The following is a 57,671-nucleotide window of genomic DNA, read 5'->3' as shown; positions in this document are numbered from 1 at the left end:
TTGGGCGAACATGCACCCATTATCAGCGCCGTTAAAACAAATATAAACCACTTATTCCCACTCAATTGTAGCCGGTGGTTTCGAACTGATGTCATATACTACCCGGTTAATTCCTTTTACGTTGTTGATGATCTCGTTTGAGATCTTTGCAAGCAGGTCATAAGGCAGGTGGCACCAATCTGCCGTCATCCCGTCTAATGATTCTACCGCACGCAGGCAAATCACGTTCTCGTAAGTGCGCTCATCGCCCATAACACCTACCGATTGTACCGGTAAGTAAATAGCGCCTGCCTGCCAAACTTTATCATAAACACCTGCCGAGCGCAAATTGTTGATATAAATCGCATCAGCCTGTTGTAATATGTCAACTTTTTCAGGCGTAATGTCGCCTAATATCCTGATAGCCAGGCCCGGGCCGGGGAAAGGGTGGCGGCCTAAAATATTAGGATCGATGCCCAGGGCCTTACCTACACGGCGTACTTCATCTTTAAATAAAGTGTTAAGCGGTTCAACAACCTTCAGCTTCATAAAATCGGGCAAACCGCCAACGTTATGGTGAGATTTGATGGTAGCCGAAGGACCCTTTACCGAAACCGATTCGATAACGTCGGGATAAATAGTGCCCTGGCCAAGCCAGCTTACACCTTGTACCTCGTGCGCGGCATCGTCAAACACTTCAATGAAAACCCGGCCAATGGCCTTGCGTTTCTTTTCCGGGTCGCTTACGCCTGCTAATGCATCATAAAAACGCTGTTTGGCGTCTATCCCCTTTATATTCAAGCCCATGTGCTGGTACGAATCAAGTACTGACTGGTACTCGTCCTTACGCAGCAGGCCATTGTCAACAAATATACAATGCAGGTTAGCGCCAATTGCCTGATGCAGTAATACCGCCGCTACAGAGGAATCTACACCGCCCGATAAACCTAATACCACCTTATCATCGCCCAGTTTAGCCTTCAGTTCGGCAATGGTAGTTTCAATGAAAGAATCGGGTGTCCAGTCCTGGCTGCAATGGCAAATATCAACTAAAAAGTTTTGCAGCAATTGCTTGCCATCTATGCTATGCGTAACCTCGGGGTGGAACTGTATGCCGTAGGTTTGTGTGCCGGTTATTTGGTAGGCGGCTACTTTTACGCTATCGGTACTTGCAATGATCTCGAAATCGCCGGCTATCCGGGCGATGGTATCTGCATGCGACATCCAGACCTGCGAACCTGTCGGAACATCTTTAAACAAAGGGTTATCCTGCTTTACAAAATCCAGGTTCGCGCGGCCATACTCGCGTGTACTTGATGCCAGCACCTCGCCGCCATGGAAATGCGCTATATACTGCGCCCCGTAGCAAACCCCCAAAATAGGGAGCGTTTTGTGGTGCCTGATAAACTCAAAATGCGGTGCATCTTCCTGGCGTACCGAATACGGACTACCCGAAAGGATAATACCTTTTACGCTTTGGTCAACTTCAGGAACTTTGTTAAAGGGATGGATCTCACAGTAGATATTGAGCTCCCTGACACGGCGCGCGATAAGCTGGGTAAATTGCGAACCAAAGTCAAGAATGAGGATTTTTTCTTGCATGGGCAAAGATAGGATTTTGAGCGGAAAAGTGAGGAAGGAAATTCAGTTTTGAAATTAATACTTGTCCTAAAAAATTATATTCGCTTGTAAATCTTCCGTTATGATAACGATACGCTTAGCTACATTTGATGATGTAGAAGAATTGCAGCAATTAATTAGCCTTTCGGTAAGGGGCTTAAGTGCACGTTATTATTCACAACCGCAAATAGACAGCGCTATCAAATATGTTTTTGGTATTGACAGCCAATTGATAACGGATGGTACATACTACGTGGCTGAAAAGGGCAATACAAAAGTAGGTTGCGGCGGCTGGAGCAAACGCAACACGTTATATGGCGGCGATCAACATAAAGATTTAGAAGATCCGCTGCTGGACCCTTCACAAGATGCGGCCAGGATAAGGGCATTTTTTGTACACCCAGATTATGCGCGCCAGGGTATAGGCCGTAAAATTATTAATGTGTGCGAGGATGCGGCTAAAGCTTACGGGTTTAAAAGTTTTGAACTTGGCGCTACATTGCCCGGAGTGCCTCTTTATGAAGCTATGGGATACACGGCGATTGAACGAATTGACGTTATCCTGCCCGATAAAGAATTATTAGGCGTCGTGAAGATGAAGAAAACTTAATTCAGCATGATCCTAAAAACTCGCCCCAATCCTTATAGCCTGGTTAGCACCGCCGGGGTTATTAAACGATGTGCCATACATCACCCTTAAACCTATATTGGTTTGAAAGCCTATGCCCAGTTCGGTGTAGTTTTTTAGCGTAGGGGTAGACAGGTAATTTATATTGATGATCTCCTGCAGTTTTAGCTTACGGATAAGCGGGATCTGATTGGTGATCAATCCACTGAAGTTATGCTCTAAATGCCCTTCCAGGTACTTATCCCCGGTGCTAAACCGGTAATAATCTAACAGCAGGAAACTGCTGATGCCGCCCTGGTAAAACAATACCTGGTTGCCGCTGAAATGCTTGTAATCGGTATAATAAATGTTTTTGGCATTAAAAAATTTACCCGCACCTACATAGAACGATGTTTTGCCATAAAAGCCCATCGGGATATCTGTTTTAGAAATATCGGCCGATAGCAGGTTGTAATCAGCATCAGAACCAAATACGTTTTTAACTGCTTTGGTAAAGCTTAGGCCAACAGTTGGATATTTTGATGGCAGATAGCGTTTGCCGGTGGGGTAGGTTTCGTACCGGTTGCTAAAATCGTAAGTGGTACGTACGCTAAATTTAAAAGACTGGTTCTCCGGGAACAGCGGCACATCTGCACCCGGACTAAGCGGGTTGTTGGATGTAAATTCGTGCCCTTTTGGATGGAAGAAACTATAATCGGTAGTATTTGACAAATACCTGCGGTTTGCCCATTCTGCACCGGCTGTTGCCTGCCAACCGCCGTAAATACGTTTAGACAAGGTTGCCGCTGCATATTGCTTTTGGTACAGCTTTTCAAAATTCTGCCGGTTCAGCAACGTATAAGCGGTATTCATTAACTGCGTAATAGGCTCATGGTTGTTCATGTCTATCACATCGCTTCCGCCGGCCAGGTTGAGCCTGAAAGAGCCGACAGGCATGGTTATACCACCGCTGGCATTAAACAGTTTGTTAGAGAAATCGTAACGCACTTTACCGTAAATACGAAGGTAACGGTTGTTTACGCTATCTATCTGTTTAGTGAACGAGCCGCCATACCCAAGCGCCAGCCCTTCAACAGTATTGTAGGATACCGAACTTAACAGGGAATTCAGGTTGTAGGTTTCATGCTGGTACCTGTTACGGTGGCGGTAGCCGCCCAGCAGCAATTTGCCTATGCTAACCTTGTTGTTCTCCTTATCAAGCGAGTCCAGGTAGGGTTTCGATTCGCGTTTGGCGGCCAGTACGGCTTTCTTTTGATAATCTGTTTTCTCTTCGCCGGTAAGTGGGATAGGCCTTTGCTGCTCCCAATAAACCGAATCTTTTTTGTTTACACCTTTTGTGATCCGTAATGTTTCGGTAAATTGTGTTTTGTCAAGCTTCGGGTTGATATTATAATCTTTATAAACCGAAATAAAATATCCGCCAAGTTTAAATCCGAACAGGCCGCCGGTAAATTCAAACTTCAGCGAGGCGGGCATCCAGGCGCTTCTGCTCACCGGGAAAAATTGTTCGCTAACTTTAAGCGTATCCACAAAATTGATGTTGGCTTTTTTCGTGATGAACAGGTCCAGACCCTGTATACGCCAACTATCTTCTAAAATATAAATATACCCGCTAAAGCAGGGGGCATAATCGTTACGCGGTATAACCCGTATCTTATTAATGGTTTCGCCGTTCTCTATGGCGGTGCCCGCATATTGATAGCGATAATATGATAACGCGTTATCCGCTATAGGCGATATTAGCGGGCGGTTGCTAAGCCCTTCCCAGTTTTGCAGGTTTTCGTAAAAGTTTACCTGCATATCTGATGCGCGGTTGAAAGTGAACGCCCGGTTACTGCCCGAGAATTTGGAGGATATGATCTCTTCGTGCACCTTGTCGGGACGCATAAAACTATATTTTGATTGCGATTCGGACAAGTAAACTATACCTGTGCGGTTAGAATCGAGGCCGTTTTCGCGGGCCATTTTCTGAACATCAAACCCCAGGAATTTTTTTGGTGCGGCCAGCAGCTTTTGCATTCCTTTTATATAAACCTCGGTGGTATAAGCCTGTACCTCATTCAAATAGGTTTTCCGTTTTTTTATCGCCTTGCGGATAATGGCGTATGCGGGGTCCTCGGCACCGGCGCGGATGGTTACCTCCTTTATCTGGTAATCTTCGGCCTTTAAAGTAATGTTGAGGGTTTGGGTCGTTTTCAGATCCAACAGCCGGCTCTCTTGCCGGTAGCCCATCGCACGGTATTGCACATCGTAACGGCCTGGTGTTAAACTTAATGTGTAGCTGCCATCGCTATTAGCCGATGTGCCTTTGGTGGTATTGCGCACATAGACGGTGGCAAAAGGGATGGCATTGCCGGCCTCGTCGGTTATTTTGCCCCGGATGGTAATATCCTGGGCGAAAATGGCAGATGTTAAAAATAGAAATATGATGAGCAGAAGGGGTGATCTCATAGAGGTGAATAAGCTTACGCTAAGTTGTGTAAATAGTTTAGATGTGCGTTGTTAAATTTTGTTAAACAAAAAGGCGTATTTATTTCTAAACACGCCTTTTTATGTCATGTACCTAACGGCACATCTTTTAGCTTATTTCAATATCTGCTCTATCTTTTCCAGTTCCTCCGATGAAAAATCAACGTTATCTAATGCTTTTAAAGAATCGGCCAATTGCGCCGGTTTGCTGGCGCCTATCAATACAGAAGTTACCCTGTCGTCTTTCAGCAGCCAGGCTAATGCCATTTGCGCAAGCGTTTGGCCGCGTTGTTCGGCTAAGGTATTCAGTTGCTTTATTTTTGCTATCACTTCGTCGGTAACCTGGCTTTCCTGCAAAAAGCCGGTTGATTTTGCCGCGCGAGAATCCTCAGGGATGCCATGCAGGTATTTATTGGTTAATAAACCCTGTGCCAGAGGCGAGAACGGGATACAGCCTACGCCGTCCTTTTCCAATACATCCAGCAGCCCTGCTTCGGGGTCGCGCACGAACATGGAATATTTGGGCTGATGAATTAAGCAAGGTGTACCCAAACGCTTTAATATGGTTATTGCAGCATCAGCTTCTTCGGCGTTGTAATTGGATATACCGGCGTATAATGCCTTACCCTGGCGAACGATCAGGTCAAGCGCGGCCATAGTTTCTTCCAGCGGTGTTTCGGGATCCGGGCGGTGGTGGTAAAATATATCCACGTAATCCAATCCCATGCGTTTAAGGCTTTGGTCAAGGCTTGATACGAGGTATTTTTTTGAGCCCCAGTCGCCGTAAGGGCCGTCCCACATGGTATAGCCGGCCTTGGTTGATATGATCATCTCATCGCGATACCCGCTAAAATCTTCCTTTAATATCTTCCCAAAATTGGTTTCGGCGCTGCCCGGTGGCGGGCCGTAGTTGTTGGCGAGGTCAAAGTGGGTGATGCCGCTATCAAAAGCCAGGTGCAGTATGCTACGGAAGTTTTCCATCACATCCACATGGCCGAAATTATGCCACAGGCCTAATGAAACGGCTGGCAGCTTTATGCCGCTTTTACCGCAACGGCGGTATTGCATTTTGTTATATCGTTCTTTGGAGGGTAGGTAGGTCATAATGGTTTTGTTTGAGGCTAAAATAGGGTTTCTGAACCGGGATTAAACTGATTTTTACGATTTACCAAAAAAATAATACCTCATCGCTACGTTTCCAGCAGTGACATATCATAATATCAAACTACCTCTGCCACTACAAACGTACTGCCTCCTACAAATACAAGGTCTTTATCGGTAGCATTTGCTTGTGCGGCTTGCAGGGCGGTTTTTACAGAGGGGTAAGTATTGCCATGCAAGTTAAAGCTCTCTGCTTTAAGCTTCAGGCTTTCCGCTTCCAGTCCGCGTGGTATATCCGGGCGGCAAAAATAATAGGTAGCGTCGGTTGGCATCATAGCTAACACTTTGCTGCTGTCTTTATCGTTTACCATGCCCATAACAAAATGCAGGTGTTCGTAATTAACAGCGGCGATATTTTTTAACACTTCAGTTATACCTTCGGGGTTATGGCCGGTATCGCAAATAGTAAGCGGGCTGCGCGATAAAACCTCCCAGCGGCCATGCAGGCCTGTTAATGTTTTTACTTGTTTTAATGCGGTGACGATATGTTCATCAGTAATAGTAAAGCCGTGTTTGCGCAGTTCATCCACAGCGGTTAAAACCGTGCGTACATTTTTTAACTGATAGCTGCCGGGCAGGTCGAGCTGGATGTGAAAGGGTGCATCGATCTCCATGTAATCCAAACTTTGGACTTCGGACTCACGGCTTCCGACTGCCTCTTTTACATTTGATGCAAATACCAGTTCCGCGTTTACTTCTTTTGCTTTATTGATGAATACTTCGGCCACTTCGGGCTGGTATTCCCCAATTATTACCGGGGTAGAGGGCTTGATGATACCCGCCTTTTCGGCGGCTATTTTTGGCAATGTATCGCCCAATAGATTCATGTGGTCCCAGCCGATATTCGTGATAACGGACAACAGCGGATTGATGACATTGGTAGAATCCAGCCGCCCCCCCAAACCAACCTCTACAATGGCGATATCTACCTGCTCCTTCGCGAAAAAGTCAAATGCCAGGGCAACGGTCATTTCAAAAAACGAGGGCTGTATCTGCTCAAAATCATGTTTATGCAACGCCACGAAATCAATAACGGCTTGCTCACTGATCATCGCGCCATTTATCCGGATGCGTTCGCGGAAATCTTTAAGATGCGGCGAAGTATATAACCCTGTTTTATAACCGGCGACGTGTAATATAGCCGCCAGCATATGCGACGTTGACCCTTTGCCATTGGTACCCCCCACATGTACGCTTTTAAACTTATGCTGCGGGTTATTTACAAAATTCAATAAAGCAATGGTGTTGGTCAGGTCGGCCTTATATGCGGATGCCCCTACGCGTGTAAATAAGGGTAATTGCGTGTAAAGATAATTGATGGTGGCTTTGTAGTCCATGGTCCATAGTCCATAGTCAATGGCTATGGCTGGTAATGCAAACTTAAAACAATTTTACTATGGTCTATCGTCCATTATCTATGGACTTGATTTTAATGTCGCTTAAACACAAAAGTTTGTGTGTAGGTTTGTACGTCGCTCGCGTTGGCCGAGGCGCTCACCTTCGCACTCAGAACGGCTTGTATACACTTATTTACCACGTCGCCATCAAGCAGCGTAGAGCCGCGGCCTACATTGGCATAAATAACATTGCCACTTTTATCTATTCTAAACTCAATTACTACTTTACCTTCAGCATTGCCGATATCAGGTTTGGCGGGAGGTCGCGAAAAGTTACGCGCGGTTAATGAATTACCGCCATTTCCGGATCCTGTTCCGTTATAATTATCGGTTAGGGTAGTTCCAGTTGTTTTGCCCTGGTTGCCCGGTGTGCTGCCGGTACCGTCACCTTCGCCGGTACCATTATTGGTCTTGCCTTTATAAAGGGCGTTTTGGTTCACAGTTGGCTTAGCCTCGGTTTTGGTGGTTGGCTGTGTGGCAACATTTGTACTTGGCTTTTTACTGTTTGCTGTTACTTCGGGTGCGTCTTCGTTGTCTTGAGTAACTACGTTTTTATCGCTGTTATCTACCTGTGGTTTTTCTTCGGTAGGCGGGGCAGGGGTTACCTTATCGGGTTTGGTGTTGTTGGCCTTTTCCGCTGCTGAGGGTTCTTCAACACTCATGTAATCACTGCCTGATCCTTCGTCAACCGTGCCATAATTAACCAGGATACCGCCTGTACCGTCCTCCTGTTTTACCGGCATCTGGAAAACGATAAAATAGCACAGGGCTATTACCACGCCAAGTATAATGCCTGTGGCGGCAAATGCTTTTGGATAATTATTTTCTTCCCTGTAGTCCATTTTTATTCAGTTTGCAGTTGGCGGTTGGCAATTGGCAGTTCGGTAATTTTAGTAAGCTGCAAACGCATAACTGCCAACTTCCTATCTATGGTTTAGGTTCTGTTGCCAGTACCAGTTTTATATTCAGTTTTTGTGCTATATCCATTACCTGTACCACATCCTGTATGGCAACGGTACGGTCTACATAAAGTACAATGGTCAACTCGGTTGCCAGCGATTTATAGCTTTGCAATGTGGGCTGCAACTGGTCTACCGGTACCTGCTTTTTATCAATGGTATAATTCAGATCCTTATCAATAGATACATTGATGGTTTTTTTTGATACGGATTGCCCGCTTGATGATTTAGGCAGCATCAGCTTTATTACGTTGGGGTTGGTTACCGTTGACGCGATCAGGAAAAACAAAAGCAGGAAGAACATGATATCGTTCATGGCCGAAGTATGCACTTCTGCTGATGCGCCTTTATGTCTTTTTCTTAAGTTCATTTGCTTGGTTCTTCTAACAGGTCTATAAATTCAATAGCGTCGGTTTCAAGTTTCAGTATCACCTTGTCAACCATCATATTTAAAATATGGTAGCATACATAAGCAAGCAGACCTACGAATAAACCCGCCGCCGATGTTACCATTTTTACATATAAACCACCTGATATAACACCCATACTGATGTTATCGGTTTTGGATATATCATAAAATATCTTGATAACCCCTGCAATGGTACCCAGGAAACCAAACATGGGGGCTATACCGGCAACTATACCGATGATACCTATGTTTTTTTCCAATTTCGATACTTCCAGTTTACCTACGTTCTCGATAGCGCCCTCAATATCTTTTATAGGGCGGCCAATACGCAATAAGCCTTTCTGCAACATACGGCCCAGAGGCGAGTTGCTGTTACGGCAAATGGCTATCGCCGATTGCAGATCGCCCGAATGGATGCTGGAGCGCACCTGGGTCATTAAATGCGATTCATCCTTTGATGCCTTGCGGATGGTAAAATAGCGTTCAAAAAATATAACGAGTGCAAGTATAAGTAACAGGCCGATGGGTAACATAATCCAGCCACCTTTTATCAGCAAATCGCCAAAGCGCAGTTCTTCATCGGGTATTGCGGCCAGCTGTTGTGTGGCCTGGTGCGCGGTATCAATTAGTTTTTGGGTGGTATCTGCGGCAACCTGCAATAATAGCATCATAGTTTTTGTTTAATTCGTTAGTGTAACAATGTATCCTGGTAGGAATATTCTTTATTTTTTTATTCGTGTAATGTAGATCTGGTCTTGTGTGAACTTACCCGTGTTGAGTATCTTGTCATAAGCACTGGTAGCATCAGCTTTAAGTTTAAATGTGCCCAGCGAAATGTTATACTTTTTGCCGGGAACGCCATTCGCAATATGCGCCTGAAATCCTTTTGCTTCAATTTTATTTATTTCCTCGTTTGCTTTTGCCAGCGTTTTAAACGCGCCCGCTAATATTTCATAACGCGGACCGGTGATAACATTGTTTACCGCGGTGTCCGTTTTTGCTAAGGTATCTTTTACCGTGGCTGTTTTCGCCGCAGCGGTGGTATCTGTTATTGGCGCTGTTTTGCCGGTATCCTTAGCGGTCGTATCGTCAACAGGCTCAATCTTCGCATTTACAACGGTTTCTTTTTTTACCGGGGTTTGTGATTTAAACTCACCCTGATCAAATATTGATACACCACCATACCTGTTTACCAGGAACACAACCAGCGCGGCAAACAACAGCGCCAGTATCACAAAAGTTATTCTCGACCTTTTGCGCTTTTTGCCGGATAACGCTACCAGGTAAGCTTCGTGTTCCTCATCGGTTTCAAATGTCAGCTCACTCTGTTGCTGCTGCGGCGCTACCGAAGCAGTGTATTCTTCTTCCACCGGTGTATCGGCGGCATATGGTTCGGGTGTACCCCGTTCTGCACGGTCGCTTCCTAATTTATGAATGGTTACCGGCTGATACGCAAAAAAATCAGGATCGGTGCTCATATCAGTGTTCGGCCTGAATAGCAACCTGGAGTCGCCGGTGTAAAACCAGCCCAGGTCTGCCAGCGGCGCTTCACCCATCTGTGCCTGCAGCTTTACGCTATTAACAAATTTTTCGGTGAAATATTTTGATGATGCCAGCGAAATGTTCTTTTTATCTGCAATATATTGAGGCAATGTATCATCGTCTATCGATTGCGGATCAAATTGTACGTTGTGGGCGGGCGGATAAAACTTGCCCTCGTCGTCGTTATAATAACCGTTTATGCGTGTATGCGCAAAATAACCTAACCCTGGTACACTTACGTCGCCATGTTGCGCCAGCAGTTCGCTTATAAAATAGCCTACATCCATTCGCTAAAAGTACGGATAATTATAAAACATCAAAAAGCTTAAAACGCGTAGCCTACGCCGCCAAATATATTAAACCCGTAATTTGGGTAATAGAGCCATGTTTTGCTACTGGCGTTAAGGATATTGTTTGCCTGTATAAATACCGAAAGCTGTTTATTAACCTTATAGGTTGCACCGCCGCTCAGGTCGGCAAATGATGCAACCTGGGTGTAAACAGGGGCCGAAGGCGTACTGCCGGCTACCAACAGCGGGTCCTGCGTGCTGCCGCGGAACAATAATGACCCGTTAATATCAACCTTATCGTTTATGTGGATGCTTGTACCGGCCGTAAGTATAAATTTAGGCAGGTTCCAGGGCTGCGCTTCGGTAGCCATTTTGTAATCTTTGATCTCAACACGGCCGTATATATTTACGTCTTCGGTGGCTTTAAAATCAAGCTCGCCATTAAAGCCGCTCACACGGGCATCACCATTATCATATATTACCTGGTATTTGTTAAAGGTAGCCGCAAAGTTGTTTACAAAAAGCGGCAGATTTTTTATGCTGTTGCGATATATAGCCGCTTTAAAGCCAAGGCCGGGCGCCAATGTGCCTTTTAAGCCAACGGTAACATCAAGCTTATCTACAGAATTTATCAGGGCGATGTTTTCGCCTAGGAAAGGGTTTATATCGGTAAATTCTTTGAGCGACGCACGGTTAATATCCCCTTTGGCTTCGGCAAAAAGGCGAACATATTTCGGCACCACCTGAAACTCAAGCTTCGCCGCCGGGAATATGTAAAAGCGCGATGACACACCAAACTCCTTGGCTATATTTACACCCGCGTCAATTTTATAGTTTTCGCCCTGGAATTTTATATAGGGGTTAGCCCTTATAATGCTGTTGTTGTTTGAGTAAGCCACATCCTTTTGTGTAGCCAGATCTAAAGAGGCACTTAAACCGGCATAAAACTGCTTAACCGTTTTGTTTAAAAAACCACTCACTACAACGCTGTTTTCTTTAGCGCTAAAGGCATTGCTGAATATATACCCCTTAAACTTTGCCGCATAGGTAAAGGCGTTTTCTTCGTCCGTAAAGTTCTTTGCTATCTCGCCCTCGGCACCTATGGTGTTAAAGGTTTGTTTTGCGGGGTCGAAGTTAACCGGCGGGTTATCCTGATCTATCCCGTAAAAGTAGGTTTGATGGCGGTTATAGGTTAAACGGCCGGTAAGCGTGTTTTCTGCGTTTATACTTTTACCAAATACGCCAACTTCCTGCCTGCTATCGTTCTGCTTGCTTATAGCGCTGCCGCCTTGTGCAAAGTGTTTAAAAAATCCGCCAACCTGAAGGGCCTGGTCTCTGCCATTGCCGAAGTACCCTTCTGCAAAAGTGGTTTTCATGCTGCCGAAACCGATCTTTGCAAAGTTATTCAGCAAAGCCGAATCCTGCTCGGCCGGGCGTTTCATCGCGTCAAGTTGGCGTATATTATTATCCTGTGAAAGCTTTTTGTCGATAGGAGAATAGCTTAACGGCGCTTTGTACGGCGATTTATCCTCCAGATCGGGGTTGCGCCGAATTTTTACCGCTTCGGCCAAAACCGGTTTGTACGATGTAGTCACTACAATTTCTTGGGCCAGGCTGCTGCCACTAGTAGGTGTGTTGCCATTTTTAGTGGTATCGGCAGCGGGCACTTTTGCCGCTGCATCACCTAAAGTTTTGGCGTTCGCTTTTTTGGCAGACGAACTTTTCGCCGTTTGTTTTTTTGTTGTGGGTTTCTTTGTTTGTGCGCCGGCAGGAACAAAGTATAATACCATTAATAAGGTAAGCAGTGTTACGGTGTATCTCTTGGTCATTGCTTGTCTTTTTCTATTGTTCTTTGTTTTCCTGTTTGGTTTGTTCGGTTGCAGCTGGTTCGGCAGCCGCAGGTTTCTCGTTAGCAGGGTTAGCCTGTTCAGCCTTCTGCGGCTCCAGCACATTCATTTTCTGCCGGGCTGTATTCAAAATATCATCATCGCCTTTGTAGTTATCAATAATACTTTGTAAGGTTGCCTTAGCCTGGAAGATATCTTTCAGCCCCACATAATTATCAGCCAGTAAAATATAGGCTTTAGCTACCCAGTAATCATAATTAGGCAAGTCCTTAACCAGATCAAAACAGGTTTTTTGCGATGCCTTGTATTTGCCCTGCAGGTATTCAATGTTTGCAATATTGTATTTGGCTTCGGCTGCGGCCACGGTTTTGGTATTGCTAACGGTGTAGTTCAACTCTTTTACAGCAGCAGTGGTATCGCCCCTTTGAAGGTAAGCTTTACCGGCGTATAGCCCGGTTTTGAATTTTTCTTCCTGCGATGATTTCTCATTATCACGTATCAGCTTTACGTATTTCAAAACATCGTCGGGCATGTTTATCTGCGAGTAGCATATCAGCAGGTTGTTAACCGCGAAGGTGTAATCTGCCTGGTACTCAGAGTTTGTTTCCAGCCTTTTCAAAAATACAATTGCATCGTTATACTTCTTCTGGTTCATGTACAACTTGGCCATGCTGATAAGCGATTTTTCGCTGTATGCGCTTGTCCAGTCGTTAAGTATAACGTTATAATCAACCACAGCCTCGTCGGTTTTACCCAGGCTGGCCAGGCTTTGCGCACGAATAAACCGCGATTGTTTTTCATAGATCTGTTTGGTCGGGAATTTATCAAAATAAGCGTTAACCGCATTTACAGTACCCTGCCAATCGCCTTTTAAATAAAGGTTGTTGGCGGCAGTGTATAAAATGCTTTCCTGTTCGGCGGTGGTGTAATTGCCTATTGCAGTTGAGTTGGCATAGTTTAAGAACGACGAGGCATCACCTTTATCAGTATATATCTTTTCAACCTGTTTTAATGCCTGTTTAGCTTCGTCAGAAGACGAGTAATCCGATACGACCTTTTTAAACGATTCGGTAGCGGCATCGTCGTTGCCTGCGTTATAGTCTATTAAGCCGATGGTGGTATAAGCGCGTGGTATATAGCTGCTGCGCGGATACTTTTGTATCATAGCGTTCAGGTCGGCCCTGGCGCGCTCGCCGTCGTTTTTCAGAAAGTAAGCATAGGCTATCTCAAAGGCAGCGTCATCAGCATAATCCGAATTCGGGAACTGGCTCAACAGGTTGTTCAGCGTGCTGATCTTAGCATCCGGGTTACCCTGCAATCCTTGTATTATACCGCGCTGAAATAAGGCGTATTGCTGCCCCTGGCTATGGCGGGCAATAATGCGGTCGTAGTTTTCTAAGGCGTTGCCATAACTCTTTAATGCAAAGTAGCTATCACCCAAACGGCTTATAGCATCGTTCTCGGTGCTTTGGTCTTTTACATCGCCCCGCAAAAATTTCTCAAAGTAATTGGCGGCCTTGCGGTATTGCTCATCGTAAAAAGCGGCGTAAGCAAGGGCATAATTGGCAAAATTGGCTACATCGGTCTCTTTGGACTCCGGCATTCTCAAAAACTCTTCAAAGTTTTCTACCGACTCGGTGTATTTGCGTACCTCATACATCGATTCGGCCATCCAGTAAAGGGTTAAAGCCTTTATTTTTGTATCAACCGGGTTTTGTAACGACCGTAGGAAAATGCCGATGGCGTTTTCGAAGGCGCGCTCGTTGTAAAACTCCAGTCCGCGGAAATAAGTCACTTTTTGGTAAGCTATCTGCGCGCTTTCAGATTTGTTGGGGATGGGCTCTAATATTTCTACAGCCTCTTTGTAATTCTTAGAGTTTAACAAAGCTTCGCCCAATAATATTTTAACGTCTCCCGTACGGGCTGACCGGGGGTAATTTTTCAAATACTGGCGGGTAGCTATCAGTGCCTCGTTATTAAAATCAAGTTCGTATGATAGTTTGGCATATTCATACAAGGCATCCTCTTGCAATTGGGCATCGTAATTTAATTTTGACGCGGTACGGAAAGCGTTGCGTGCGCTTTGCTTATTGTTCATTTTCAGGAACACGTCGCCTAAAGTATAGCTGCCGCTTTGGCTGTAATTATCATTTTGCGCCACCAGTTTTTCTAAAACAGCAGCGGCCTTACCATAGTTGCCCACTTTATAATATGCATAACCTATCTGGTAGCTATCCTGGGTGTTTTGGGTACGGCCATTATCGGCGTTTTCAAAGCGGCTGTAGTACTCAACGGCTTTATCATAGTTAGCCTTTGCAAAATACGATGCCGCAATAATACGCAGCATTTCGGTCTCGTTTTGTTGCTTTGTGCTATTGATGATGGGTATAGCGTAGTTAAGTACATCATCGTACCGCTTATCTAAAAAATAAACGGCGGTAATGTAATAAGGATAACTGCTTTCGTATTTTTTCGAATTTTTTAACCTTTCGAAATTAACCAGCGCCAAATGGTAGTCTTTATTTAAGTAGGCTATATAGGCAAAGTAATAAACGGCATCGTCAGTAAACGGCGATCGCTTGTTTTTTACCTCACCAAATAAAAGTTGCGCGTTCTTGTAGTCGTTTGTGATGAAGTAGGCATAACCTTTTCTGAACTTATACTCGGTATTTTGTGCGCCGTTCAGGTCAACCGCGTCAACTTTATTAAACCAAACCAGCGCCTCGGTATACTTTCCCTGCTTAAAATACGATTTGCCCACCTGAAAGTATGCCTGTTTGGCAAGCGGGTTTTCGGGGTGCTCTTTTATGAAGCGGGTTAACATACTTTCGGCATCGTCGTTGCCAAGCTCTAAGGCGCAAAGGGCTTCGTAGTATTGCGCGTTTTCCTTAAGTAAGGAAAGCTCTGATTCAAATTTTGATTGCTGACCGGTTTTTAATTTTATTTGCTCAACCAGGCGAAACTGCTCGGCAGCGGCAGCATACTTACCCATGGCCATCAGGTTATTCGCATTTTGGTAAGTGCGGTTGGTGTGGAAGGATGGGTTTTGCTGCGCCAGCGCAGGCAAGGCTAAAAATACCGGTGCAATAAAGGTGATGTATCTAAGTTTGATCATAAAGGCAATAATGATGATGCTAAAATAGCTAATCGCAAAAATGCAATCCACATTAGTAATTAACAAGTGTGGATAAGCACTTTTTTTAAACGATGTTACTTATTGCAATGGTATGCTTGTGGAAAACTTTATATAACAATGTAATAGCCCGGTAATAATTATATAACCCGTTACGCGGTTAAAAATAATTGCATCGCTTAAAGCGTTTTGCAAGAGTATGTTAAGGAAAATTCGTGTTTTTTTATGGTTGCCTTTGTTAATAACGGGGCTGTTAGCATTTAAGGCGGCCCCGCCGCCAATCACTTATATTACCCTGCAAAATCCGGCACTTAAATTAACCCCAACTGAATTTTATATTGGCGATGTTATTGACGAACGCAAGGAAATTAATACCATCGGCAGTTTGCAACCGGTAGTAAATAATATTGGCGGCAATGTTGTTCGGCCTTATAGTATAGATATAAAAGGTGGTTTTACAGCTTTAAAAAGCTTTATAAGTAATGCGCTGCCTGCTAATAAGCATTATCGCCCGGTAATTGCCAGGCTAAAAACACTGAAGGTTGCCGAAGCGCCGGTAAATGGAGGAATGGTGAAAGGGGATATTAAACTTTCAATTGCTTTTTACCTGGAAAAAGCTGACGATCCGGTTTTTCTTGTTGATTATAATACAACAACCAACTACCAGCGCAAGCCCGGTCCTGCACAACAAATAGAGCCCCTGATAAACAGCGCGCTTGGCAATAGCCTTGTATACTTAAATGATTGGGTCAACACAGAGGCTGCCGGGAACATTAAATTGGCTAAAGGAGTGAAGGTGAGTTTTACAGAATATACCGAACCTGTAGAGGGGGACACGATTTATTATCATGTTGACCGCCCCTTACGATGGATTGATTTTAAGGGGAGAAAGCGAATAGGCAGCAAAAACGCCGCCGAGATTTTTGCAGGCCTTGGTTACGATCAGGATGCAAAACTGGTTAACGGTGTAGTAAATGTTACTTTGGCAATGAAGGTATACGCACCTAAAAGCGCCTGCGGGGTAAATACGGATGCTTTAAATGACTATAACTTAACCCACGAACAGCACCATTTTGACATAGCCAGGCTGGTTGCCGAACATTTTAAACAAAAAATCAAGGGTTCGGGTATGACACCGGATAACTATGAGGCCACTATAAATATGGCCTATATTGATGCCTTAAGAGAGATGGGAGATTTGCAAAAGCAATACGATACGGAAACCGCGCATAGCGCAAATGCTTATCAGCAACAGTTATGGAATAAACGTATTGATAAAGAGTTGGCTGGCCTTGGAATAAAACCAGGATTGCTTTAAGCTGCTGCCGTAGTAGTTAGATGCCTTTTTATAGAATTAAGCAATACGTTGATATCGAAGGGCTTTTCTATAAAATCGTTGGGGCCGTTTTCCTGGTTTAAGCTGCTGCCCACATTGTGGCTTGCCGAAATCATTATAACAGGTATATTGTGTGTACCGGCTTCTTTTTTTAGCGCCTGGCAAAGCTCGCGGCCGTCTAAATTGCCAAGCATAATATCAAGCAAGATAAGATCGGGATGCTTATTGTGTATTGTTTCCATCAATAACCGGCCATCTGTTAATGTGTCTACTTTATAACCCGAATCTTCGAGTATAAATTGTAAGACCTCTAATATATCTTTATCATCATCCACCGCTAAAATCCGTCTCATTGTGTTTTATTTAAAGTAAGTATCTGTATAATATCGAATTACAGGAGCAAAACTTATACCAAACAAGCCGTTCTTGCGCAATTAATGTGGCTTCTTCAAAATGTACCTTGATTTTTTACAGTTGGCGCAGAAATATCGCTTAAGAGGTAAAAAGAAAAATAAATTTTTGACGAACCAATTTCTGTGAAGCTGGTGATGAAATAAATTGCCGCATTTAGGGCAGGGGGTGCTGGGCATTTTGGCTGAATGATTCAAGTTGTTACTGCTGCTATAGGGATATAGTAGATACGTTAAAAATAATCGTATGGTTTGCTGTTAAAAATAGTGGGGGAGTACAAATATGCAATTAAATATCGAAAAACAGCCGAACCGGCATATAAAAAGTTGCAGTAGGTGGGATATTCAACAACATTGCCAACGGCCCGTAGCGCTGCGCTGAAAAGTTAAATTGTTGTAAACCAAATGTTAATGCAGTGATTTTCTCTTGAAAATTCCTTAATTTTTTTGAAAAAATTAAAGTAATTTCCATAAAAAAAGGTCCTGTTAAAGCAGGACCTTTTTTTATTTTGATGAGGATAATTAACTCCAAAGATTGGTTGGGTATGTACCGTTTTGTACCAATTCTGATATTGATTTTTGAACGATGGGCTTATCTTCCTTATAAGTAACCCCAAACCATTTGGTGGCCGTTGGTATAACTTTAAAAGATGCGGTTCCGCTTTTGATCAGCTCGTCGGCAACCAAAGGGATAAAAAATTCTGCCTTCGGGTTCGTTTTATTTGCCTCAACAAATTTTTTGAAAAGCTCCATGCTCTGGCCAAAAACAGCCGGCGTAAATCCCCAAAAATTCATAGATACGCGGGTATCATTGGCAAGGGCATGTTCGCCGGTTGCATCTTTATAAGCTACAGTACCGTCTTCTTTGAAATACACTTCCGTACGTTCGGTTACTTCGGTCATGTTACCGTTCTCGTCAACGGCGCATACGCCGCGCGATACCGTGCCATGTTCTGACAGGGTTTTATCTATCTGGTAGCCAATAATCGCGTACTTATCATCCGCTACTTCGGTAGTTAAAAACTTAGCCATTTTGTCGAAGGCATCAAAACCGTAATAATCGTCAGCATTAATAACGCAGAAAGGCTCGTTTACCTGGTTGCGTGCGGCCAATACCGCATGCGCGGTGCCCCAGGGTTTTGCCCGCTCTATGTTTTCCGGTATGCCGAATGGCTCCAGGTCGTAATTCTGAAAAACATAATCCGTTTCGATACGGCCCTTTAATTTTGGCTCAAATATGGCTTTAAAGTTTTCGGCAAATTCCTCGCGGATGATAAAGCTTACCTTACCGAAGCCCGCTTTTATAGCATCGTAAATAGAATAATCGATAATAGTTTCGCCGTTAGGGCCAAAGCCGTCAACTTGTTTCATGCTGCCGTAGCGGCTGGCCATTCCTGCGGCCAAAATTAATAGTGTAGGTTTCATGCTTAAAGTAGGGTATAGATGTTTGTGTAATACACAAGGTTAAATGTGTATAAATGTTTCAAAATTATTTAATGTACCTAAAGTCCTGCCCGTTTTGAATGTTCAGCAACGATTCGTATATCAAACGGATCACGTTGTCTACATCGTCCTTATGGATCATTTCAACGGTGGTATGCATATAGCGCAGCGGTAACGATATCAGCGCTGATGGAACGCCATCGTTTGAGTATGCAAAAGCATCAGTATCGGTACCGGTTGACCTGCTCGAGGCCTGACGCTGAAACGGTATACCCGCCTTCTGTGCCGATTCTATCAGCAGTTTGTTCAAATTATTCTGTACTGCTGGGGCGTATGATATAACCGGGCCCTTGCCGCAAGCCAGGTCGCCCTGAGTTATCTTGTTGATCATCGGGGTGCCGGTATCGTGGGTAACATCAGTAACAATGGCCACATTGGGTTTTATACGGTGCGCTATCATCTCGGCGCCGCGCAAACCAATTTCTTCCTGTACGGCGTTTACTATATAAAGGCCAAACGGCAGTTTTACATTGTTCTCTTTTAACAAACGGGCAACCTCGGCTATCATAAAACCACCCGCGCGGTTATCTAAAGCACGGCCAACGTAGTAACGGTTGTTCAGTACCATAAACTCGTCTTCATAAGTTATTACGCAGCCAACATGTATGCCCATTGCTTCAACTTCTTCTTTACTGGTGCAACCGCAATCTAAAAAGATGTTTTTTAGCGATGGCGCCTCTTCCTTTTCGCCGCCCAAACGGGTGTGTATGGCCGGCCAGCCAAAAACAGCTTTAACTATGCCATTGTCGGTGTGTATGTCTACCCGTTTTGATGGCGCTATCTGGTGGTCGCTGCCCCCGTTGCGGATAACATATATCAAACCATCATTGGTGATATAGTTTACAAACCACGATATTTCATCGGCGTGCGCCTCAATAACCACTTTATATTCGGCCGTTGGGTTTATCACGCCCACAGCAGTGCCGTAATTATCTACAAAATGATCGTCAATATAAGGTTTCAAATAATCGAGCCAAAGCTGCTGGCCTTTCCATTCAAACCCGGTTGGTGACGGGTTATTGATGTATTTTTCAAAAAACGCTAATGATGTTTCGTTTACTACAGCCGTTTTCTGTTCGGCCTCAGTTTTCTTTTTTGCCATGTGTTGTATCTGATATTGCCACCCGGGGAGGATAACAGTTTCGCAAATATAATAAAGCAATTGATAATGAAGAAATGTCTATTAAACAGTTATAAGTATTATTCGTTACCTCGGCTACGGTTTGCGGCGCAGCATGCCTTCATAAAGTAGCTATATGCGGCTGAACGCTTGCTTATGTTTTATGTTCTGATTTATTATTGCCAATTTGCCACACCCAAATCAAATAGAATACATGAGATCTGCCTACTTTAAAGTTTATAAAGCCCCCGGTAATAAAAGAATAAATGATAAGATGGCTGGGAAAAAAACAGTGGGTTTTGCTGCCGGCATAGCGCTAATATTGCTGCTTTGCTCTTTTGGTGTTGCCATGGCTACCGGTAAAAAGCCGGGTACACCTCGCCCTAAAATTGTAAACATTGTAAATTTTATTCGCCTGCTGGAGCCGAGGGATGCCGCAATAACCGAAGATGTTTTATACCAAACAGTGGTAAAGCAGGTAGCCATCATGAAAAAATATAACCTGCCCGGCACTTTTCTTTTACAATACGATGCTTTGATGGATGCCCGGTATCAAAAATTGCTGGCAGGTCTCCCTAAAGATTCATTTGAAATTGGGGGGTGGTGGGAAATACCCCAGCCGCTGGTTGAAAAGGCAGGGCTTAAATGGCGAGGCCGCTACCCGTGGGACTGGCGGGCAAACATTGGTTTTTCAACAGGGTACACACCCGCCGAAAGGGAAAAATTGATAGATGTTTACATGGCCGATTTTAAAAAGGTGTTTGGGTATTATCCACAGTCGGTTGCATCGTGGTTTATAGATGCGCATAGCTTAAACTATATGTACCAAAAATACCACATCGTAGCCTCGGCAAACTGCAAGGACCAGTATGGTACAGATGGGTATACCCTGTGGGGCGGCTATTGGAACCAGGCATATTATCCAAGCAAAATAAACTCGTACATGCCGGCGCAGCACGCGCAAAACCAAATCCCGGTGCCGATTTTCAGGATGCTGGGCAGCGACCCCATCAGGCAATATGATACAGGCATAAGCAGCGACAGGCAGGGCGTTATAACGCTGGAGCCTGTTTACCCGAAGGCGGGCGGCAGCCAGGAATGGGTAGATTGGTTTTTCAGATCTTTTACCGGCGACGAGCCTTTAGGGTTTAACTACACCCAGGCCGGGCAGGAAAATTCTTTTACGTGGGATGCCATGGCTAAGGGTTTTGAGATACAGATGCCGCTGATTGCCAAATTAAGGGCCGAGGGTAAACTAAGGGTAGAAACCTTGGGGCAATCCGGCTTATGGTTTAAAAAGAACTATAAGGTTACACCGGCCACTACCTTTGCAGTTACAAAAGATATGGCAGGCAGCGACTTGAAAACCATTTGGTTTAACAGCCGCTTTTACCGCATAAATATGCTTTGGGAGGGTGGTGCCCTGCGCATCCGCGATATCCATTTGTTTGATGAGAATAAGCCGGATAAGTACACCAAACAGGTGGCAGCATCAAACGAATGTGATTTTTTTACCCTGCCGGTAGTGGATGGCTACATCTGGAGCAAGCCCGGCCAATTTGCAGGCATGCGTGTTAAGGCTTTGATTGACGGGCAAGAGATTTTATTAAAAGGCGGCAACCCCCAATTTACCAACGTTGGCACAACGGGTGTGCACATTTCCTGGCCGCTAACCACCATAAACGGATACTTGCAAATGGACCTGAACGAGCGGACGATAAATATCAAATTGGTGAGTAACAAACCCTGCAACTGGTATCTCGACCTTGACACCGCCCCCGGCACTAAACTGCCGTTCAATAAGGTCAACTTAAAAAACGTTAATTGCAGTTTTGATGGCATTGATTATAAGCTAAATGCCGCTAAAGGCACTTTTTCTGAACCTGCCAACGGCGCAGTTTTACGGTTAAAGCCGCAAACGAATATAATTTCACTAAACCTGGGCGATACAAAAGCCTTATAATTTATACTCTTTTTTACCGAAATGATAAGACTGCTGAAAATTGAAATAGTTACCTTGTTATTGCTGTTAAACGTACTAACCGCTGCAAGCGTTTACGCCCAGGTTGGTGCTGTATCTCTTAAATGCGAACACATGTCTTCGCCCATTGGTGTTGATGCCGTGCAGCCGCGTTTGTCATGGCAAATAAACGATACCAGGCAGGGCGCCAGGCAATCGGCCTACCAGGTTTTGATCGCTAAAGATTCGGTAGGCTTATCCTTCAAGAAAGGATATGCCTGGGATTCAGGAAAGCTCAGTTCACCGGCGAGCAGTATTACCTATAATGGCACTAAACTGGAACCTTTTACCCGGTATTACTGGAAGGTACGTACCTGGGATAAAGACGGTAAACTTATGCCTGATAGCCGCATCACCTTTTTTGAAACAGGCATGATGGGTATGGCCAACTGGCGCGGTAACTGGATAAGTGATGAACGCGGTATCAATACCCTGCCTGCGCCATATTTCCGTAAAACATTTGTCGCCGCAAAAAAGATAAAGTCGGCCAGGGCGTACATCGCGGTTGGCGGCTTGTACGAACTTTATATAAATGGCAGCAAAGTTGGCAACCACCGGTTAGACCCTATGTACACCCGGTTCGACAGGCGCAACCTGTATGTAAGCTATGATGTTACCGCCCAATTGCAGAGCGGTAAAAATGCGATTGGCGTAATATTGGGCAACGGCTGGTATAACCATCAATCGCTGGCGGTTTGGAACTTTGACCGCGCACCATGGCGGCAGCGCCCAACGTTTTGCCTGGACCTGCGCGTAACCTACGAGGATGGTACCACCAGCACTATTTATACCGATGATAGCTGGAAAACACATCTTAGTCCGATAGTATTCAACAGCATTTACACCGGCGAACATTACGACAGCAGGCTGGAAATACCGGGATGGAACACTCCTGATTTTGACGATACAAAATGGCAGGAAACAATGCTGCGCGCCGCGCCTTCAAAAAACATTGTGAGCCAACTGATGGTGCCGATACGGAATGTGGAAGAGATCCCCGCAAAATCTATAGTGAAGTTTACCGACCAGGATTATGTGATTGATCTTGGCCGCAATATAGCAGGGGTAACCAGGGTGAAATTAAAAGGCGACAGCGGCACGGTAGTGAAGATAGTGCATGGCGAAAGGCTATACCACGTAACGGGCACAAAGCCCGGCGATAAGGCCGTAAAGGGGCATGTAGACTTGTCGAACATCGATGTTTATTATCGCCCTAAAGACGATACCGACCCTTACCAAACCGATATTGTGATACTGAACGGCAAAGGCGAGGTGGATTTTATGCCGAAGTTTAACTACAAGGGCTTCCAATATGTAGAAGTACTGAGCAGCAAGCCCATACAGTTACAAAAGGAAGATGTAACCGGGTATTTTATGCACAGCGATGTAGAGGCCGTGGGTAACATCAGCTCGTCAAACCCGCTGATAGATAAGTTGTGGCGCGCCACCAATAACTCGTACCTCTCTAATCTATTTGGGTACCCTACAGACTGTCCGCAACGCGAAAAGAATGGGTGGACAGGCGACGGACATTTCGCGGTGGAAACCGGCTTGTATAATTTTGACGGGATAACCGTTTACGAAAAATGGATGGCCGACCACCGCGACGAGCAGCAGCCCAATGGCGTATTGCCCGATATCATCCCTACCGGCGGCTGGGGCTATGGTACAGCTAACGGTACCGACTGGACAAGCACCATCGCCATAATTCCATGGAACCTGTATTTATTTTATGGCGATAGCAAGCCGCTGGCTGATAATTATAATAACATTAAGGCATATGTAAATTACGTGACCGGAATAAGCCCCAACGGATTAACAACATTTGGCCGCGGCGACTGGGTGCCGGTGAAATCATCGTCGTCGTTAGAGTACACGTCGTCGGTATATTATTATGTAGATGCTATTATATTGGCTAAGGCAGCTAAATTGCTGGGTAACCAGGCCGATTTTACCCGTTACAGCGCGCTGGCCGCGAAGATCAGAAAAGCGATAAACGATAAATACTTTAACCCGGCCACCTGCATTTATGGTTCGGGCGTACAAACCGAGCTGAGCATGGCCCTGCAATGGAAGGTAGTGCCTGAGCAATACAGACTTAAGGTTGCCCAAAACCTTGCCAATCGCGTAGCGAAGGATGGTATGCACCTGGATGTTGGTGTGCTCGGCGCTAAAGCCATTTTGAACGCTTTAAGTGATAACGGGCAGGCAGAAACCGCCTATAAACTGGCCGCACAGGATACCTACCCATCATGGGGCTGGTGGATTGTTAACGGGGCCACAACCCTGTACGAGAACTGGGATATAAACGCGGCGCGCGATATATCATTAAATCACATGATGTTTGGCGAAATTGGGGGCTGGTTTTTTAAAGGTTTAGGCGGCATCAAACCCGATGAAGCACATCCCGGTTTTAAAAATGTACTGCTGCAGCCAAACTTTGTATCGGGCCTGAACTTTTTTAACGCCAGTCACGAAGGGCCGTTCGGCCTGATAAGATCATCATGGGTACGCGAAGGAAATAAAGTTGTTTACAATGTAGTGGTTCCGGCTAATTCATCAGCCACGATAAAGTTCCCGGGCGGTAAATCAAAGGTGTTTTTGAATGGTAAGCAGATCAATAACACACAAAGCTATCATGTAGTGGCGGGCGCTTACAGATTCGAGATCAGGTAGAGGCAGGTTTAGGTTAAAGCTACTCTTGGCACGGGCACGTATCTTGTAAAATACTCGTGCTTGGATGTTTTGCTTGGTGCTATCTTACCCCTGAACGGCAGGTAGGTAAGTAGCGAAGTAACTACCCGGTTAATATCGGTAAATATTGCTTCGGTAGATTGAGGTGCCTTTAACGCGCTTCCAATAAATTCTATCTCAAGTTGCTGTAAACGGTTGCCGCTGGCATCCATACAATCGTCGATGCTGAGCAGGTAGGCAAAACCATCGCTCAGTTGGAAGGGGATCTTGACCTGCGATTTTTCAAACGAATTGAGCAACTGCCACTGATGATTTTCCAGTATAGCTTGCAGCGTTCCTGTCGCGCCGTTTCTGTCCGTTGTGCGCGATGCCTGCGTATTGCGTACCAATACCTGGCCGGTTAAATACGCGTTGTTTTTTATTTTGGGCGAATACTTTTGCGCGGCGGTTTCTACAAGCGTGCAGCTTATTGCAGCGTGCTTTGGGTCGCGGCAAATATGGTAACGCCGCATCCTGACCACCTTAGCGGGCGAAGGCAGTAAAAATACAGCAGGCAATTCAGCCTTTAGCCATAGCATCAAGTCGTCGGCAGTAACAGCAGCGTTGGCTGCTATATCAAACTTAGCTTCTATCTCAGGGAAGGCTTTGCTGGTTTCCTGCGGGATGGTGACGGCCAATTTGTGCTGTAATAGTAATTCAAGCGAGCGGTAGTTCATTTCTTTCATCAATCCGTCGCGGTTTATCAAGGCAAGCACCAGCTCAACCGCCGCGTTGGTGGGCGATTTAATTTCCAACCGCGGCCCCATTTCTCCCAAAAAAAGTAGTTCCCTATCCGGGTTAACAACATACAGATAGCGTTCAAAGTCAAGGGTGATCCTGTTCAACTCGCGGTCCTCGCAGCTGCCGATGGGTTCGATAGACCAATGATCTCGCCGGGATATTCGGAAGGATTCGAGCACCAGGATTTCGCCGTCGATAATGATCTGATAGAGGGCGGGGTTTACCTTTTCACCAGGGCAGGCAGGGATAGTAATATCGCCTAATTCGGTTTTTTCGCCGTGGTTTTTTTTGCATTGTATTTTGCCGGTTAAGGCTTGATTTAAAAAGTGCAAAACCGCGACGGGAGCCATGCACTCAAGCGTTGCGTACGCGCGTACCCTGAGCGTATAATGCGTGTAATCGTCAGCCTCGGGCTTTTTATAGAACAGGGTAACAGTATGGCTGAACGGACGTACGATAGGCTGAAAGTTTTGAAGCCTGCCCATAACAACGGGCAAATCGGCCTTAAAAAAGTCTCCTTTCCATTCAATCCTATCATTTATCGTTCTGTTGATCAGATCCATCGGTATTGGTATAAAAAATATCCTTTCGCCTGAATCCCCTTGCCGGGGATAATAGATAATTTAACATGGTTTAGTGTGCGGTTACACACATCCAGCCCAAAATTCCCTAATAATCCGCTGATGTTTCGCTGGCTTTTAGGCCAGGTATCGGCATGCAAGCGGTACTCGGTTATACCGGGCCAGCTTAAAAAGCCGGCTTTCTTTTCGGGTGTACACAGACCATCCCTTACCAATTGCTGCATCAAATTCTGCCATTGCGGGCCGTTGGCGGGAGGGGTATGAATATAACACTCAAAGCCAACACGCGGACCAACGGCTTGGCCCATCAGATCGATACAAAGCACAAAATGATCGACACAAGACGAGTAGCGATTCAGGAAAAATTCCAATTCGTCCGTAGGCTCATTCCAACCTATGGCAGCCAGATAATCCTGTACCTTATCAAAGCCTATTCCGCCAATATTTAGCCTAATGCCCCTGCTTTTACGTGATAGCATAGCACCGATATGAGAAACAACGCCCCCTTGCGGCAGCGCGTTTACGCATTTGCGGATATTATCTTTCAGATCAGGCTGATCTGTATCGAACAACAGCCCGAGCGCGTTAAACAATACCGGGCATGGTTCGGCCGCAGTAGGGTTGATGGCCATAAATATCCCCGGCGCGGGTAGTTCGTCAAAAGCCGAAACCACATCTATTTCAAGCCCCAGTTCGTTTATATTCTTGCCAAAGCCTGTTTTGTCGTTCAACCACGAGCGGTAAATGTTTTGCAGCAAAAGCCAATTGGCCTGAGGGAAGAATTCCGCCGGAATACTCCCCTCAAACCTTGAAATGTTGGCAAAATAATCAACCTGGCCATCTTCGGCATCCAGCCTGCATTCAAATCCGGCAAATGGCAGAAAAGGTAATTGTTCTACCAGCGCATAAATTTTATCCAATGCCATAGCGGGCACCAGCGATTGAGGCAGGTACGGGGCAACGGTTTTTACGCCGTTTACCGCGTCAGATTCCCCGGTTGGGGTTACAGTGTGCAAAGGCATCTTTGGGTGCTGGCTCCGCAATCTAATGTGTAGGATGGGTTAGGCAAAGTTGAAGAGCTGCCGCAACCTGCTTTTACGCTCATAGCCGCTGCCGACATGTCGGAACCCGAAGCTGCATCGCCGCCTTTTAGTTTTGCCATTTCTGAATTGACATCATCGGCAGTGAAAGAATGGCCGTGTTTTGCGCCAAGCGCCGCTATGTTTTCAGCGAAATCGCCGTTTGCTGCCGCGGCTAAGGCCTCTTGCTGCAGGTTGGTGTCGGTTAGTAATTGTTGTCTGAAGTTTTCGATTTTTGACATGATTTTATTGTTTTAGGTTAATATTAAAAATTAAGACTCCCATAATAATACCGATGGGACATTCGATGCATACAAGCGCAGTAATTGATACCCGATACCCGCCATCCCAAGGAACAGCCCCGGTTTAAACGCGGTACTCGGAGTATTGCAAAACAACTGATAGTTGCCTTCTTCGGCGGCCTGTTTGAGTATCCGGGCGGTTATCACCTCCGCTTGGTCACGGAGCTGTGGCCTGTTCAATTTGCGGGAGGCTTCCAGCAAAAAATCCATTCGGCCGAAATTTCCGCAGCATAAATAATCGGGGTGGTCTGTGCCAAATTCAAGGGTGCAGTCTATTGCGGCATTAATGTGTTGTTGTGTAACAGGTGAGGGATTAATGTCCAAAGTAGCAAGCCTTGCCAGGCCAATGCCCGGCGCGCCATGGCACCAGGTGGTGGTAAACCCATACGTGCCTTCTTTGAAAGAAAACGACCGCAGATCGGGCCAGTTTTTGTGTGCTGCCGAGTACATGGCATCCTCAAATGCTATTCCCTTATTAGCCGTTTCTAAAAAGAGGGTATCGTCGGTAACCGCATAAAGCCGAAGTAACGCGTAAGCAATACCCGCTGCCCCGTGCGCGAAACCGCAAAGCGGGGTATCCTCAAAGGTTAGCCAGGCCTGGTGCCCGTCATAGGCAGAGATTTGCGATGCCAAGTGTTGGCCGCACCAAATGGCGCGTTGTAAAACATCTTGGTTTTTAGTGCCCTTATATAATGCCAACAAGCCCAAAATTGCGCCCGAGCTTCCGCTTATGATATCCAGATGCCGGTCTTCACTGATGACTTTTTTGGTGAGGAAGGTTGACGCTTTATAAGCATCGGTTAGTAATTCAGACTCATTTAACAGATCTGCTATACGAGTGAGCGCATATATAAACGAGCCTATGCCCGATGCCGCACCAATTTTCAAAAGCCGTGCAACTTCTTCCCGCTCGGCCTCGTCGGCCACTTGCAGGTTGGCGCGCAGTGCAGATATGGAATTGAGGGCTAAAGTTTTATATTTTTCAACGCCACTAACTTGATATAAAGTGGCTAAAAACAATGCTATACCGCATCGCCCGCTGTACAAGCTATCGTCAAGCGGCTGTAGCTGATAGCGGTCGGCCTCGGGGAAGTGAGCAAGGCCTATCCAGTTTAAGCTATCCGCGGCTGCAATCGCCGTGTTTTCTATCGCATTCCCAATTCTAACGGCCTCAGCGAGTAATTCATCGGGATTAAGTTTTGACGGGATATCATTAGATAAGGGCTTTCTTTCTTTTAAAGCTTCCAACCGCTCGTAGTTTTGCGAAAAACGCGCGTGAAACGCCCCGCGGATAATACTGACCTGCTGCGCGAGTTTTGCAGGCGACATACACGCTATCCGCCCAACAAGGTCATTAAAACTTGCCGACCTGAAAAAATTTGGGATAACCGTGCCCGATCTAAGCGTTAGCGCGGTACTGCCGGTTGAACACGAAAAATAGGGGATATCCAGGTTAAGCAGGTCGGTGCGTTCTTCTTCAAATATGGGCCAGCTTATGGGCAGTTGTTTTTCTGAGATATAGGCTGCTGCGAGCACGTCGACCTCTATGCTAAAATCTATGCCGGTTTGCAGTGCTTCGGGCTGCATGGCATTGCGTAATATGGTTGTATAGATATTGGTAGACCGGTATACGTAGCGGATCTTTTGGTTCTTAAAAAAGTCAGAGACGATTTTTTTTTCAAGCGGCGATAGGCTGTAAATAAATTGGTAAAATCTTTCGAAGCCGGCTATAATATTGTCTGTATAAGGCTGAAACGAAACTGCTTGGCCATTTAACAAGGGCATATTTTGTTTCTGCGGCCGCTCATATTCTTTATACTTCCGCGACATGGAATCGGTATTGATGCCGAGCCATTCCAGGCGTTTGATGCGTTCCTGGCCCTGGTCTTCACTGCCGAACCCGCTAACATCAACCGACATTTTTGGGTCTTTACCAAATTCCCAGCGGGGTAGCATCCCGGTACGCAATACCGAATCCCAAAAAAGCTCTTCCATATCGTTGGATGCCTTTGTTTCGTGCTGGCCAAAAACAGCTTTATTTACATAAGGGTGCAGTAAGGTTTCGGTATCAACCAAAACAGGATATTCGCCCATCGCAATAAGATTCTCGTAATGGCAATCAACCCCGCCCAAAAGGTATATCGCTGCCAGCAACATGCCCGAGCGTTCATAAAAGCGCGCGATCTGGGTGGGCTCGGTACATGAGTTGAAATCGATGTATTGCACCCAGCAGTGCGTATCGAGATCGAGTATGGCAGATACATGAAAGGCGCAGTTGTTATCCTGCATGTTGTAATTGCACCACGTTAAAAAACTATAATAAGCTGCTTCAACCCCGCCATTTTTTGGCTTATAAACCAATTTATCACCCGATGCAAAGTGTACGGCTATTACCGTCCTGCCGCCGTTATGATAGTCTGATAAACCGGGCTCGACTTTTAATGCCTTATTAAAGCCCGGCCCAAACTTTATTTGGATAGCTTGTAAATCCTGCTGTAAGCGAATAAGGAACTCGGCGGTTGTTTCCAGCCAGCCGGCGATACGGCAGGTAACTACCCTCCCCAGGGCTGCATATTTAGTGAAAAAGTCCGAAAGCCCGTTTGCTTTTTCGCGGGTTACAAATGCCTGATAGTGCCTGTCTTTTTCAGTAGTAAATACCGGTTCCTGCAATAATATGTTCAGTTGATTGATGGCTTTCGGTCGATACTCTTTAAATTCGTTATACAGGCACGAACCCATATCATCTGCCAATTGGTTAAGCAGCGCGGCCTGAAATTGATCTAAAACATCGGGTGTTATGAGTGCATTATTAAATATCTGCGGATCATCGGCTATCAGTACATCAAGCCGTTCCCTGGCGTATTGCGCAAACGGGTAGCAAAGTTCCCAAAAGGGCACCTGTGTAAGTAAGCTTTCGCGTGTAGCCGGGTCAATCGTTTCGGGCGAAAATAACATTAAGGCTTTCATGCAATTTTCAAGGATCTCTGTCCAATTGCCTGTGTTTGAATCAGGATAAAAATCACCATCAGCCAATAAGCGCCGTGCTGAACCTTCGTCAAGCCCATCCCAGCTTAAACGCTTCAAGAATAAGTCTGCTTTGCCCTGGGCAGCGGTCTGCGCCCATTTTGTAAACCGCTTTTCAACCATATCATCCGCAGGGATAGACGGGCTGTATGCCCCGGGTTGATTGATGCGCTCTGTTAAAAACTGGCCCCGAATAGATAAGTCGAAAATGTCGGTCTGTCCATCAGATAAAACAGCTGCTTTCGGGTCCATTTATTGAATCAATAAGGTTTCAATAAATATAATAATATATTATGCTGGTATAAAAGGTTTTTTTTCACCTAATAAAAGGGCTTTTTTAGCTGGTTTACATATGTTTGGTAGATATCATAAAGCCTTTATCCAAAGCTCTTATCTGGCATTTGTACTCAACCGGCAGCAACGTATCCCGTAAAATATGTTTTAGCTTTATAACGCCCGATAGTTTGTAAAGAAAAAGCAAGGATTTAAGTGGGGCGCCTTTAAGACCAAGTAAATTTTTTACCGGTGTTGGTACAAGCAGCGCCTGTACCTTTTTTAACAGCCAATACCGCGGCGCGCCCAAATGTTTGCGGTATTGCTGATAAAGGTCGCGGGTAAGATCGCCATATTGCAAATTAAGTTTTAAACGAAAAGCCCGCTGTGCTGCCCATTCTTCGTAATCACAAGCTAAGCCTTTCAGGTTCATCCGTGTGCCTACCTTGTAAAATATGTTAAACACATCTGCTTTTTCGGCATCGCTTAATTTTCTTTCGAGCAATTCGTACGAGCGGATGGAATAATCTATCAGCATATCCAATACATCCAGGTAGGCCCAGTTGGGTATCTTGTTGCCGCGGGCGGTTTCTACGTGCTGATGTATGGCGTTTATTTGATCGATAGCCGCGTGGGCGCCATCATCAGTAGAAAATAATATCCGGTGCGAGTAAGTAACGGTTGAGAACAGTCGCCCCAGCGGGTCGGCAGGCAGTTTCCCGGTAAAGTATAGCCAGTCTACCGCTTTGTTAAGCGCGAACTCGGCGGCCGCTCCGGCGAAAACAAACAACACCGTATCGGCGTTAGCCCAGATTTTCCGTACAATCGAGTCCTCCCCAACAAAATATCTTATATCGCTCTCCATAACCTTTCTATCAACCAAACGAACAATACGCCCAAAGTGTACATCAATATATCATTCCACGCGAAACTTGTGCCCAGTATAAGCCGGGCTATGGCCGAGTTATGCAGGCCGAGCCGGTTAATTAAGTGCAACCACTGACTAAACTCTACCAGGTAGGCAAACAGCAATACGCTTATGGCAGTGTAGTTACTGTTAAAATCAACAAAGCTGCGTATACCGCAATAAAGCAATATCACCACCAAAAAGTCGCCGCCGTAAGGGCGTATAAAGGCATCGTGCAGACAAACACCTATCAGGACCTCCGTAGCTAAAAATATCAACGCTAAAACGAAGTATACTTTATTTAACTTAAGCATAACTAAAAGTACTTTGTTTTTCAAAGTAACTAATTATATTTTAGGAAAGCAAATTTTTGCTGACAACAAGGTTGCCGGGAGGGTGAGCACGTTGTTAAGAAATATAGGCTTTTGGGGTATAATAGAGAAGCCTTAAATGGTGGTGTATAATTGGTAAACGTAAAAAACGAGCATATAGTTCGCGCGAAAAAATATAGTTTGAAAAAGGGTTTCAGCTGTAAAAGCATAGATATATTTGAACTATTGGCAATAAAAAATAAGTAAAATATGGGTGATTACGTACTTGACTTTCAGGAAATAGATAGCACGCAACTTGCGCTGGCTGGTGGCAAAGGCGCCAATCTCGGAGAATTTAGCAGGCTTGGTGGCATACAAGTGCCCGGTGGTTTTTGTGTTACCACGGCGGCTTTTAATAAGGCCTTGAGCACATCACCGCAATTTAAGCAATTACTTGACGCATTGGCGCTTTTAAAAATTGCCGACAGGGATAGGATAGCTGATATGAGCAGAGAGATACGCCGTGTTATTGAGGCTATAGCTATCCCTGCAGATATACAGGATGAGGTTAGTAACTCACTTTTAAAGTTTGGCGACGGGCATGCGTATGCGGTGCGGTCGAGCGCTACGGCCGAGGACCTGCCCACAGCATCATTTGCCGGCCAGCAGGACACTTACCTGAATGTTATTGGCAAAGAGGAGATACTAAAGCATATCAGCAAGTGCTGGGCATCATTGTTTACTGAGCGGGCCATATTTTATCGCATGCAAAACGGTTTTGATCATCCTAAGGTTTACCTGGCCGTTGTGATCCAAAAAATGATCTTCCCCGGTGCGGCAGGGATCATGTTCACCGCCGATCCGGTCACCTCGAACAGAAAGGTAGTATCTATTGATGCCGGTTTCGGTTTGGGCGAGGCCCTTGTATCCGGCCTGGTGAATGCTGATAATTATAAAGTATGCAACGGCGAACTAACATATAAGCAGATATCAGCAAAAAAACTGGCTATATACGCGCTGAAAAATGGCGGTGTTAAGCAAGCGGAGATAGAAGACGCGCAGCAAAGCAGGCAAGCGCTTACAGACGCGCAGATATTGGAACTTGCGGGTACAGGCAGATTGATAGAACAATACTTCGGCTGCCCGCAGGATATAGAATGGTGTTTGGCCGGCGACACCTTCTATATTGTACAAAGCCGCCCCATTACTACTTTATACCCCATCCCGGAAGTGAACGACACTGAAAACCATGTGTATATATCCGTAGGTCACCAGCAAATGATGACCGATGCCATGAAACCATTGGGATTGTCGTTTTGGCTGTTAACAACCCCTGCACATATGCGCGTAGCCGGGGGGCGCTTATTTGCAGATGTTACTCAAATGCTGGCTTCGCCCGGCACCAGGAACACGATAATAAATACGCTGGGAAAATTTGACCCACTGGTAAAAGAGGCGTTGACAACCGTTGTAGACCGCGGTGATTTTATAAAAACGGTATCGGATGATAACACAAACCCGGTACCGGCTAAAGACGGTAAACCGGCGCCACTGCCTAATTACCAGGCCCTGAACGAATACGACCCGGCAATGGTTTCCGGTTTGATAAACCGCAGCCAGGCAGCAATAAATGCGTTGAAACAAAATATCCTGCCAAAATCGGGCCCGGCCTTGTTTGACTTTATCCTGGAAAATATTGGGGAATTAAAAAAGGGCATAGCAGAGCCCCAAAGTATGGGCGTGATTATGACGGCTATGAATGCGGCATCATGGATCAATGAGAAAATAGAGTTGTGGTTGGGCGAGAAGAACGTGGCTGATAAGCTTTCGCAATCGGTGCCTGATAACATTACTTCGGAAATGGGCCTGGATTTGCTCGAAGTTGCGGATGTGATTCGCCCATACCCGCAGGTAATTGAGTATTTGCAACACATAAAGGATGATCAATTTTTGGACGGACTGCTTCAATTTGATGGCGGACAGGAAACCCGTGACGCGTTTGATACTTATCTAAATAAATACGGGATGCGTTGTGCCGGCGAAATTGATATCACAAGAGACCGTTGGAGCGAAAAACCGGCAACATTGGTGCCCCTGATATTAAGCAATATCAAAAATTTTGAACCCGGCGCCCGGGCCAGGAAGTTTGAGCAAGGGCGGCGCGAAGCCCTGGAAAAAGAGCAGGAGTTATTACACAGGTTAAAACAATTACCGGGTGGAGCGGAAAAAGCCCGCGAGTTTAAACGCATGACAGACCTGGTACGAAATTATGCAGGCTATCGCGAGTATCCGAAATACAGCATCATTAGCCGCTATTTTATTTATAAGCAGGCTTTACTAAAAGAAGCAGCCCGCCTAACACAGATAAAAGTTATCCGCGAGAAAGAAGATATATACTACCTCACTTTTAACGAATTGCGGGAGGTGGTTACCACCGGCAAACTGGATTACGAATTGATCACCCAACGAAAGGAGGACTATGAATTGTACAAAAAGCTCAGCCCGCCGCGTGTAATGACATCAGATGGTGAAATCATACACAGCAGCTACAGGCCTGAAAACCTGCCGGCAGGCGCCATTGCGGGCCTGGCTGTTTCATCCGGCGTGGTGGAGGGGCGCGCCAGGGTTATCTTAAAAATGGAAGATGCGGATATACAAGAAGGGGATATTTTGGTGACCCCTTTTACCGACCCCAGCTGGACGCCTCTATTTGTATCTGTAAAAGGCCTGGTAACCGAAGTAGGCGGACTGATGACCCATGGTGCGGTAATAGCACGTGAATACGGCTTGCCGGCAGTTGTGGGTGTAGAAAATGTTGCCAAAACCATTAAAGACGGACAGCGCATTCGTGTAAACGGTACAGACGGCTATATTGAGTTATTATAAAAGCGCGCGCAAATAAACAAAAGTAAATTTCCGTTTTAAACACCGTCAAATATACAGTTATTCAGTTAGCTTTGCGAATTGCTTATCAAAAAGCGTAACTATGAAAAAGCTTTTGCTATTCGTTCTGGTAGGTTTGCCGCTTATCGCTAATGCGGCATCACCGGCGCCGTCCGACAGTTTGCTGAAAGTGCTCAGGGCCGAGATAGCCCGTAAAAGTATATATGACAAGCTAAAAGACGAACAGATTGCCGCGCTAAGGCAAAAGCTTAATGCAAAACAACCGTCGGATCTGATGGCGAAATATAACGCCACTTTGGGCCTGTTCGAGGCTTTTAAAGATTACCGTTTCGACTCTACTTTTCATTACGCCCAAAAGCTGATAGATATCAGCGTACAGCTACATGATAACAGGAAACTTGCGGAGAACAGGCTGCGTTTAGGCACAACGCTTATAACATCGGGCATGTTTAAGGAAACATTTGATTGCCTGCGCGAAGTAAAACGCAGGTGGTTAGACAAGCAGCTGAAAAAATCATACTATGTACTCTATTCCTGGGCATGGTCTGATCTGTCGAAGTACAATGCCGATCGTTTTTATGCGCCCGAGGACCGCGAAAGGAAGTATCGTTACCTCGACTCGGCCATCGCGTTAGCAGATAGCGGGTCCTTTGAGCAATTGATATTAAAGGCGCAGCAACAACCAAACATAGGGCCTCACCCGTCGCGGTATTATATGGAGCTGATGAACCGCAAACTTTCTGCACACGAGGAAGCGATGGTAGTTACCGGCTTAAGCCGTTATCGTACCGGCGACGAAAAACTGAGGCTGCTGGCCATAGCCGCTATAAATGATGTGCGTACCTCTACCTATAGGGCACAGGCCATGCTCGAATTAGGTAACGCCCTTTTTGACCGGGGAAGGCTTGATGATGCCTACTTCTTTTTACAACAGGCGCTTGACCAGGCCAACAAATTTGGTGCGCGTATGCAACGTTACCAGGTTGCGCGTGCATTGCCGGTAGTAGCCGCCGAGCGCGACATGAGTGCCAAACGCGAGCGGCAGCACTTCCTGATATTCCTGGCATCGGTAGTGGTGATAACGATAATTACCGGCCTTGTGGGCTTTATTATTTTTGTGCAGCTAAAAAAAGTACGGGCAGGCGAACGTGTGATACGCGAGACCAACCGGCTTTTGGCCAAACAGAATAATATGTTATGGGAAGAGGGGCGAATAAAAGAAGAATACATTGGTTTTTTTTTCAGTGAGCTATCGCGGCACATTGTTAAGCTTGACAAGCTGAAGAACCAGGTGCATAGAAAGGTAAAGTCGGGCAGTTTTGACGAGGCCCTGCGCCAGTTGGAAAACGTAGACATACACGCGGAACGCCAGCGGCTGTTCAATACTTTTGACCAGGTATTTTTAAAATTATTCCCCGATTTTATTGAAGCGGTAAACGCCATGCTGCCTGAAGAAGACCAGTTTAAGCCAAAGGCTGCAGGTACGCTTACTACCCAACTGCGGATACTTGCCCTAATGCGTTTGGGCATTAACAACAACGAAATGATCGCAAATATTTTAGAATATACCGTGAATACCGTTTATACCTACCGTTTTCGCCTGCGTACTAAGGCCCTTATTCCGGGCGACGACTTTGAACAACGCATTATGGGTATAGAAATTGCCACCGAATAGGCTTACTTTACTTTGATTTTTCTCTCCTTGCGATTTTTTAAATACCTGTAAAACAAACAGTTATTTTTTTAACGATTTAGATTTTTCGCGGCGGGCGTTACGGCGGCTTGTATTTGCCAATTAACAGGGCGTACTTGCACTGTAAACCAATACATCCCGGAGACATCCGGTTTTACTACCTACAAAATCTTTTTGATCATGAGAAACGCTGTTTGCGAGAAGGCGCCTCCTTAATGCGCCGTGCATTGCCTGGCCGGGGCATCGTGCCGGCAAACCATCCATTTACCCACTAAATCAATTTTATGTATAAACAATTTTTACTTAGTATAAGCGCGATTGTGCTGCTGCTAATGCTTGGCGGCACGGCGATGGCTCAAAACACCACCATAAGCGGCAAAATAACCGACAGCGCTGATGGCTCGACAATGCCTGGTGTAAGCGTTGTTGTAACAGGTACCACTATTGGAACCACTACCGATGCCAACGGCCGATATAGCCTGAGCATACCATCAACGGCAAAGAGCCTTACCTTAACATTTATAGGTTACACAACCAAACAAGTACCGTTAACGGGTGCTACAACATTAAACATTACTTTAACCCAATCCAGCAATGCCCTTAGCGAGGTAACGATAGTGAGTGTAGGTTACGGCACGCTTGATAAACGCGAGGTATCAAGTGCCATTGCCCACGTATCAGGCAAAGACCTTTTACCGGTATCAGCAAACAACCCCTTGATGTCTTTACAAGGAAAAGTTGCAGGCTTAACCATCACCAACACAGCCAGCGGCGACCCTAATTCATCACCAAACGTACAATTGCGTGGTATATCATCCCGTAATGCAGGCTTAGGCCCGCTTTACGTGGTTAACGGTATCCCGGGTGGTAATATTGATAACATTAATCAAAATGATATTGAAAGTATCGACGTACTGAAGGGCGGGGCAGCAGCAGCAATTTACGGTACCCGCGGCAGCAATGGCGTTATTATTATTACCACCAAGAAAGGCACATCACAATCGCGTTTTTTTTATGATGGTTACGCAGCGTTCGATTATGTGACAAACCGCCTTGAAAACCTTTCGGCTGACGACTTTGTGAAGTACCGGGTATCAGCCAAGCAAGGCCAGGATTACGGCGCCCGTACCGACTGGTTGAAAGCTGTTACCAATTCTCCTGCGTTTAGCCAGAAACATACTGTACAGATGTCTGGGGGTTCAGACAAAACAAATTATTTTGCTTCGGCAGATTATCGGAATGCTGATGGGATCGACCTTAGGGCGCATAAAAAAGAATATGGAGCACGTATCAATATTACGCATACTACCGACGATAACTTCCTTACCGCCACGCTGAACGTTGCACCCCGTTTCATGACGACCAGTAACGCAGACCAGGGCAACTTTAACAACGCTTTAACGCTTAACCCAACTTATTCCATCTACGATGATAAGGGTAAGTATAGCTACATCAACACGGGTTTCTTCTCAAACAACCCGGTTGAGAACGGCCGGCTCATTAAATCAGAAGGTGACATTAAGGAGTTGGACATGAATGCATCATTAAAAGCCAACATCCTGAAAAACCTGAGCACCACGGTTACTATTTCTGAGATAAGCCGTTCTGCCCGCAGCATGAACTTTGCGCCCTCGACACTGTCGAGTATCGTTCACGCAAACAAAACCACTCAAACTAACTATGCATCGCAAAGCCAGGAGGAAAATGATCAAAAGAACGTAGAGTGGACGGGTAACTACTCGCTTAACCTGGGGCGCAATCATTTTAAATTATTGGGTGGTTACTCGTATTCGGTATATAACTATAAACAGTTTTCTGCACAGAACTACGACTTCCCTTTCGACATCTACCTTTGGAATAACCTGGGCTCGGGCTTGTACAATGGTGGGGCAGCCGGCCAGGGGCAGTCGGCTGTTGGATCAACCCAAAACGGTTCAACACTTATAGCTTTTTTCGGACGGTTAAACTATGATTTTGACAGCAAGTACATCCTTACTGCGAGTTTACGTCACGAGGGTTCATCAAAGTTTGGTGCAAATAACAAATGGGGCGATTTTCCTGCCGTTTCCGGTGCCTGGCGCATATTTGAAGAAGAGTTTTTGAAGAATAGCGCGTCATGGATCAACGATTTAAAAATAAGGGCGGATTATGGTATAACCGGTAACCAGGATTTTGGCAACTACCTTTCGTTGCTGTTATATGGTGGTGCCGGATATTTCCCGTTTAATGGCGTGCAATACCAGGTGTATGGCCCGGCTCAGAACGTAAACCCTAACCTAAGCTGGGAGCGTTCTACAAACATCAACGTAGGTGTAGACTTCACAATGCTAAACAGCCGTTTAAGCGGTTCTATTGATTACTATGTACGCACCAATAAAGATTTGCTGGGCTCTTATCAAGTCCCACTTCCGCCAAACCCGCAAGATAATACTTTCACCAATGTGGGTACAATGCGCAACAACGGTATCGAGGCAACTTTGACTGGTCACATTGTGAGGGGCAGTCAATTTAACTATAACGCCAGTGTTGCTTTTTCTTATAATAAAAACAAATTCATTTCTTTTTCTAATGATCTTTATAAAGGAGCGCCGTTTCAGGATGTTGCAGGTTTACCGGCACCCGGTTCGCCAGGGGCAATCCAACGGATACAGGAAGGGCATAGCATAGGCGAGTTTTATACTTTGCGTTCTGCCGGTGTAAATGATAACGGCGAATTACTTGTATACAAAAATGACGGAACAATTGTAGTAGCTAATCAGGCGTCCGATCAGGACAGACAATTTGTAGGTAATGGTTTGCCAAAATTCGTAGCGTCAATGAATAACAGTTTTCAGTATAAACGCTTTGATTTAAATATCTTTCTGCGAGGAGCATTTGGATACAAAATATTCAACACCCCCGCGTTTTACCTCGGTACACCGTCAAGCCAACCTGACGCAAATGTGCTTAAATCGGCATATGATGGTAAAAGCAAATATTCAAAACTGACCAACAACTCTACTACATCAATTGCATCTGATTACTTCCTTGAATCAGGTTCGTTTGTAAAGATCGATAATGTATCAATGGGTTACACACAGCCGCTAAGATCAAAATATCTTAAATCTGTAAGGCTATACGCAGCCGGAAGGAATATCCACACGTTTACCAAATACACAGGTGGCGACCCTGACCTGATACAAATAAACGGCCTTACTCCGGGTGTTAATACGTCGCTGAACTATTACCCATCAACCCTTCAACTAATATTTGGTCTGCAGGCAACATTCTAATCTTAATAACATGAAAAAGCACAAATTATATATAACAGGATTGTTGCTAACGGCACTTGTTGGCGGCAGTTGTACAAAACTGGATGAGCACGTTTACGATAAGGTAGATGCCGCAGGTTTCTTAACCCGTCGAGATGATGTTATTCGCGATTTTCTTCGCCCCTTTGAGCACGGTTACTGGAGTATACAAGGTAACGACGTATATGCGGCAGGCGAAAATGCCAGTGATGAGATAGGTACCTATAACCGCCAGGGCGATTGGCAGGACGGAGGTTACTATCAGCGTATGCATTATCACACATGGAATATTAACGATGGTTTTACAAGCGGTGCATGGAAAAATTTCTACCAGGGGATTGTTTTAGCCACCAATTCATTGCAGGATATGGAAGCTATATCAGACCCTGCGAAATTAAGTGTTACTCCTGAAGAGCTGGCGGATTTTAAATCCGAACTGCGTACGCTCCGTGCCTGGTTTTACCTAAGGGCGTTTGACTTTTACCGGAATATAGAAATTGTTACCGATGTTAAAAGCTCGACTCAAGGTAACCCGCAATCAACCCCTCAGGAAACTTTCGCTTACATCGAAAAGGAATTAACCGAGTCAATACCTGGTTTGCCAACCCGCGACCAGCTTGGCGCCAATGGTATAGGCCGCTGGACAAAGGCAGGTGCAGCCGCTCTTTTGGCGAGATTATATTTAAACGCCAAGGTTTACACTGGCACTGAAAAATTCGCTGAATGCGAAGCAGTATGCCGTGATATTATCACCGGTAAGTATGGTAGCTACCAGTTGGATACGCGTTGGGATGCACCGTTTGACTATACAAACAAAACAGTTAACTCTGAAACTATTTATGGCTTCCCCGGTACTTTAGCCCGTACGCACTGGCAGTATGACGGCGGCATGTATTGGTGGAGTATTACCTATGATGCTCCTCTATATTTAGGATTTTCTGATTGGGGTGGTGCTAATCCGCGTTTTGCACTGCAGCCCGGCCGCGATGTAGACAGCGTTGAATATAACTTTCAACTGGGCAAGCCATTTGTTAAGTTTCAAAGATACCCAGATGATCTTCGCTTAAAAAAGTATAAAAACCTGGGCAATAGTACCCGCGAAGGCATGTTCTTATACGGTTATTTGCCGTTTACACGTGTAGTGGATGGTAAAACTGTGCAAGACACCGTACGGGGCAACAAAGGGCCATATCCATTGTTCATTCGCGACCAGGTAGGCCAATTCCTTGGTGCTAAACCCGGCACAAAGATCGCTGATAAAGAATCGAACATGAATCATGCAGATCATAACTCGGGTGTGTTTTTAGTTAAATATCCCATTTACCCTACGCCAGATCCTAACCGTATTACATCAGCTTATGCAGAAATAAGGCTTACGGAGATCTACTATACACTGGCCGAATGCCTTTATCGTAAAGGCGATAAGGCAGGGGCAGCACAACTGCTGAACCAGGTAAGGAAGCGTAACTATCCGGAGGGATCTCCAAGCTTGTACAAAGCGGATGGCAGCCAGTTAACCGATCAGGAAATGCTGGATGAGTGGGGCAGGGAGTTCCTGGGGGAAAACCGCCGTCGTACCGACCTGATACGCTGGGGGGTGTTTTCCACCGGTACCTGGTGGGATAAGCAACCTGATGCTGATAACCATACGGAGATTTTCCCTATAGGCAGAGATATTCTTAATATAAACCCGCAATTAAAGCAAAATCCGGGTTATTAAGATTGGTTGATTGGTTTATGCGGCGGCGTCTTCAAAATGAGGGCGCCGCTTTTTTTATAGAATGTCAGGAAAGCGTCGTCAGCGCATTGAAATGGATCTTAATCATTAATTTTGACGTAGATAAAAATTTGAAATGTCAATAACTACAGAGGAGGAAAGAATAGGTATGCAACAAGCAAGCGACGCTGTTGCGATCGCGCTTAAAAAGATGCGCGAATTTGCCAGGCCTGGTATTTCAACAAAGGAACTCGACGAGTACGGCGGTGAATTGCTGGCACAAATGGGCGCATGCTCCGCACCTAAGTTAACTTATGACTTCCCTGGCTATACATGTATTAGCATCAACGAAGAGGCTGCGCATGGCATACCATCGGCAAATAAGATATTAAAAGAGGGTGACCTGGTAAATATCGATGTATCAGCAGAAATAAACGGCTATTGGGCCGACAACGGCGGTTCATTTGTGTTGGGCGAGGATATTCATGGGCATGGCAAACTGGTTGACACATCGAAAGAGATATTGCGAAAGGCCATCAGTAATATCAAAGGTGGTGTAAGGGTTTCAGAGATAGGCAGGCTAATAGAAACCGAGGCGAAGAAAGCCGGGTATACAGTAATAAAAAACCTTACAGGCCATGGTGTGGGCCGCAGTTTGCACGAAGAACCGCATGAGATAGCAAACTATTGCGATAAATATAATACAACGCGGTTTAAGAAGAATTCGGTAGTAGCAATAGAAACTTTTATATCAACCCGGTCGACCATTGCCGATACGCAAGCCGACGGATGGACACTTATCGGTAACAGGGGAGGTTTTGTAGCCCAGCATGAACATACCATTATGGTTACAGGTGGCCAGCCAGTAATACTTACTGCGCAGAATGGTATTTGGGATCAATAGAATTCAGTCGATACTTCCTGACGGTTTCTAACTCCCTATGTAAATGTAAGACCATTAGGTTTACAAACCTCGTAGGTAATCAAAAAGATAGAGACAAAAAAGGGACAAATCAATTTTACCTGATTTGTCCCTGGAGGTGATCCCGCTGGGATTATATTTTGAAGGGTTCGATAAATTTACTTTTAATTAGATTAAGAAAGCCGAATTACGGGCGCTCGCATCACTAACAATAGCATTTAGATCCCAAATGAAAACACCAATTGGCAGCTATACAGCCTTCCAGATCATAGGTTTAACAAAACCAGTCTTAAGCCGTATTTTATTGCCCGTATCGCAAATGGGAATTTCTGCTAACGTGCTTTATGCAAAATTGTCCTCGCCTCCCGGTAGTCGACGGCTATATCTGGAGCAAAGCCGGCGAGATTGCAGGCATGCGGTTTGAAGCATTAGTTAACGGCAAAGAGGTGCTGCTGAAAGGCGGGGATCCGCATTTTACCAACAAGGGTACAGCCGCGGTGCATATTTCATGGCCGTTAACAACCGTTCGTGGCTCATTGGAAAAGGACCTGAGCGAGGGCCGTGTAAATATAAAATTGGTGAGCAATGCCAGGTGTAGCTGGTATCTGGACCTTAATACTTTTGCAACCGCCCAACTGCCTTTTATAAAATAATTTCAAGGCGTATAGGTTGCCGTTTCGAGGGTAATAATTATCAGCTTAAAACAGAAAAAGGCACATTTTCTAAGCCGGCTAACGGGGCTGTATTAAGGGTGAAACCGCAAATGAACGTGATTGCCATCAACATGGCCGATATAAAAACTCGCTAACAAATTGGCTAAACAAAAAGAGCTGCCTCATGCGAAGCAGCTCTTTTTGTTTGGGCGGGATTATTTCCAGCCACCACCCAGGTCACGGTATACCTGGGTAACCGCGTTCAGCTGATCTTTCTTGGTTTCAATTAATTCAAGTTTCGATTCGAGCGCGTCGCGCTGGGTCATTAATACCTCAAAATAATCGGCTCTGGCCGACTTAAACAGATCATTCGAAATATCAATTGATTTGGTTAAAGCGTCTACCTGTTTCGATTTCAGATCGTAACTTTTCTCAAGGTTATCTATCTTCGAGAGTTGTGTAGACACTTCCATGTACGCGTTTAAAATGGTGCGCTCATAATTGTACATAGCTTGTAATTGCCGGGCGTTAGCATTGTTAAATTCGGCTTTTATGCCGGCCCTGTTAACAAGCGGAGCCGCAATATCACCCGCAAGTGAATACAACAGCGACTCGGGCAATTTAAACAGGTAGGAGGGCTTGAACGCCTGGAAACCTAAGCCGGCAGAGATGCCGAATGATGGGTAGAACTCTGCGCGTGCAACCTTAACGTCGAGCTTGGCAGCGGCTAATTCAAGCTCGGCTTTTTTAATATCTGGCCGTGCCGCTAATAATTGAGATGGTATACCGGCATGCACCATAGGCGGCGTAAGGCTCAGGAAATTGCTTTTATCTCGCGGAATTTCCTGCGGGTACCGGCCTAACAAAAAGTTGATGTTGTTCTCAGTCTCTTTGATATTTTGCAGGATATCAAACTCCATACTTTCCGATTTTAAAACCTCGGCCTGGAATTTTTGAACGGCCAGCTCGGTTACTCGTGCAGCCTGCTTTTGTATTTTTACCAGTTCAAGCGCGTTCTTTTGAAGCTTAATGTTTTGCCTCACGATCTCCAGTTGATTATCATAAGCCAGCAGCTCGTAGTACGAACCGGAAACCTCGGCAATAAGGTTGGTAAGCACAAAGTTGCGGCCCTCAACGGTAGAAAGGTAACGGGCAACCGCCGCTTTCTTCGCGTTGTGCAGCTTTTTCCAGATGTCGGCCTCCCAGTTTGCATAAGCCCCTATCGAGTAATCAGTTAAAGCCTCCGGCACTTCCTTGCCCGGTTCAATATCGGTAGAGGCATCACCTGCTCCCTGGCTGGTGTACCGTCCTACTTTTTCTACCCCGGCACCGGCGCGCACGCCAACTGTTGGCCGCAGCTGTCCTTCCCTTACACGGATGTCGTTCCGGGCCATTTGCAGCTCCTGGTAAGTGATCATCATTTCCTGGTTGTTTTTCAGGGCGGTATCTAAAAGGTTAACCAGGTTAGGGTCGGTAAAAAAGCTCCGCCAGGGTATGGCCGCCATATTGGTGGTATCGCGGTTATCGGTATACGCCGGTGGAACGTTCCTGTTTTCGGTTTGCTGCACCGCCTTAGGTATTTTACAGCCGGCAATAGCGAGGGAAATACCCAGCGCAGCAAAGCACCGATATATCTTAAGTTTATGCATAATTGTCAATTTCTTCGGTTAAAGGGTTTTCCAGCTCATCCTCAATAAGAATGTGTTTCTCAGATATTTTTGCGAAAATGTAATATAGCCCCGGTATGATGAGCACGCCAAAGATGGTTCCGAAGATCATACCTCCGGCTGCTGCCGAGCCTATTGTTCTGTTACCGGTAGCGCCGGGCCCCGAAGCAAATACCAGCGGGATCAAACCTGCCACAAACGCCATCGACGTCATCAGGATGGGGCGGAACCTCACTGCTGAACCTTCAATGGCTGCTTTGATCACCGAGTCGCCCGCTTTATGGCGCTGTACGGCAAATTCTACTATTAATACCGCGTTTTTTCCTAATAGCCCTATCAGCATCACCATGGCTACCTGGGCATAAATATTATTTTCGAGCCCGAAAACTTTAAGCAACAGGAAGGCGCCGAATATCCCAGCCGGGAGCGAAAGGATCACTGCCAGCGGAAGCAAAAAGCTCTCATATTGCGCTGCAAGTATCAGGTACACAAAGCCAAGGCATATCAGGAAAATGTAGATAGCTTCGTTACCACGACTCACTTCATCTTTTGATATACCTGCCCAGTCGATACCGAACCCGCGCGGCAGGGTGTTTTTGGCTACTTCGGCAACTGCCGCAATAGCCGATCCGCTGCTGTATCCCGGCGCCGAGGCTCCGCTGATCTCCGACGAGTTATACATGTTATGGCGGGTGATCTCGGATAAGCCGTAAACCTTCTCTATATGCATAAAGGCCGAGAAGGGCACCATTTCGTCGCGGTCGTTTTTAACGTAGAGTTTTAAGATATCCTCAGGCAGCGCCCTGTACTGGGGCAATGCCTGCACCATTACCTTATACTGCCGGTCGAACTTAATAAAGTTGGTTTCGTAGTTACTACCCACTAAAGTCGATAAGGTGTTCATAGCGTTTTCAATGGTTACGCCTTTTTGCTGGGCGATATCATTATCAACCCTAAGCATATATTGAGGGAAGCTGGCGCTGTAAAACGTGAATACCGATGATAATTCCGGGCGTTTACTTAGCTCCTTTACAAAATCACGGCTCACCGTTTCCATTTTTTTGAAGTCGCCTGATCCGCCTTTATCCAGTAAGCGCAGCTCGAAACCGCCCGCGGCTCCGTAACCGGGCACAGCAGGCGGCTGGAAAAACTCGATGGTTGCGCCCGCAATGTCTTTAGATCTCTCTTCCAACTCATCAATTACCTGCTGAACCGAGTGTTTTCTATCTTCCCAACTTTTAAGGTTGATCAAACAGGTTCCGGAGTTAGCCCCAGTTCCCTCGGTAAGGATTTCGTAACCGGCCAATGATGAAACTGATTTTACATCTTCCATTCCCTCGGCTATTTTTTGAAGTTTTTGGGCGATCTGGTCGGTGCGTTCCAGCGTGGAGCCTGGGGGGGTTTGTATTACCGCATAAAACATCCCCTGATCCTCATTTGGGATAAAGCCCGATGGCAGGCTGGTATTCAATAACCATGTGCCCACACAAAAAGCCAGCAGCATTAAAAACGTTACTGCCCTTCGGTTGGCTATTACACCCAGCAGCCGCTGATATCTGCCCGAAAGGCCGTTAAACCAGTTGTTAAAACCATCCAACACCTTATCAAGCCAGGTTTTCTTTTTGGGTTTGCCATGGTTGTTTCTTAGCATCATGGCGCAAAGCGCGGGTGTAAGGGTTAAAGCTACCACGCCCGAAAGAATAATTGAGGTAGCCATGGTGATAGAGAACTGCCGGTAGAAAATACCCACCGGACCAGACATAAAGGCCACCGGTATAAACACAGCCGCCATTACAAAGGTAATGGCAATAATAGCCCCGCTTATCTCTTTCATGGTCTCTTCAGTAGCGCTGAGCGGCGAAAGATGGTGTTCTTCCATCTTGGCATGCACCGCTTCAATCACCACAATAGCGTTATCCACCACAATACCTATGGCGAGCACCAGCGCAAACAGGGTGATCAAATTCAGCGTGATGCCAAAATATTGCATAAAAAGGAATGTGCCGATCAAACACACCGGCACCGCGATGGCCGGGATGAGCGTTGAACGCCAGTCGCCAAGGAACAGAAATACTACCAGGCCCACCAAAATAAATGCTTCTACAAGGGTATGGATAACCTTTTCGATAGATGCATCCAGAAATTTGGATACGTCGTAACTGATCTCGTAATCCATCCCTTTAGGGAACGAGCTGCCCTTGATCTCGGCCAGCTTGGCCTTAATATCCTTAATAACCTGGCTGGCGTTGCTGCCATACGATTGCTTTACAACAATTGCCGCGGAGGGCTTGCCGTTAAGGTTTGAATAAAGGTCGTACATCGAACTGCCGAATTCTATATTGGCTACGTCCTTTAACCGCAGGATCTCGCCGTTGGCGCTGGCCCGTAAAACAATATTCTCGTAACCTTCTTTTGTGCTGAGCCTGCCCGGATATTTCAATACATACTCAAAAGCTTCCGACCTTTTACCAGAGCTTTCGCCGGTTTTACCGGGCGATGCTTCCAGGCTTTGCTCATCAATGGCTTTAAGCACTTCGTCGGCCGATATTTTGTAAGCCAGCATGCGGTCGGGCTTCAGCCAAATTCTCATAGCATATTCCCGGTTCCCTAAAATGTCGGCGAAACCCACCCCATCAACCCTTTTTAGTTCTGATAGCAGGTTGATATCGGCAAAGTTGTAAAGGAAGTTCTGATCCATGTGCGGATCCTTGCTGTACAGGTTAATGTACATCAACATGTTAGATTCTTCGCGGGTGATCTTTACACCCTCGCGCACTACCAGCGGCGGCAGCTTATTAACCACCGAGGCAACACGGTTTTGTATATTTACCGACGCCTGGTTAGGATCGGTACCCAGGTTAAATATAACCTGTATGGATGCCTCGCCATCGTTGCCCGCATCTGAGGTCATGTACTTCATTCCCGGAACACCGTTAATGGCTCGTTCCAGCGGAATGATTACGGATTTTATCATCAATTCGCCATTGGCCCCGGGATACTCGGCCGTGATGTTCACCTTGGGCGGAGATATAGTAGGGAATTGCGTTACCGGTAACTGCGTAATTGCCAAAACACCCAAAAAAGTGATGATAAGCGATATTACTATAGACAGGACCGGCCTGTGTATAAACTTGTTAAACATTGTTATTTTTTTTTAATGGTTGCAGCACTATTCTGTTTTAAGCTGCAGATGTGAAATAACTTGCTTGGGCTCCTGGTAGGTATAGCTGATCTTGTCGTCTTCTTTTACCTTTTGCACGCCTTCCAGCAGTATCTTGTCATTCTCTGTAATACCACTTCCAACTATATACAGGTCGGGTAATTCACTGTTGATGGTGATATTCCGCGACCTCAGCTTATTGTTTTGGTCAACCACGTAAACGTATATCTTATCCTGTATCTCGTAGGTGGCCTTTTGCGGTATCACCAAAGCGCCGTGCAGCGGAACGGTCATTTGCACCTTACCGGTTTCGCCGTTTTTTAACAGCTTGTTTGGGTTTGGGAACCGGGCTCTGAAAGCAATGTTGCCAGTTTCGCTGTTAAATTCACTTTCGATGGTTTCTACCTCGCCTTTATAAGGCAACAACTGGTTGTTTGCCAATAGTAACGACACTTTGTTGTTTCCGCGGCCTTTTACATTGTTTTTGTAATCAAGGTATTCAGGCTCAGATACGTTAAAGTAAGCAAACATCTGGCTGTTATCAGACAGGCTGGTCATCAACTCGCCTTCATCAACAAGGCTCCCTAATTTCAATGGGATACGGTCGATGTTGCCATCAAACGGGGCTCTTATTTCGGTAAAGGACAAGTGTAACCGGGCAACCGAAATTTCGGCCCTTGCCTGGTCTAGTTTAGCCTGAGCCATAGAGAGCTCGTTTTTTGAGACTATATTTTTATCGGATAATGTTTTTGTATTTTGCAGTTCTATCTCGGCGGCTTTTGCCTCGGCCTGCGCCTTTAAAAGCTCAGCCTCATACATTTTTGGCATTATACGGAACAGCAACTGACCCGCTTTTACCGCCTGGCCCTCGTCTACATAAATGTTTTGGAGATAACCTTTTTCCTGCGCCCTGATCTCGATATTGCGGACCGATTTTATTTGAGAAACATACTCCTTAGTAAAGGAGGTATCCATCTTTAACGCATTGGTAACAACATATTTAGTTACTTCTTCTTTTTGTTCTTTTTTAGACGTACAACTTGAATGGTACAACATGGCAAACAAGCTCATGAACATCACAGTTCTTTTCATGATATTTTTACAGTATTAAAATGTTTGGTGGGTAGGAACTTAAATGTTCCGGTAGCAGATGGCATTAGTTACAAGCTAGTTATAACATAGCTCGGTAACAGGTATAGCAATACCAGCTGCCCCGTGTGGTTTTTTAGCCGGAACAGTAATTAATGCCTGAGTGATGTCAAATCCGCAGAACTCTTTGCGAGAGATATTTATGGGTACATATCAATGATAAATGCCCGCAAAATGGTAGCCTGTCTTTGAAGTGGTTATAAGTACTGCTAAAAATAAAAGCAAACGAAATGATCAGCAGGCTTTTAGCCATTACCACATATTTCCTGGCAATTATAAGGTCGTCATCCTCATCAAGGCTGGCTGCCAGGTAATCCTTTTCATCAGAAGAAGAAGAGTTTTTTATAAGGGCAATATCCTGTTTGGCTGCAGATTTTAGCCTTGCCGTTTGTTTAAAGTTGTAAGCAGCCAAATACCGGGTGCTATGGTGTGATGCAGCAGCGTACGTGTCTTTAAACCCATCAACCAGTAAAAAAGAAAGAAATAGGGTAAACAAAAACGCAACTTTCATATGCCGTCGCAAAAATACTATCAACTTGTACACATAACGCGTAAATAGCAATTTTTAATTGTCAAAATTTTGTCAAAATTAATCCGTAATTATCCAAATCGGGCGGTATATACCTGGACAGGTTATTTTTGGTTATTACGGTTAACAGTCGTCAATAACTGATACAAGACACCAGTAAATTCGGTGATCTAATTCCGTAAGAAAGAACAGGTTACCGAATAGGTCACCGATTACTTTGAATTACATTGACTAACTTGAACTGAAATTTTTAAAAAAAGCGCACGAAGTATTTTGAAAAGCATCGGTTTTGAAGGCAAAACTGCATTTAAACAAAAAGAGGCGCTTTTCAGCGCCTCTTACCTTAAAAAACCAGTGGTCATCTTTTAAACCTCTGTGATCCCGCTGGGACTCGAACCCAGGACCCCAACATTAAAAGTGTTATGCTCTACCGGCTGAGCTACGGAATCAACTTTTAACTTTCGGTTGTTATACCGTTTCCGTTTAAAGTGGTGCAAATATAGGGTTTATTGATATATCCCGCAAGCCTATTTTTAATAAATTGTAAAGTTTACAATAAGTGCTTCAAACACACAAATTTAAAATTTAACTATTGCCAATTTTCCTTTGTCGCCGGCCATTAAAACAAGACTGCCGTTTTTCGCCTTTTTGCAAACATTGTAACTATCGCTGTCAATTTTATGCCATGTGTTACCACCATCGGTGCTTACGTTGGTGCCAGGGGTGCCGGTTGATAGAAAGGTATTCCCTTTAATATATTCGACACACGATTGATATCCAGCAGGCCCGGATGTAGGGATACTGCCCGTATAACTTGTATGGTTTATCCGAAACAAGTAAGCTACAGAATCGGTTTGCCGGTCTTTTGCATAATTACCGCCTACAATAATTGCCCTGCCGTTACCAAATGCTACAGAGAAAGCCCCCCTGCTTGCAGTACCGTCGGTTAACGGTAAGCTTGTGGCCGTCCACATTTGATTTATAAGCGGCGAAGTCAAAATTCGACTGTTGCTTCCACCGGTAACTATCGTTATTTTGTTAGTTATCCGCAAACAGGTACCACTTGCGGCAAATGCGGCTTCATTTTTTAAAGCAAGGGGCGCATTAACAACAGTACTCCACGTTTCGCCTCCGTCCAGGGTTTGCAACAGCAGGAATTTATTGTTGATAGGATCGCCTAAAACAAAGCCATCCTGTTTGTCAGAAAAATCCATTGCATCCAAAAAATATGCGGTGTCATTTTTTTGATATTTTATAGTCCAGTTTGTCCCTCCATCTGTTGTTTTAAGAATATAGGCCGGCGACCCGGAGGAAATAACTATAGCTTCCGTGTCAGAAAACGCTTCAATGTCTCTAAAGTCACATTTTTCAAATCCTTTTACCTGCTGCCATGTCCAAGTAAAGCCACCATCCCTGGTAATCCCAATAGTTCCGGCTGTACCACTAACCCAGGCAATGTTGTCGTTTACTACAGAAAGGCCGCGAAAGCTGTTGGGTCTGTTTTGCTCAAGCGGTGTTATCTTCTGGGCTTTTAAGCAAATACCTGCGGATAATAATACTACCAGTAAGATACATTTTTTGATACCCATGCTATAAGTTTTACCGAAGTTACTTTTTGAATCGTGTTTTGCAAAATCGGCGCTTATTTTACATTTATTTTATTGGCATTGCATAAAACAATTATATTTGCAACCTCATAAATGCCCGGATGGCGAAATTGGTAAACGTTGCGGTCTCAGAAGCCGTTGAGAATTGTCTCTTGAGAGTTCGAGTCTCTCTTCGGGCACATCCATTGAAGTCTTAAGTTTAAAGTCCGAAGCCGTTAGGCAGACTTTCGACTTAAGACTTTTACTTGATAAAGCCCGGGTGGCGAAATTGGTAGACGCACCATCTTGAGGGGGTGGCATTCGTAAGGATGTACGAGTTCGAATCTCGTTCCGGGCACTGTATAATGATACATTGGTTTTAGCTGCAGCTTTAAACGCCGGGTGGCTATTTGAGGGTTACAGGCCTGATTTCTTCTACTTTATTTTGTAACACGGCTACCTGCTCTTCAAGCACCTTCAGGCGCACTTCGTTTATTCGATTTTGGGCCTCCTGCTGAATCTTAACTTCGCTTATTTCCCCCTTTAATTGAAAAAAAGTTGTTAAAACTGAAGTGACAATGCTGGCAGTGCCCAATATCGTCACAACAATATTTTTTATAGTAATGCCTTTTAGCTGTCGATGTTCAATAGATGTCATTTAAGTAAAGATAATCGCGCCTTATACGCGGTATTGTATGGATGAATGGTAAATGGACGCTTTAATCATTTAAAGGCTCATATTGTTTAACAGCAAACTGCGCCAACACTGCAATTGTACTGCCAATAGCAATTATGATGGTTGTAAGTTTTACCGGCATTCCGGTGATTTGCGAAAGCGAGGTACCCATACCGGCCAAGCTAATTCCGAAAACCTGCATCCGCTTAAAAAACGTTGGGGTGTCGCTTGTTAGGCGTTCCCAAAAGGTATATTTTTTTTCCATAGATTATTTGATTAAGACTGGGTAAGGTTAGGCTCGGCGAGGATAGGAAATCAATGAAGAAATATGCAATGCATAATTCCATAATATCATGCAACACATCAATAAAATTGCCCGGTTACACAATCGACAATAACTATAGCACTTTAAAACGGTTTTTGATAGTTAAAAACTTCCTTTCAAAAAAGTAATACGATGAGTAAGATACAAGAAAAAGTAACGGCAAGTTTATTAACAAGGAATTGCCATACTTCCAATCACTCCAAGGTTGTGAAAAGGTAAACAATTGTTGCCATATGTAAATGCTATAAGATAATACTCCTATTTTTACTAAAATGGGATGTTTGAGTATTGAGGAAAAGAAGTTATCGCCAGCTAAGTTTAAAATAATAACCGCACTGATTAACACTGGAAAGACGTAAATAAGGGCATTCCAATTTAAAACTCCTGTAATATGAACGCTAATAGCCATTACAAATAATATAAAGCTTAAAAGGTATGAAGTCTTTTTAACTCTTATTACACCTTTGAAAATTAAGATTGCAGTTAGCGAGCCTATTAAAATTGACGAAGTGCCATAGCCTAACAAATAGGTAAAAGATAGAATTAATTTATGTGCAAGTTGATAATTGCTACCCAACGGCATCCGCCCGACTATAACTATAAACGGCAAAGTTAAAAGGATTAACGTCACAAGTAATAAATATTTGTTTGTCGATTTAACAAGTAAGATCGGAAATATTAGATAAAACTGCTCTTCTACGGCAAGGCTCCAAAAATGAGAAGTCTGCCAATTTGAACCGTATTGAATAGGAAAGTTTCCAATGTATAATCCGGCAGTCAAAAACATTCTTGGAGTTGTGTGTAAATGAAATACTAGAGTTAGGATTATTAAAGAAACCAAATATAAATATGCAACTGGAAAGATACGCAGCGCTCTTCTAACATAAAATTTCTTTAAGTCGACCCAGCCTTTCTTTGCCTTTTCTTTTAATAATAGTGTGGTTATTAAAAAGCCACTCAAAACAAAGAATATATCAACACCGATGCTTCCAGGTAAATAATCAACCCACCATGTCCCTATTAATGAGTGACCTAACAGAACAAATATTATTGCAATACCTCTAAGGCCATCTAAGCCATTAAGGTGATTTGGTTGCAAGATCTTGGGCGTTGTATTATTATCTGAAAACAGCCTATCTTTAAATAGTTCCAACCAAACTTTATTCATATGTTCAAATAAACAAAACTTTTAACTAAGTTATAGCCTCTCTTCTATTATCAGAAATGAATAGTAAGGATAATCAAGTAATTCTAGTGCAAAGCCACTAATTTGCGTAATGTCATTAATAATTTGTTCATCACTATTCATGTAATATTCAATTGCAAATCCACCTAATATCGATGTGTCAAAAAATGAGATATTGGCTTCATTGTCAAATTCTATGGCTACGCCATTAAACTGTAAGATTTCATTTAGCCCTTGGGTTCCCGTTCCCGAATAAGTAAATGTTTTCTCACTTACCACACCGCTAAAATATTGACCGGTTAAATAGGTAGAACTATTGTATATCACAGACTGCGCACCAACTACCTGATAAAGAATACCAGCCTGAATTTCACCGCTTAAAACGTTATAAGCCATAGTTAAGGTTTTAGATTACTCACCCTAATGTTAAATCTGAATTGCAAAAAGCGGGCATTAACGTAAAACTCATTTATTCCAATTCCACCCCTCACATATGCAGGATCTCCGTTGCCACGCAATGGTAAGCCTGTAGCTATGTCGCCAATATTGTTTGTTGTTGGCTGTACCCCCGGTTCGAAATGATTAAACGGCTCTGTTGATAAAGCAAGCCTAACAGTTCCAAATCCTGAAAACGCATTGGTATCTACTGCTTTAAAAGTTTGACCGGATATATACTCTTTTGAATTGTAAGTGATCGAACCACTTTCAACAAGATACCAATAGCCGTTAGTAACAGCAGTACCAACAGGAATGAGGTCACCGCCATTACCGAACCGCAATTGTACTGTATGCCGTTCGGGTGCTTCAAGTATTTCTCTTAAAAGACCCGATGCCGTTGTAGCAAATGTGGTTTGGCCGGCAACAGTAGTAAGTCTTGCGCCAGGTTGATAGGTAGTACTGTTATATACAATTGCTCCGACTTCTACAATAAAGGAAGCTGGGACATTTAAAGTATCTCCGGGGGACTTTGTCATGGTGCCCAAGTCGGCAATACTATCAATGTATTGTCCATTCCTATCAGCGTTAAATCCAAAAATCGGAATGCTTTTTAAAACTCTTTGAATGCCGTTCGTTATACAATTTGTGTCGATACTTGCATCAATCAATTTATTATTTATTGTAATTATATCATCTTCTAAATTTATATTAGTGTTGCTTGAAAAATCAAAATCTCCTTCCGCTTCTATTGCTCTCGCTCTAATAGTATATGCTATTGACCTTGCCCCCACATACGTTCCAAAATAAGAAAGGTTTTTTGCCGGGCTTGCAAACCCCAATGTAAAATCGCCTATATCTGGATTGTTAAACAAGGGGTTGGCTACAACGCAATTGTTAAAGTTCTGATTGTTGTATCCAAAAGCTGTTATTGCGGCCGCCCGAATTGTCGCAATATCACTCATATAAGTATATCCAGTTGGTAAGGAAGGGTAGAATGTCGTTTTATCAAATGTTGGAGTGATACCCCCAAATTTAAAATTGCATTGATAAAATAAACTGTAATCAATAAATGTCGGGGTATACTTAAAGTAAATGTTGCAATTACTAAAAATACAGGCATACATATAGTTATTTGCTCCGACTGCATCTGTTAGGAATGTAACATCACATTTATATAGTGTTATGTTACTAAACTGTCTGATAATTCCCTTCCATCCATCTACATTAAATGATGCATTTGAAATAACACATGATGTAAGTGTGTTGCTTCCGACTTGCATGTTGTATGCTGGTGTCGGCCCGGCCGGTCCCAATAAATAGACTTTATCAACCGTAATGTCTTTAAAGACCGTGCCTGTTGTAAAACCGCTTGTTAAAGCAGTAGAACCTCTTAACTTAATGTTATAAACAAAAGCAAGCCCATTAGCATTCGTTCGAAAAAACCAACTAAATAAGGTAGCATCAAGTATTACATCGCCATCACCTATAATTGATATACCAATAGTCAATGTTATATTACCTTCTCTATATACGCCACTACCTAAAATATAAGTTGCGTTGCCACAAGCCGCATATGCGGTAGTTATGGTTCTATAAGGCAATTGCCTGCTTCCATTACCTGTTGTATCGTTACCAAACAAAGCGACATATGCAAAACCACTTGGCCTTACATTATCTGCCCCTGCGGGAATCGTTATCCCATATTTATTAGCTACTCCGGGCCGGTAAGCCCAATTATATGTTGCACTCATAGTTAATTATCCTGACATTTAAGTTTGATATTACAGCTTGCGTTACTCAGGTCGCTGTAATTATATGTTATAAAAACCCTATCATTTGCAGCATAGGCAAATGGAAATGTTTGTGAACCGGCAGGGTAAGAGCCTGCGGTGCCAATTTTCAGTTTGGGGGATGTAGCGCCCGAAATAAGGATGCTGTTTACCTGTCCCCCATTTTCCATCAACACCGAAACCTCATTTAATCCATACGGATTGATCTGGTAACTTACCTTCTTTTTCTCGTCGAGTATCAACGTTATAGTCTTCAAGGCAGTCATTGCCCGCTGGTCGTCGGTACGTGCCAGGGCTTCTGCTATGGTAGCAAGTTCTACCATTCCAGGTAAGGTCTCGGTTGCATCAGGAGAACTGCCCCCGCCAAAGCTAAGCAGCCAAACATTGTCGTCGCCGTCCCAGATGTACATTTTGGCTTCGTTGCCTATTCCGGCATCCACAAAAGCATAATCTCCTGATTCTCCGGTAGGGTTAGCGGTTGAAAGTCCCAAAAGGGTGGTGTAATTACCTTTAAAATGCTGAGATAACGCGGCAAGTTTTCCTTTTTCAGCTGTGGTATAATTTTCCTGGCTTAAACCATAGCCTGTTAACTTATCCACCTTAGCGCCCAATGCGTCGCGGAGCGCGGCATTGTCCTCGGGCTGGCCAGCCAAATTAGAGAAAGAGTTTTCTACCCAGCCGGTGTTATAATCATCATCGTCAATCTTGCCTAATATTTGCCCCGTGGCACCACCTGTAGGTATACCGTGGCCCGGATCTCCTTTTTCACCTTCCGGGCCTGTTTCTCCTACCTCGCCCTGTAAGCCAATTAATGATGTGCCGGGGCCCCATATGCCCCCTGTTTTAGGCCCAAACAATATATATGTGCTTGTATTGAGGTAAAAATCCCCGTCATTGCCGGTAAGCGAGTTTGATGGATTAGATGTGCCATTTAAAACTGTTTTGCCCGCCGGCCCCGCAGTTCCTGCGTCGCCTTTTTCGCCTTGCGGCCCTTGCGGCCCGTTTTGCATAGAAAATACCTGCGACCACGCACCTGATGCTCTACGATAAAAGACGCCTGTATTTGTATCGATATAGGTATCGTTATTAACGCCGATGCCTGTGCCCGGCGTACCTGATCCGTACAAAATGGTTCCATCTTTCGCCGCGTCTGCCGATGGCAGGGTATATTTTACCAACCAGGCGCCGGATGTTTTTTGCGCGAACGTACCAGTGGCGGTATTTATAAAAAGGTCGCCATTTTTGCCGGTAGTATTTTGCGGTATCGAAACACCAAACGAAACGGTTGCACCGGTATTTACGCTCGAATTTATAAAGTCAAGCAACGCGGTAAAGCCAAACTGATAGTCGTTATTGTTGTGTATAAGTATAGATGTGTCAGCAGCCGTAACGGTGCTTATAACTGGTAGGTCACTTAATTTTTTATCTATCGCCATCAGTTTAAAAATTCGGTTATTAGTTGATTTGTACTAAAGTTATCGACCGGGAAGTTGAAATCTGTGATATCAACCGAGCGTATGCGCGGACCGGCCTGCCTGCTGCTTTTATTTTTCTGGTTATAATGCCATACCGGAAAATCTTCTCTATGATCTAACAGGAAGCGTTCGGTTTCGTTAGCATAGGCATTGGCCGTGCTTCGTTGTTGCTGTACCAGTTTTACAATATCTTTTGGAGGCAAAGCATCAGCATTATCGTAACGTTTAGTTACGGGACCGGTTGCAGTGTAGTGTACGCTGTCTGCCTCAATAAAGCGGGCAAAAGCAAAATAGGACAGTACCGGGAGCAGCCCCTGGTATAAAACTATGTACCCGTTGTCGTCCAGATATTCACAGCCATTCACAAGGTCTTTATAATGCTGAGGGGCATCATCCTTTAGTGTTCCTTCGGTTTCCAGGTTCTTGATCAGATCATAATATAAGATGTAGCCTAAAAAAGCCTTCAAGTCCAGCTCCTGGGCTTTTTGTATAAATACTTTTATACGTTCCGGTTTTATGTTTGCAGCAATATCTGCATAACGCTGCAAGGCTTCGGGGGTAATTAAATTTAACATAACATAGTCCTCCAATCTCCGCCAGCCGGCGGGTAGGTTTAATATTTTGATAATCGTGAATAATTTGCCGGCCGGCATGTTAGATGCACATCGCCTCTGCTTCGTCCTGTTTAAAGCCATAAGCATATACAAGGGCGGCTATTTTGCTTTTGGTGGGAATGG

General features: G+C 44.8%; 44 protein-coding genes and 3 tRNA genes (2 of these 47 running past the window's edge). 12 read left to right on the top strand and 35 right to left on the bottom strand.

Annotated features, from left to right (window positions below):
- A protein-coding gene (locus tag HDC91_RS08460; protein ID WP_183550463.1) for an ABC transporter substrate-binding protein crosses the window boundary here: on the bottom strand, positions 1-95 show its beginning. Its footprint begins 1,165 nt before the window's first position; only the first 95 of its 1,260 coding nucleotides appear in the window; it begins with the start codon at positions 93-95; the stop codon falls past the left edge of the window.
- Complete coding sequence (guaA, locus tag HDC91_RS08455; protein WP_162431284.1) at positions 52-1,581, bottom strand: glutamine-hydrolyzing GMP synthase; 1,530 nt, start codon at positions 1,579-1,581, stop codon at positions 52-54. Before guaA ends, HDC91_RS08460 begins: the two co-directional genes overlap by 44 nt.
- A 100-nt stretch (positions 1,582-1,681) precedes the next feature.
- Between guaA and HDC91_RS08450 the strand changes: the two genes are divergently transcribed.
- On the top strand, positions 1,682-2,209 hold the full coding sequence (locus HDC91_RS08450; protein ID WP_183550461.1) for a GNAT family N-acetyltransferase: 528 nt from the start codon (positions 1,682-1,684) through the stop codon (positions 2,207-2,209).
- Positions 2,210-2,221: 12 nt separating this feature from the next.
- Here HDC91_RS08450 and HDC91_RS08445 read toward each other — a convergent pair whose 3' ends face one another.
- The 9 genes from HDC91_RS08445 to HDC91_RS08405 form a co-directional block, all read right to left on the bottom strand.
- Entirely contained in the window at positions 2,222-4,678 is a 2,457-nt protein-coding gene (locus HDC91_RS08445; protein WP_183550459.1) for a DUF5686 and carboxypeptidase regulatory-like domain-containing protein, read from the bottom strand.
- Between the two features lie 132 nt (positions 4,679-4,810).
- Positions 4,811-5,800, bottom strand: a complete 990-nt coding sequence (gene mgrA, locus HDC91_RS08440) for an L-glyceraldehyde 3-phosphate reductase (protein WP_183550456.1) — start codon at positions 5,798-5,800, stop codon at positions 4,811-4,813.
- 116 nt (positions 5,801-5,916) lie between these two features.
- Positions 5,917-7,194 (bottom strand): folylpolyglutamate synthase/dihydrofolate synthase family protein, encoded by a 1,278-nt coding sequence (locus HDC91_RS08435; protein ID WP_183550453.1) that lies wholly within the window; start codon positions 7,192-7,194, stop codon positions 5,917-5,919.
- A 92-nt stretch (positions 7,195-7,286) separates the two neighbouring features.
- Positions 7,287-8,096 carry an energy transducer TonB gene (locus tag HDC91_RS08430; RefSeq protein ID WP_183550450.1) on the bottom strand — a complete coding sequence of 270 codons (810 nt, stop codon included), beginning with the start codon at positions 8,094-8,096 and terminating at the stop codon, positions 7,287-7,289.
- 85 nt (positions 8,097-8,181) lie between these two features.
- Positions 8,182-8,583: a biopolymer transporter ExbD gene (locus tag HDC91_RS08425; RefSeq protein WP_183550447.1), complete on the bottom strand. Its 402-nt coding sequence runs from the start codon at positions 8,581-8,583 to the stop codon at positions 8,182-8,184.
- Positions 8,580-9,293, bottom strand: a complete 714-nt coding sequence (locus HDC91_RS08420) for a MotA/TolQ/ExbB proton channel family protein (protein ID WP_162431291.1) — start codon at positions 9,291-9,293, stop codon at positions 8,580-8,582. Before HDC91_RS08420 ends, HDC91_RS08425 begins: the two co-directional genes overlap by 4 nt.
- Positions 9,294-9,344: 51 nt before the next feature.
- A complete protein-coding gene (locus tag HDC91_RS08415) occupies positions 9,345-10,451 on the bottom strand; it encodes an SPOR domain-containing protein (RefSeq protein WP_183550444.1) in 1,107 nt (368 codons plus the stop codon).
- Between the two features lie 38 nt (positions 10,452-10,489).
- Positions 10,490-12,283: a hypothetical protein gene (locus HDC91_RS08410; protein ID WP_183550441.1), complete on the bottom strand. Its 1,794-nt coding sequence runs from the start codon at positions 12,281-12,283 to the stop codon at positions 10,490-10,492.
- A 13-nt stretch (positions 12,284-12,296) separates the two neighbouring features.
- Positions 12,297-15,416 carry a tetratricopeptide repeat protein gene (locus tag HDC91_RS08405; RefSeq protein ID WP_183550439.1) on the bottom strand — a complete coding sequence of 1,040 codons (3,120 nt, stop codon included), beginning with the start codon at positions 15,414-15,416 and terminating at the stop codon, positions 12,297-12,299.
- Between the two features lie 217 nt (positions 15,417-15,633).
- Between HDC91_RS08405 and HDC91_RS08400 the strand changes: the two genes are divergently transcribed.
- Complete coding sequence (locus tag HDC91_RS08400) at positions 15,634-16,752, top strand: hypothetical protein (RefSeq protein WP_183550436.1); 1,119 nt, start codon at positions 15,634-15,636, stop codon at positions 16,750-16,752.
- Here HDC91_RS08400 and HDC91_RS08395 read toward each other — a convergent pair.
- The 4 genes from HDC91_RS08395 to HDC91_RS08380 form a co-directional block, all read right to left on the bottom strand.
- Positions 16,749-17,123 (bottom strand): PleD family two-component system response regulator, encoded by a 375-nt coding sequence (locus tag HDC91_RS08395; protein WP_183550434.1) that lies wholly within the window; start codon positions 17,121-17,123, stop codon positions 16,749-16,751. The genes HDC91_RS08400 and HDC91_RS08395 overlap by 4 nt on opposite strands.
- 346 nt (positions 17,124-17,469) lie before the next feature.
- The gene (locus tag HDC91_RS08390; RefSeq protein WP_183550431.1) at positions 17,470-17,712 is read right to left on the bottom strand and encodes a hypothetical protein; all 243 of its coding nucleotides are present in this window, start codon (positions 17,710-17,712) and stop codon (positions 17,470-17,472) included.
- Positions 17,703-18,605 (bottom strand): sugar phosphate nucleotidyltransferase, encoded by a 903-nt coding sequence (locus HDC91_RS08385; RefSeq protein ID WP_183550428.1) that lies wholly within the window; start codon positions 18,603-18,605, stop codon positions 17,703-17,705. The genes HDC91_RS08390 and HDC91_RS08385 overlap by 10 nt, the downstream gene beginning before the upstream one ends.
- Before the next feature lie 64 nt (positions 18,606-18,669).
- The gene (locus tag HDC91_RS08380; protein ID WP_183550425.1) at positions 18,670-19,785 is read right to left on the bottom strand and encodes a M42 family metallopeptidase; all 1,116 of its coding nucleotides are present in this window, start codon (positions 19,783-19,785) and stop codon (positions 18,670-18,672) included.
- A gap of 232 nt (positions 19,786-20,017) precedes the next feature.
- Between HDC91_RS08380 and HDC91_RS08375 the strand changes: the two genes are divergently transcribed.
- The gene (locus HDC91_RS08375; protein ID WP_183550423.1) at positions 20,018-21,766 is read left to right on the top strand and encodes a hypothetical protein; all 1,749 of its coding nucleotides are present in this window, start codon (positions 20,018-20,020) and stop codon (positions 21,764-21,766) included.
- A 21-nt stretch (positions 21,767-21,787) separates the two neighbouring features.
- Positions 21,788-24,499 carry a glycoside hydrolase family 78 protein gene (locus HDC91_RS08370; protein ID WP_183550421.1) on the top strand — a complete coding sequence of 904 codons (2,712 nt, stop codon included), beginning with the start codon at positions 21,788-21,790 and terminating at the stop codon, positions 24,497-24,499.
- A gap of 8 nt (positions 24,500-24,507) precedes the next feature.
- On the opposite strand, the gene HDC91_RS08365 is transcribed toward HDC91_RS08370, so the two are convergent.
- The 6 genes from HDC91_RS08365 to HDC91_RS08340 all read right to left on the bottom strand — a co-directional run bounded on the left by HDC91_RS08365 (position 24,508) and on the right by HDC91_RS08340 (position 31,777).
- Positions 24,508-25,860, bottom strand: a complete 1,353-nt coding sequence (locus HDC91_RS08365; protein WP_183550419.1) for a hypothetical protein — start codon at positions 25,858-25,860, stop codon at positions 24,508-24,510.
- Positions 25,851-26,900: a hypothetical protein gene (locus HDC91_RS08360; RefSeq protein ID WP_183550417.1), complete on the bottom strand. Its 1,050-nt coding sequence runs from the start codon at positions 26,898-26,900 to the stop codon at positions 25,851-25,853. Before HDC91_RS08360 ends, HDC91_RS08365 begins: the two co-directional genes overlap by 10 nt.
- On the bottom strand, positions 26,882-27,199 hold the full coding sequence (locus tag HDC91_RS08355; protein WP_183550415.1) for a Nif11 family protein: 318 nt from the start codon (positions 27,197-27,199) through the stop codon (positions 26,882-26,884). The genes HDC91_RS08360 and HDC91_RS08355 overlap by 19 nt, the downstream gene beginning before the upstream one ends.
- A 30-nt stretch (positions 27,200-27,229) precedes the next feature.
- Positions 27,230-30,535, bottom strand: coding sequence for a type 2 lanthipeptide synthetase LanM family protein (locus HDC91_RS08350; RefSeq protein ID WP_183550413.1), 3,306 nt, complete (start codon positions 30,533-30,535; stop codon positions 27,230-27,232).
- A 94-nt stretch (positions 30,536-30,629) separates the two neighbouring features.
- Positions 30,630-31,421 (bottom strand): oxygenase MpaB family protein, encoded by a 792-nt coding sequence (locus tag HDC91_RS08345; RefSeq protein ID WP_221262129.1) that lies wholly within the window; start codon positions 31,419-31,421, stop codon positions 30,630-30,632.
- Entirely contained in the window at positions 31,406-31,777 is a 372-nt protein-coding gene (locus HDC91_RS08340; RefSeq protein ID WP_183550411.1) for a DUF2809 domain-containing protein, read from the bottom strand. Before HDC91_RS08340 ends, HDC91_RS08345 begins: the two co-directional genes overlap by 16 nt.
- Positions 31,778-32,044: 267 nt before the next feature.
- Here HDC91_RS08340 and ppsA point away from each other — a divergent pair, with 267 nt between their 5' ends.
- The 6 genes from ppsA to HDC91_RS08310 all read left to right on the top strand — a co-directional run bounded on the left by ppsA (position 32,045) and on the right by HDC91_RS08310 (position 42,953).
- Positions 32,045-34,660: a phosphoenolpyruvate synthase gene (ppsA, locus tag HDC91_RS08335; RefSeq protein ID WP_183550409.1), complete on the top strand. Its 2,616-nt coding sequence runs from the start codon at positions 32,045-32,047 to the stop codon at positions 34,658-34,660.
- Between the two features lie 100 nt (positions 34,661-34,760).
- Positions 34,761-36,353: a DUF6377 domain-containing protein gene (locus tag HDC91_RS08330; RefSeq protein WP_183550407.1), complete on the top strand. Its 1,593-nt coding sequence runs from the start codon at positions 34,761-34,763 to the stop codon at positions 36,351-36,353.
- A 302-nt stretch (positions 36,354-36,655) separates the two neighbouring features.
- The gene (locus HDC91_RS08325; RefSeq protein WP_183550405.1) at positions 36,656-39,643 is read left to right on the top strand and encodes a SusC/RagA family TonB-linked outer membrane protein; all 2,988 of its coding nucleotides are present in this window, start codon (positions 36,656-36,658) and stop codon (positions 39,641-39,643) included.
- A 10-nt stretch (positions 39,644-39,653) separates the two neighbouring features.
- Positions 39,654-41,381, top strand: coding sequence for a RagB/SusD family nutrient uptake outer membrane protein (locus HDC91_RS08320; protein WP_183550403.1), 1,728 nt, complete (start codon positions 39,654-39,656; stop codon positions 41,379-41,381).
- A 133-nt stretch (positions 41,382-41,514) separates the two neighbouring features.
- Complete coding sequence (gene map, locus HDC91_RS08315; RefSeq protein WP_183550401.1) at positions 41,515-42,282, top strand: type I methionyl aminopeptidase; 768 nt, start codon at positions 41,515-41,517, stop codon at positions 42,280-42,282.
- Between the two features lie 362 nt (positions 42,283-42,644).
- Positions 42,645-42,953 carry a hypothetical protein gene (locus HDC91_RS08310; protein ID WP_183550399.1) on the top strand — a complete coding sequence of 103 codons (309 nt, stop codon included), beginning with the start codon at positions 42,645-42,647 and terminating at the stop codon, positions 42,951-42,953.
- A gap of 215 nt (positions 42,954-43,168) precedes the next feature.
- On the opposite strand, the gene HDC91_RS08305 is transcribed toward HDC91_RS08310, so the two are convergent.
- The 6 genes from HDC91_RS08305 to HDC91_RS08280 all read right to left on the bottom strand — a co-directional run bounded on the left by HDC91_RS08305 (position 43,169) and on the right by HDC91_RS08280 (position 51,047).
- Entirely contained in the window at positions 43,169-44,602 is a 1,434-nt protein-coding gene (locus HDC91_RS08305) for a TolC family protein (RefSeq protein ID WP_183550397.1), read from the bottom strand.
- A complete protein-coding gene (locus HDC91_RS08300; RefSeq protein ID WP_183550394.1) occupies positions 44,595-47,762 on the bottom strand; it encodes an efflux RND transporter permease subunit in 3,168 nt (1,055 codons plus the stop codon). The genes HDC91_RS08305 and HDC91_RS08300 overlap by 8 nt, the downstream gene beginning before the upstream one ends.
- Before the next feature lie 27 nt (positions 47,763-47,789).
- A complete protein-coding gene (locus HDC91_RS08295) occupies positions 47,790-48,872 on the bottom strand; it encodes an efflux RND transporter periplasmic adaptor subunit (RefSeq protein WP_183550391.1) in 1,083 nt (360 codons plus the stop codon).
- Between the two features lie 166 nt (positions 48,873-49,038).
- Entirely contained in the window at positions 49,039-49,440 is a 402-nt protein-coding gene (locus HDC91_RS08290) for a hypothetical protein (protein WP_183550389.1), read from the bottom strand.
- Positions 49,441-49,834: 394 nt separating this feature from the next.
- Positions 49,835-49,907, bottom strand: a tRNA-Lys gene (locus HDC91_RS08285).
- Between the two features lie 129 nt (positions 49,908-50,036).
- A complete protein-coding gene (locus HDC91_RS08280; RefSeq protein ID WP_183550386.1) occupies positions 50,037-51,047 on the bottom strand; it encodes a YCF48-related protein in 1,011 nt (336 codons plus the stop codon).
- A gap of 113 nt (positions 51,048-51,160) precedes the next feature.
- Here HDC91_RS08280 and HDC91_RS08275 point away from each other — a divergent pair.
- Together HDC91_RS08275 and HDC91_RS08270 are read left to right on the top strand one after the other, a co-directional pair.
- A tRNA-Leu gene (locus tag HDC91_RS08275) sits at positions 51,161-51,244 on the top strand.
- Between the two features lie 74 nt (positions 51,245-51,318).
- Positions 51,319-51,402: transfer RNA gene (locus HDC91_RS08270), tRNA-Leu, on the top strand.
- 48 nt (positions 51,403-51,450) lie between these two features.
- Here the strand turns inward: HDC91_RS08270 and HDC91_RS08265 are convergent.
- From HDC91_RS08265 to HDC91_RS08230, 8 genes are all read right to left on the bottom strand, one after another.
- Complete coding sequence (locus HDC91_RS08265) at positions 51,451-51,702, bottom strand: hypothetical protein (protein ID WP_183550383.1); 252 nt, start codon at positions 51,700-51,702, stop codon at positions 51,451-51,453.
- Between the two features lie 61 nt (positions 51,703-51,763).
- A complete protein-coding gene (locus HDC91_RS08260; protein WP_183550380.1) occupies positions 51,764-51,985 on the bottom strand; it encodes a hypothetical protein in 222 nt (73 codons plus the stop codon).
- Between the two features lie 133 nt (positions 51,986-52,118).
- Positions 52,119-53,213, bottom strand: coding sequence for an acyltransferase (locus HDC91_RS08255; protein ID WP_183550377.1), 1,095 nt, complete (start codon positions 53,211-53,213; stop codon positions 52,119-52,121).
- Positions 53,214-53,243: 30 nt separating this feature from the next.
- On the bottom strand, positions 53,244-53,627 hold the full coding sequence (locus HDC91_RS08250) for a hypothetical protein (protein ID WP_183550374.1): 384 nt from the start codon (positions 53,625-53,627) through the stop codon (positions 53,244-53,246).
- A gap of 2 nt (positions 53,628-53,629) precedes the next feature.
- Positions 53,630-55,420, bottom strand: coding sequence for a hypothetical protein (locus HDC91_RS08245; protein ID WP_183550372.1), 1,791 nt, complete (start codon positions 55,418-55,420; stop codon positions 53,630-53,632).
- Between the two features lie 2 nt (positions 55,421-55,422).
- On the bottom strand, positions 55,423-56,895 hold the full coding sequence (locus tag HDC91_RS08240) for a hypothetical protein (protein ID WP_183550370.1): 1,473 nt from the start codon (positions 56,893-56,895) through the stop codon (positions 55,423-55,425).
- Positions 56,895-57,509, bottom strand: a complete 615-nt coding sequence (locus HDC91_RS08235) for a hypothetical protein (RefSeq protein WP_183550368.1) — start codon at positions 57,507-57,509, stop codon at positions 56,895-56,897. Before HDC91_RS08235 ends, HDC91_RS08240 begins: the two co-directional genes overlap by 1 nt.
- Before the next feature lie 79 nt (positions 57,510-57,588).
- On the bottom strand, positions 57,589-57,671 hold the 3' end of the coding sequence (locus HDC91_RS08230) for a hypothetical protein (RefSeq protein WP_183550366.1). 1,189 nt of this gene lie beyond the right edge of the window; the window shows 83 of its 1,272 coding nt (coding positions 1,190-1,272); its start codon lies beyond the right edge, outside the window; its stop codon occupies positions 57,589-57,591.

This window comes from Mucilaginibacter sp. AK015, from assembly GCF_014200785.1.
Classification (GTDB): Bacteria; Bacteroidota; Bacteroidia; order Sphingobacteriales; family Sphingobacteriaceae; genus Mucilaginibacter.
The sequence above is the reverse complement of the archived record's forward strand: the minus strand, read 5'-3'. Positions and strand labels throughout refer to the sequence as shown.

Excerpts from the sequence above, each read along its gene's own strand:
- HDC91_RS08295 (WP_183550391.1), bottom strand. The coding sequence starts at position 48,872 with ATGAAAAGAACTGTGATGTTCATGAGCTTGTTTGCCATGTTGTACCAT.
- HDC91_RS08255 (WP_183550377.1), bottom strand. The coding sequence starts at position 53,213 with ATGAATAAAGTTTGGTTGGAACTATTTAAAGATAGGCTGTTTTCAGAT.
- HDC91_RS08425 (WP_183550447.1), bottom strand. The coding sequence starts at position 8,583 with ATGAACTTAAGAAAAAGACATAAAGGCGCATCAGCAGAAGTGCATACT.
- ppsA (WP_183550409.1), top strand. The coding sequence starts at position 32,045 with ATGGGTGATTACGTACTTGACTTTCAGGAAATAGATAGCACGCAACTT.
- HDC91_RS08290 (WP_183550389.1), bottom strand. The coding sequence starts at position 49,440 with ATGAAAGTTGCGTTTTTGTTTACCCTATTTCTTTCTTTTTTACTGGTT.
- HDC91_RS08235 (WP_183550368.1), bottom strand. The coding sequence starts at position 57,509 with ATGTTAAATTTAATTACCCCCGAAGCCTTGCAGCGTTATGCAGATATT.
- HDC91_RS08445 (WP_183550459.1), bottom strand. The coding sequence starts at position 4,678 with ATGAGATCACCCCTTCTGCTCATCATATTTCTATTTTTAACATCTGCC.
- mgrA (WP_183550456.1), bottom strand. The coding sequence starts at position 5,800 with ATGACCTACCTACCCTCCAAAGAACGATATAACAAAATGCAATACCGC.
- HDC91_RS08395 (WP_183550434.1), bottom strand. The coding sequence starts at position 17,123 with ATGAGACGGATTTTAGCGGTGGATGATGATAAAGATATATTAGAGGTC.
- HDC91_RS08345 (WP_221262129.1), bottom strand. The coding sequence starts at position 31,421 with ATGGAGAGCGATATAAGATATTTTGTTGGGGAGGACTCGATTGTACGG.
- HDC91_RS08325 (WP_183550405.1), top strand. The coding sequence starts at position 36,656 with ATGTATAAACAATTTTTACTTAGTATAAGCGCGATTGTGCTGCTGCTA.
- HDC91_RS08250 (WP_183550374.1), bottom strand. The coding sequence starts at position 53,627 with ATGGCTTATAACGTTTTAAGCGGTGAAATTCAGGCTGGTATTCTTTAT.
- HDC91_RS08260 (WP_183550380.1), bottom strand. The coding sequence starts at position 51,985 with ATGGAAAAAAAATATACCTTTTGGGAACGCCTAACAAGCGACACCCCA.
- HDC91_RS08450 (WP_183550461.1), top strand. The coding sequence starts at position 1,682 with ATGATAACGATACGCTTAGCTACATTTGATGATGTAGAAGAATTGCAG.
- HDC91_RS08380 (WP_183550425.1), bottom strand. The coding sequence starts at position 19,785 with ATGGCAAAAAAGAAAACTGAGGCCGAACAGAAAACGGCTGTAGTAAAC.
- HDC91_RS08300 (WP_183550394.1), bottom strand. The coding sequence starts at position 47,762 with ATGTTTAACAAGTTTATACACAGGCCGGTCCTGTCTATAGTAATATCG.
- HDC91_RS08430 (WP_183550450.1), bottom strand. The coding sequence starts at position 8,096 with ATGGACTACAGGGAAGAAAATAATTATCCAAAAGCATTTGCCGCCACA.
- map (WP_183550401.1), top strand. The coding sequence starts at position 41,515 with ATGTCAATAACTACAGAGGAGGAAAGAATAGGTATGCAACAAGCAAGC.
- HDC91_RS08385 (WP_183550428.1), bottom strand. The coding sequence starts at position 18,605 with ATGAAACCTACACTATTAATTTTGGCCGCAGGAATGGCCAGCCGCTAC.
- HDC91_RS08245 (WP_183550372.1), bottom strand. The coding sequence starts at position 55,420 with ATGAGTGCAACATATAATTGGGCTTACCGGCCCGGAGTAGCTAATAAA.
- HDC91_RS08355 (WP_183550415.1), bottom strand. The coding sequence starts at position 27,199 with ATGTCAAAAATCGAAAACTTCAGACAACAATTACTAACCGACACCAAC.
- guaA (WP_162431284.1), bottom strand. The coding sequence starts at position 1,581 with ATGCAAGAAAAAATCCTCATTCTTGACTTTGGTTCGCAATTTACCCAG.
- HDC91_RS08310 (WP_183550399.1), top strand. The coding sequence starts at position 42,645 with ATGCAAAATTGTCCTCGCCTCCCGGTAGTCGACGGCTATATCTGGAGC.
- HDC91_RS08400 (WP_183550436.1), top strand. The coding sequence starts at position 15,634 with ATGTTAAGGAAAATTCGTGTTTTTTTATGGTTGCCTTTGTTAATAACG.
- HDC91_RS08375 (WP_183550423.1), top strand. The coding sequence starts at position 20,018 with ATGAGATCTGCCTACTTTAAAGTTTATAAAGCCCCCGGTAATAAAAGA.
- HDC91_RS08405 (WP_183550439.1), bottom strand. The coding sequence starts at position 15,416 with ATGATCAAACTTAGATACATCACCTTTATTGCACCGGTATTTTTAGCC.
- HDC91_RS08370 (WP_183550421.1), top strand. The coding sequence starts at position 21,788 with ATGATAAGACTGCTGAAAATTGAAATAGTTACCTTGTTATTGCTGTTA.
- HDC91_RS08410 (WP_183550441.1), bottom strand. The coding sequence starts at position 12,283 with ATGACCAAGAGATACACCGTAACACTGCTTACCTTATTAATGGTATTA.
- HDC91_RS08240 (WP_183550370.1), bottom strand. The coding sequence starts at position 56,895 with ATGGCGATAGATAAAAAATTAAGTGACCTACCAGTTATAAGCACCGTT.
- HDC91_RS08435 (WP_183550453.1), bottom strand. The coding sequence starts at position 7,194 with ATGGACTACAAAGCCACCATCAATTATCTTTACACGCAATTACCCTTA.
- HDC91_RS08360 (WP_183550417.1), bottom strand. The coding sequence starts at position 26,900 with ATGCCTTTGCACACTGTAACCCCAACCGGGGAATCTGACGCGGTAAAC.
- HDC91_RS08415 (WP_183550444.1), bottom strand. The coding sequence starts at position 10,451 with ATGGATGTAGGCTATTTTATAAGCGAACTGCTGGCGCAACATGGCGAC.
- HDC91_RS08320 (WP_183550403.1), top strand. The coding sequence starts at position 39,654 with ATGAAAAAGCACAAATTATATATAACAGGATTGTTGCTAACGGCACTT.
- HDC91_RS08330 (WP_183550407.1), top strand. The coding sequence starts at position 34,761 with ATGAAAAAGCTTTTGCTATTCGTTCTGGTAGGTTTGCCGCTTATCGCT.
- HDC91_RS08420 (WP_162431291.1), bottom strand. The coding sequence starts at position 9,293 with ATGATGCTATTATTGCAGGTTGCCGCAGATACCACCCAAAAACTAATT.
- HDC91_RS08305 (WP_183550397.1), bottom strand. The coding sequence starts at position 44,602 with ATGCATAAACTTAAGATATATCGGTGCTTTGCTGCGCTGGGTATTTCC.
- HDC91_RS08340 (WP_183550411.1), bottom strand. The coding sequence starts at position 31,777 with ATGCTTAAGTTAAATAAAGTATACTTCGTTTTAGCGTTGATATTTTTA.
- HDC91_RS08350 (WP_183550413.1), bottom strand. The coding sequence starts at position 30,535 with ATGGACCCGAAAGCAGCTGTTTTATCTGATGGACAGACCGACATTTTC.
- HDC91_RS08365 (WP_183550419.1), bottom strand. The coding sequence starts at position 25,860 with ATGGATCTGATCAACAGAACGATAAATGATAGGATTGAATGGAAAGGA.
- HDC91_RS08280 (WP_183550386.1), bottom strand. The coding sequence starts at position 51,047 with ATGGGTATCAAAAAATGTATCTTACTGGTAGTATTATTATCCGCAGGT.
- HDC91_RS08265 (WP_183550383.1), bottom strand. The coding sequence starts at position 51,702 with ATGACATCTATTGAACATCGACAGCTAAAAGGCATTACTATAAAAAAT.